This is a genomic window from Microbacterium sp., assembly GCF_046295495.1.
In the GTDB taxonomy this organism is placed as follows: domain Bacteria; phylum Actinomycetota; class Actinomycetes; order Actinomycetales; family Microbacteriaceae; genus Microbacterium.
The window spans coordinates 1-56,545 of the sequence record NZ_JBKBNC010000009.1 but is presented as its reverse complement, the minus strand read 5'-3'; the positions used below and the strand labels follow the sequence as shown (position 1 = coordinate 56,545).

At 70.5% G+C, this 56,545-nt stretch carries 52 protein-coding genes and 1 riboswitch; of the genes, 35 read left to right on the top strand and 17 right to left on the bottom strand.

Annotated elements, in window-relative coordinates; all coding sequences use genetic code 11:
• Positions 1–78 precede the first annotated feature (78 nt).
• Positions 79–291, top strand: coding sequence for a UDP-N-acetylmuramyl pentapeptide phosphotransferase (locus tag ACK4LS_RS05565; RefSeq protein ID WP_409714402.1), 213 nt, complete (start codon positions 79–81; stop codon positions 289–291).
• Between the two features lie 12 nt (positions 292–303).
• On the opposite strand, the gene ACK4LS_RS05560 is transcribed toward ACK4LS_RS05565, so the two are convergent.
• Positions 304–1,662, bottom strand: coding sequence for a DNA recombination protein RmuC (locus ACK4LS_RS05560; RefSeq protein WP_409714399.1), 1,359 nt, complete (start codon positions 1,660–1,662; stop codon positions 304–306).
• A gap of 228 nt (positions 1,663–1,890) precedes the next feature.
• Complete coding sequence (locus ACK4LS_RS05555; RefSeq protein WP_409714396.1) at positions 1,891–2,484, bottom strand: 3'-5' exonuclease; 594 nt, start codon at positions 2,482–2,484, stop codon at positions 1,891–1,893.
• 252 nt (positions 2,485–2,736) lie between these two features.
• Between ACK4LS_RS05555 and ACK4LS_RS05550 the strand changes: the two genes are divergently transcribed.
• Both ACK4LS_RS05550 and ychF read left to right on the top strand, forming a co-directional pair.
• Entirely contained in the window at positions 2,737–3,486 is a 750-nt protein-coding gene (locus ACK4LS_RS05550; protein ID WP_409714393.1) for a class I SAM-dependent methyltransferase, read from the top strand.
• Positions 3,487–3,525: 39 nt separating this feature from the next.
• The gene (gene ychF / locus ACK4LS_RS05545; RefSeq protein WP_409714390.1) at positions 3,526–4,599 is read left to right on the top strand and encodes a redox-regulated ATPase YchF; all 1,074 of its coding nucleotides are present in this window, start codon (positions 3,526–3,528) and stop codon (positions 4,597–4,599) included.
• Positions 4,600–4,905: 306 nt separating this feature from the next.
• Here ychF and ACK4LS_RS05540 read toward each other — a convergent pair whose 3' ends face one another.
• Both ACK4LS_RS05540 and ACK4LS_RS05535 read right to left on the bottom strand, forming a co-directional pair.
• Positions 4,906–5,562 carry a class F sortase gene (locus ACK4LS_RS05540; RefSeq protein WP_409714387.1) on the bottom strand — a complete coding sequence of 219 codons (657 nt, stop codon included), beginning with the start codon at positions 5,560–5,562 and terminating at the stop codon, positions 4,906–4,908.
• A complete protein-coding gene (locus tag ACK4LS_RS05535; protein WP_409714384.1) occupies positions 5,559–6,269 on the bottom strand; it encodes a CHRD domain-containing protein in 711 nt (236 codons plus the stop codon). Before ACK4LS_RS05535 ends, ACK4LS_RS05540 begins: the two co-directional genes overlap by 4 nt.
• A gap of 210 nt (positions 6,270–6,479) precedes the next feature.
• Between ACK4LS_RS05535 and ACK4LS_RS05530 the strand changes: the two genes are divergently transcribed.
• Together ACK4LS_RS05530 and ACK4LS_RS05525 are read left to right on the top strand one after the other, a co-directional pair.
• On the top strand, positions 6,480–7,007 hold the full coding sequence (locus tag ACK4LS_RS05530) for a sigma-70 family RNA polymerase sigma factor (RefSeq protein ID WP_409714381.1): 528 nt from the start codon (positions 6,480–6,482) through the stop codon (positions 7,005–7,007).
• On the top strand, positions 6,991–7,707 hold the full coding sequence (locus ACK4LS_RS05525) for a hypothetical protein (protein ID WP_409714378.1): 717 nt from the start codon (positions 6,991–6,993) through the stop codon (positions 7,705–7,707). The genes ACK4LS_RS05530 and ACK4LS_RS05525 overlap by 17 nt, the downstream gene beginning before the upstream one ends.
• 115 nt (positions 7,708–7,822) lie before the next feature.
• Here ACK4LS_RS05525 and ACK4LS_RS05520 read toward each other — a convergent pair whose 3' ends face one another.
• A complete protein-coding gene (locus tag ACK4LS_RS05520; protein ID WP_409714375.1) occupies positions 7,823–9,139 on the bottom strand; it encodes a D-alanyl-D-alanine carboxypeptidase family protein in 1,317 nt (438 codons plus the stop codon).
• A 171-nt stretch (positions 9,140–9,310) separates the two neighbouring features.
• Here ACK4LS_RS05520 and ACK4LS_RS05515 point away from each other — a divergent pair, with 171 nt between their 5' ends.
• The gene (locus tag ACK4LS_RS05515; protein ID WP_409714372.1) at positions 9,311–9,481 is read left to right on the top strand and encodes a CsbD family protein; all 171 of its coding nucleotides are present in this window, start codon (positions 9,311–9,313) and stop codon (positions 9,479–9,481) included.
• Positions 9,482–9,581: 100 nt separating this feature from the next.
• Positions 9,582–10,550 (top strand): aldose 1-epimerase family protein, encoded by a 969-nt coding sequence (locus ACK4LS_RS05510; RefSeq protein ID WP_409714369.1) that lies wholly within the window; start codon positions 9,582–9,584, stop codon positions 10,548–10,550.
• Between the two features lie 56 nt (positions 10,551–10,606).
• Here ACK4LS_RS05510 and ACK4LS_RS05505 read toward each other — a convergent pair whose 3' ends face one another.
• Positions 10,607–11,017, bottom strand: a complete 411-nt coding sequence (locus tag ACK4LS_RS05505) for a glucose-6-phosphate dehydrogenase (RefSeq protein WP_409714366.1) — start codon at positions 11,015–11,017, stop codon at positions 10,607–10,609.
• A gap of 173 nt (positions 11,018–11,190) precedes the next feature.
• On the opposite strand from ACK4LS_RS05505, the gene ACK4LS_RS05500 reads away from it, so the two are divergent.
• Complete coding sequence (locus tag ACK4LS_RS05500; RefSeq protein WP_409714363.1) at positions 11,191–12,615, top strand: SPFH domain-containing protein; 1,425 nt, start codon at positions 11,191–11,193, stop codon at positions 12,613–12,615.
• 13 nt (positions 12,616–12,628) lie between these two features.
• Positions 12,629–13,438: a DNA-formamidopyrimidine glycosylase family protein gene (locus ACK4LS_RS05495; RefSeq protein ID WP_409714360.1), complete on the top strand. Its 810-nt coding sequence runs from the start codon at positions 12,629–12,631 to the stop codon at positions 13,436–13,438.
• A 211-nt stretch (positions 13,439–13,649) separates the two neighbouring features.
• On the opposite strand, the gene ACK4LS_RS05490 is transcribed toward ACK4LS_RS05495, so the two are convergent.
• On the bottom strand, positions 13,650–14,198 hold the full coding sequence (locus ACK4LS_RS05490) for a type 1 glutamine amidotransferase domain-containing protein (protein ID WP_409714357.1): 549 nt from the start codon (positions 14,196–14,198) through the stop codon (positions 13,650–13,652).
• Between the two features lie 146 nt (positions 14,199–14,344).
• On the opposite strand from ACK4LS_RS05490, the gene ACK4LS_RS05485 reads away from it, so the two are divergent.
• Positions 14,345–14,482, top strand: coding sequence for a hypothetical protein (locus ACK4LS_RS05485; RefSeq protein WP_409714354.1), 138 nt, complete (start codon positions 14,345–14,347; stop codon positions 14,480–14,482).
• 54 nt (positions 14,483–14,536) lie between these two features.
• Here ACK4LS_RS05485 and ACK4LS_RS05480 read toward each other — a convergent pair whose 3' ends face one another.
• Positions 14,537–16,018, bottom strand: coding sequence for an MDR family MFS transporter (locus tag ACK4LS_RS05480; protein ID WP_409714351.1), 1,482 nt, complete (start codon positions 16,016–16,018; stop codon positions 14,537–14,539).
• 207 nt (positions 16,019–16,225) lie between these two features.
• On the opposite strand from ACK4LS_RS05480, the gene ACK4LS_RS05475 reads away from it, so the two are divergent.
• Complete coding sequence (locus tag ACK4LS_RS05475) at positions 16,226–18,163, top strand: ABC transporter ATP-binding protein (RefSeq protein ID WP_409714496.1); 1,938 nt, start codon at positions 16,226–16,228, stop codon at positions 18,161–18,163.
• A 78-nt stretch (positions 18,164–18,241) separates the two neighbouring features.
• On the opposite strand, the gene ACK4LS_RS05470 is transcribed toward ACK4LS_RS05475, so the two are convergent.
• The 6 genes from ACK4LS_RS05470 to ACK4LS_RS05445 are packed head-to-tail and all read right to left on the bottom strand — an operon-like array spanning position 18,242 to position 24,725.
• Entirely contained in the window at positions 18,242–19,138 is an 897-nt protein-coding gene (locus tag ACK4LS_RS05470; protein WP_409714348.1) for a glycosyltransferase family 2 protein, read from the bottom strand.
• Positions 19,135–20,274 carry a cysteine desulfurase family protein gene (locus tag ACK4LS_RS05465; protein WP_409714345.1) on the bottom strand — a complete coding sequence of 380 codons (1,140 nt, stop codon included), beginning with the start codon at positions 20,272–20,274 and terminating at the stop codon, positions 19,135–19,137. The genes ACK4LS_RS05470 and ACK4LS_RS05465 overlap by 4 nt, the downstream gene beginning before the upstream one ends.
• The gene (gene nadC / locus ACK4LS_RS05460) at positions 20,271–21,128 is read right to left on the bottom strand and encodes a carboxylating nicotinate-nucleotide diphosphorylase (RefSeq protein ID WP_409714342.1); all 858 of its coding nucleotides are present in this window, start codon (positions 21,126–21,128) and stop codon (positions 20,271–20,273) included. Before nadC ends, ACK4LS_RS05465 begins: the two co-directional genes overlap by 4 nt.
• A complete protein-coding gene (nadB, locus tag ACK4LS_RS05455) occupies positions 21,122–22,660 on the bottom strand; it encodes an L-aspartate oxidase (protein WP_409714339.1) in 1,539 nt (512 codons plus the stop codon). Before nadB ends, nadC begins: the two co-directional genes overlap by 7 nt.
• Positions 22,657–23,988, bottom strand: coding sequence for a quinolinate synthase NadA (gene nadA, locus ACK4LS_RS05450; protein ID WP_409714336.1), 1,332 nt, complete (start codon positions 23,986–23,988; stop codon positions 22,657–22,659). Before nadA ends, nadB begins: the two co-directional genes overlap by 4 nt.
• 11 nt (positions 23,989–23,999) lie before the next feature.
• The gene (locus tag ACK4LS_RS05445) at positions 24,000–24,725 is read right to left on the bottom strand and encodes an NUDIX hydrolase (RefSeq protein WP_409714333.1); all 726 of its coding nucleotides are present in this window, start codon (positions 24,723–24,725) and stop codon (positions 24,000–24,002) included.
• A gap of 117 nt (positions 24,726–24,842) precedes the next feature.
• Here ACK4LS_RS05445 and ACK4LS_RS05440 point away from each other — a divergent pair, with 117 nt between their 5' ends.
• From ACK4LS_RS05440 to ACK4LS_RS05405, 8 genes are all read left to right on the top strand, one after another.
• On the top strand, positions 24,843–26,018 hold the full coding sequence (locus tag ACK4LS_RS05440) for a MarP family serine protease (RefSeq protein ID WP_409714330.1): 1,176 nt from the start codon (positions 24,843–24,845) through the stop codon (positions 26,016–26,018).
• A 160-nt stretch (positions 26,019–26,178) separates the two neighbouring features.
• Positions 26,179–26,475, top strand: coding sequence for a hypothetical protein (locus ACK4LS_RS05435; protein WP_409714326.1), 297 nt, complete (start codon positions 26,179–26,181; stop codon positions 26,473–26,475).
• Positions 26,472–28,289, top strand: a complete 1,818-nt coding sequence (locus tag ACK4LS_RS05430; protein WP_409714323.1) for an alpha/beta hydrolase — start codon at positions 26,472–26,474, stop codon at positions 28,287–28,289. The genes ACK4LS_RS05435 and ACK4LS_RS05430 overlap by 4 nt, the downstream gene beginning before the upstream one ends.
• An 88-nt stretch (positions 28,290–28,377) precedes the next feature.
• Positions 28,378–28,767 (top strand): hypothetical protein, encoded by a 390-nt coding sequence (locus ACK4LS_RS05425; protein WP_409714320.1) that lies wholly within the window; start codon positions 28,378–28,380, stop codon positions 28,765–28,767.
• A gap of 60 nt (positions 28,768–28,827) precedes the next feature.
• A riboswitch (glycine riboswitch) is annotated at positions 28,828–28,922 on the top strand.
• A gap of 163 nt (positions 28,923–29,085) precedes the next feature.
• Complete coding sequence (gcvT, locus tag ACK4LS_RS05420) at positions 29,086–30,231, top strand: glycine cleavage system aminomethyltransferase GcvT (protein WP_409714317.1); 1,146 nt, start codon at positions 29,086–29,088, stop codon at positions 30,229–30,231.
• Positions 30,228–30,614 carry a glycine cleavage system protein GcvH gene (gcvH, locus tag ACK4LS_RS05415; protein ID WP_409714314.1) on the top strand — a complete coding sequence of 129 codons (387 nt, stop codon included), beginning with the start codon at positions 30,228–30,230 and terminating at the stop codon, positions 30,612–30,614. The genes gcvT and gcvH overlap by 4 nt, the downstream gene beginning before the upstream one ends.
• Positions 30,611–33,490 (top strand): aminomethyl-transferring glycine dehydrogenase, encoded by a 2,880-nt coding sequence (gene gcvP / locus ACK4LS_RS05410; protein ID WP_409714311.1) that lies wholly within the window; start codon positions 30,611–30,613, stop codon positions 33,488–33,490. Before gcvH ends, gcvP begins: the two co-directional genes overlap by 4 nt.
• Before the next feature lie 145 nt (positions 33,491–33,635).
• Positions 33,636–35,378, top strand: coding sequence for an ABC transporter substrate-binding protein (locus ACK4LS_RS05405; RefSeq protein ID WP_409714308.1), 1,743 nt, complete (start codon positions 33,636–33,638; stop codon positions 35,376–35,378).
• Positions 35,379–35,399: 21 nt separating this feature from the next.
• Here ACK4LS_RS05405 and ACK4LS_RS05400 read toward each other — a convergent pair whose 3' ends face one another.
• On the bottom strand, positions 35,400–36,242 hold the full coding sequence (locus ACK4LS_RS05400) for a CPBP family intramembrane glutamic endopeptidase (RefSeq protein WP_409714305.1): 843 nt from the start codon (positions 36,240–36,242) through the stop codon (positions 35,400–35,402).
• 164 nt (positions 36,243–36,406) lie between these two features.
• Here ACK4LS_RS05400 and ACK4LS_RS05395 point away from each other — a divergent pair, with 164 nt between their 5' ends.
• The 10 genes from ACK4LS_RS05395 to typA all read left to right on the top strand — a co-directional run bounded on the left by ACK4LS_RS05395 (position 36,407) and on the right by typA (position 50,374).
• Positions 36,407–38,026, top strand: coding sequence for an ABC transporter substrate-binding protein (locus tag ACK4LS_RS05395; protein WP_409714302.1), 1,620 nt, complete (start codon positions 36,407–36,409; stop codon positions 38,024–38,026).
• Positions 38,027–38,188: 162 nt separating this feature from the next.
• Positions 38,189–39,118, top strand: coding sequence for an ABC transporter permease (locus tag ACK4LS_RS05390; protein WP_409714299.1), 930 nt, complete (start codon positions 38,189–38,191; stop codon positions 39,116–39,118).
• Entirely contained in the window at positions 39,108–40,055 is a 948-nt protein-coding gene (locus tag ACK4LS_RS05385; protein ID WP_409714296.1) for an ABC transporter permease, read from the top strand. Before ACK4LS_RS05390 ends, ACK4LS_RS05385 begins: the two co-directional genes overlap by 11 nt.
• Positions 40,052–41,716, top strand: coding sequence for an ABC transporter ATP-binding protein (locus tag ACK4LS_RS05380; protein ID WP_409714292.1), 1,665 nt, complete (start codon positions 40,052–40,054; stop codon positions 41,714–41,716). The genes ACK4LS_RS05385 and ACK4LS_RS05380 overlap by 4 nt, the downstream gene beginning before the upstream one ends.
• Positions 41,717–41,754: 38 nt before the next feature.
• Positions 41,755–42,303 carry a hypothetical protein gene (locus ACK4LS_RS05375; RefSeq protein ID WP_409714289.1) on the top strand — a complete coding sequence of 183 codons (549 nt, stop codon included), beginning with the start codon at positions 41,755–41,757 and terminating at the stop codon, positions 42,301–42,303.
• A 221-nt stretch (positions 42,304–42,524) separates the two neighbouring features.
• Positions 42,525–43,505, top strand: coding sequence for an ABC transporter permease (locus ACK4LS_RS05370; RefSeq protein ID WP_409714286.1), 981 nt, complete (start codon positions 42,525–42,527; stop codon positions 43,503–43,505).
• A 1-nt stretch (position 43,506) separates the two neighbouring features.
• A complete protein-coding gene (locus ACK4LS_RS05365) occupies positions 43,507–44,430 on the top strand; it encodes an ABC transporter permease (RefSeq protein ID WP_409714283.1) in 924 nt (307 codons plus the stop codon).
• The gene (locus ACK4LS_RS05360; RefSeq protein ID WP_409714280.1) at positions 44,423–46,615 is read left to right on the top strand and encodes a dipeptide ABC transporter ATP-binding protein; all 2,193 of its coding nucleotides are present in this window, start codon (positions 44,423–44,425) and stop codon (positions 46,613–46,615) included. Before ACK4LS_RS05365 ends, ACK4LS_RS05360 begins: the two co-directional genes overlap by 8 nt.
• Positions 46,616–46,619: 4 nt before the next feature.
• Positions 46,620–48,299 (top strand): ABC transporter family substrate-binding protein, encoded by a 1,680-nt coding sequence (locus tag ACK4LS_RS05355; protein ID WP_409714277.1) that lies wholly within the window; start codon positions 46,620–46,622, stop codon positions 48,297–48,299.
• Between the two features lie 161 nt (positions 48,300–48,460).
• Positions 48,461–50,374 (top strand): translational GTPase TypA, encoded by a 1,914-nt coding sequence (gene typA, locus ACK4LS_RS05350; protein ID WP_409714274.1) that lies wholly within the window; start codon positions 48,461–48,463, stop codon positions 50,372–50,374.
• Between the two features lie 137 nt (positions 50,375–50,511).
• On the opposite strand, the gene ACK4LS_RS05345 is transcribed toward typA, so the two are convergent.
• Positions 50,512–50,874: a DUF2200 domain-containing protein gene (locus ACK4LS_RS05345; RefSeq protein WP_409714271.1), complete on the bottom strand. Its 363-nt coding sequence runs from the start codon at positions 50,872–50,874 to the stop codon at positions 50,512–50,514.
• Between the two features lie 76 nt (positions 50,875–50,950).
• On the bottom strand, positions 50,951–51,502 hold the full coding sequence (locus ACK4LS_RS05340) for a helix-turn-helix domain-containing protein (RefSeq protein WP_409714268.1): 552 nt from the start codon (positions 51,500–51,502) through the stop codon (positions 50,951–50,953).
• 65 nt (positions 51,503–51,567) lie between these two features.
• Here ACK4LS_RS05340 and ACK4LS_RS05335 point away from each other — a divergent pair, with 65 nt between their 5' ends.
• The 6 genes from ACK4LS_RS05335 to ACK4LS_RS05310 all read left to right on the top strand — a co-directional run bounded on the left by ACK4LS_RS05335 (position 51,568) and on the right by ACK4LS_RS05310 (position 56,052).
• Complete coding sequence (locus tag ACK4LS_RS05335; RefSeq protein WP_409714265.1) at positions 51,568–52,296, top strand: AzlC family ABC transporter permease; 729 nt, start codon at positions 51,568–51,570, stop codon at positions 52,294–52,296.
• Positions 52,293–52,607 (top strand): AzlD domain-containing protein, encoded by a 315-nt coding sequence (locus tag ACK4LS_RS05330; protein WP_409714262.1) that lies wholly within the window; start codon positions 52,293–52,295, stop codon positions 52,605–52,607. Before ACK4LS_RS05335 ends, ACK4LS_RS05330 begins: the two co-directional genes overlap by 4 nt.
• 35 nt (positions 52,608–52,642) lie before the next feature.
• Positions 52,643–53,056: a DUF6113 family protein gene (locus ACK4LS_RS05325; RefSeq protein ID WP_409714259.1), complete on the top strand. Its 414-nt coding sequence runs from the start codon at positions 52,643–52,645 to the stop codon at positions 53,054–53,056.
• Positions 53,057–53,108: 52 nt separating this feature from the next.
• The gene (gene fdxA, locus ACK4LS_RS05320) at positions 53,109–53,429 is read left to right on the top strand and encodes a ferredoxin (RefSeq protein WP_055836218.1); all 321 of its coding nucleotides are present in this window, start codon (positions 53,109–53,111) and stop codon (positions 53,427–53,429) included.
• Positions 53,430–53,432: 3 nt separating this feature from the next.
• Entirely contained in the window at positions 53,433–54,536 is a 1,104-nt protein-coding gene (gene dapC / locus ACK4LS_RS05315) for a succinyldiaminopimelate transaminase (RefSeq protein WP_409714255.1), read from the top strand.
• A gap of 217 nt (positions 54,537–54,753) precedes the next feature.
• A complete protein-coding gene (locus ACK4LS_RS05310; RefSeq protein ID WP_409714252.1) occupies positions 54,754–56,052 on the top strand; it encodes a citrate synthase in 1,299 nt (432 codons plus the stop codon).
• Positions 56,053–56,545: the final 493 nt, after the last annotated feature.

Sequence of the window (56,545 nt, the reverse complement as noted above, 5' to 3'; positions counted from 1 at the left end):
GGCGACCCTGTCTGGCAGAATCGAACGCAGTGTCAACGGCGACGCTGTGTTCTTCCGAGACCCGAAGGGGGATCGTCCATGGCAGCAGCTCCGACGAACCAGACCGCACCTCAGACAGGTGCGCAGGCGGTCATCGCCAGCGCCGTCGACCCCGCTCGGCGCCCCGACGTCTTGCTGCGCGTGCGCCGCGACGAGGGCCACGAAGTGAGCGCGTGGTGGATGGTCGGCGCGTTCGTGGGCGTCTCCGCGGCCGTGGTCAGCCTGCTGAGCTGGGTGCCCGGCGGGGCCTGAGCCTCTCCGTTCTCACCCGTCGCCCCGGGGCTGCGCCTCTCCTGAGATGAGACCGGCGCGAGAGCGCATCTCGCCCAGGTCGGCTCGCGTTCTCGAGCTGTCGATGTTCGGTATCGTCTCCGTCCCCTTGCTCCCCGAGTGGTCCGTCTCGTCGAGCTCGATCATCTCGGGCGCCGTCCACCGTCGCGGCGTTGCGTCGAGGGCGATCGGGGCGCTGACGGCGTCGAGCTTCGTCTCGTCGATCCCCGGGAACTTCCGAGCCGTGACGAGGACGCGCGATTCGAGCGATCCCGCGAACCGGTTGTAGCTGTCGACCGTCTTCTCAATCGCACGGCGCAGTTCATTGGCGTGGCCGGCGAGCATACCGATCCGCTCGTACAGCTCGGTGCCCAGGGTGAAGAGTGTGCGGGCTTCGTCGGAGACGTCTTGCTGCGTCCACGTGAAGGCCACGGTCTTGAGCACGGCCCAGAGGTTGACCGGTGATGCGAGCGCGACACGACGCGAAAACGCGTAGTCGAGCAGAGTGGGGTCTTCGTCGAGCGCGGAGGCCAGGAGCGACTCGCTGGGGAGGAAGCACACCACGAACTCCGGGCTGATGGGCAGGCCCGCCCAGTAGGCCTTCTTCGCGAGGGCGTCGACGTGCGCGCGCACCGCTCGTGCGTGCTTGGCGAGGAGCACGGCGCGACGCGCGCCGTCGTCGCCGTGCGCGGTGACGGGAATGGCGCTGGCCTGCAGGTAGGCGTCGAGGGGGACCTTGGCATCCACCGCGAGGGCTTTGCCGCCGGGCAGTCGCACGACCATGTCGGGGCGACCGGCTCCGGCGTCGCTGGAGATCGCGGCCTGCAGGTCGAAGTCGACGTAGCGCGTGAGTCCCGCCGCCTCGACGACGCGGCGCAGCTGGGTCTCGCCCCAGACTCCGCGCGTCGTGCCCGAGCGCATGGCGGAGGCGAGCGACTCGGTCGTGGCGCGAAGGGCCTCATCGGCCTCGCGGGAGAGCCGCAGCTGCTCGCCGAGTGCGGAGTACTGTTCGACGCGGTCGCGCTCGAGGCCGTCGACCTTGCGCTGCATGGCATCCAGGGTCTCGCGGACGGGGTCGAGGGCGCGCAGCACGGTCTGCTCTCGTCGCTCCCGCTCTTCGCGGGCGGCCTGGTCTGCCCGCGACTGCCCCGCGAGCTCGCGGTACATCGCCGCCTGATGGTCGAGTTGGGCCTGCAGGCCCTCGCGTGCCGTCTCGGCCGCGGCCGCCCGCGCTGCGAGGGTCTGCTGCTCGATCGCACCGCGCGCGGCGACGCGCGCCGACCCGACGAACCAGCCGCCCGCGACCCCCAGCGCGAGGGCGAGGATCACGATGACGAGGGTGAGGGCATCCATGTGGTCAGCATGCCTCAGACCTCCGACATCGGCGGAGAGACCGGCCGGGCGGGCTCAGGGGATGACGCGCCCGATGGCCCGGGGCGGTGCGGGGTGGCAGGACGAGCGGTGTGCGGGCGGCCCGGGGGCGTCAGAAGGGGCCGCGGGGCCACGAGCGGGCGCGCGGCGCCCGGGGGTCGGGGCGCGAGCGGGCGAGCGATGGCCGAAGGGCGGCGCCGTCGGCGGGGCTCAGGCGACCGCGCGCTCGGCCTGTTCGACCGCGATCTGCGAGACCCGCACGCCCAGGTGGGCCGCCAGGGCGTGGACGTCGTCGACGCCGGCGCGACGGGCGCAGTCGATCGTGATCTCGGCGCACGCGACCGCGTCGGCGAGGGCGTCGTGGTGGGCGAACGGCGAGCATCCCGCTTCGGCGGCCACGAGCGGCAGGCGGTAGGAGTCGAGGGAGTAGGTCTTGCGCGACATCTGGACGCTGCAGAGGTAGCGGTACGGCGGACACTCGTCGCCGGTCGCGGCGCACGCACGGCGCAGCACCGACATGTCGAAGCCGGCGTTGTGGGCCACGAGCACGTCGGATCCGGCGAAGGCGGTCAGCCGCGCGAGCTGCTCGCTCCACGACGGGGCGTCCATGACGTGGGCGGGATGGATGCCGTGGATGCCGATGTTGATCGGTGCGAAGTGGTCGTGTCCGGCCGGCGGCTTGATCAGCCAGGCCGCCGTCGCGACGACGCGACCGTCACGTACGCGCACGAGCCCGACCGCACAGGCGGATGCACCGCTGGAGTTCGCCGTTTCGAAGTCGATCGCGGTGAAGTCCAAAGCCACGGCTCCACTTTCACCCGCCGACACGTCGTGGTGCCGAGGCGCGCCGGGGTCGGCCGCATCCTGTCCCGAAGTGCGGGCGCGGGATGTGCGAGCGAGCCGGACAGAACGCAGGAGGGTCGCCGTCCCGCGCGGGGTCGGCACCGCATCGAGGGGCGGCTCCGCTCCACTCACCTGCGCTGTGTCCCGGGGCCCGCGGGTCGTGACGCGCCGCAGCCGGAATCGACGTCGGCGGGGCGGCGTAGGGTCGGGGGCATGACCGATCGCGAGAAGTCGACGTCGTTCGGGCAGGCGGCCTCCGCCTACGAGTCGGGTCGACCGGGGTACCCGGCCGAGGCGGTGGCGTGGCTTCTCGCGCCGGTGCGCGAGGCGGGCCGTGCGCTTCGCGTCGCCGACGTCGGGGCGGGCACCGGCAAGCTCACGCGGAGCGTCGTGGAGCTCGGCGCCGATGTGGTGGCGGTCGATCCGGATGCCGACATGCTCGCGACTCTCCGGCGGAACGTGCACGGCATCCCGACCTTCGTCGGCACCGCCGAGGCTCTCCCGCTCCCGGACGCAGGGCTCGACGCCGTCGTCATGGGGCAGGCCTGGCACTGGGTCGACGTCGAACCCGCGTCGCGGGAGATCGCACGGGTGTTGCGCAGCGGGGGCGAGCTCGGGCTCATCTGGAACATCCGCGACGACGGCGTCGATTGGGTGCGGCGTCTCACGGCGGCGATGGGCGGATCGAACGCGGAGGTGCTGCTCGCCACGTCCGGACCCCGGGTCACGGAGCCCTTCGGGGCCCTCGAGCACCGGGAATGGCGATGGGAGCGCCGCATCACGCTCCCGCAGCTGCGCGACCTCGTGCTCTCGCGCAGCGACATGATCACGGCGAGCCCCGAGCAGCGCGCACGCATCGACGCCGCGGTCGACGGCGTCGTGGCATCCGTTCCCGGACTGGCCGACGGGGGCGCCGTGGCACTGCCGTACGTGACCCACGCCTTCCGCGCGCGGCGGCCCTGACGCCGTGGGGAACGCCCGGGCCGGGTAATCTGGACTCCCGTGGCTCTTACCATCGGAATCGTCGGCCTTCCCAACGTCGGAAAGTCGACCCTCTTCAACGCTCTGACCAAGAACTCGGTGCTCGCGGCGAACTACCCGTTCGCCACCATCGAGCCCAACGTCGGGGTCGTGAACCTTCCCGATGCGCGGCTGCAGAAGCTCGCCGACGTGTTCGGCAGTGAGCGCCTCGTGCCCGCTGCCGTGTCGTTCGTCGACATCGCGGGCATCGTGCGCGGGGCGAGCGAGGGCGAGGGCCTGGGCAACCAGTTCCTCGCCAACATCCGTGAGGCGGATGCCATCGCCCAGGTCGTCCGCGGGTTCGCCGACGACGACGTCGTGCACGTCGACGGCGCGGTCAACCCCGCGAGCGACATGGAGACGATCAACGCCGAGCTGCAGCTCGCCGACCTCCAGACCCTCGAGAAGGCCATCACGCGGTACGAGAAGGAGGTCAAGGGCAAGAAGCTCGACCCCTCGGTGCTCGACGCGGCGAAGGCCGCGCAGGACGCCCTGCAGCGCGGCGTGCTGCTCTCGGCATCCGGACTCGACCTCGCGCCCATCCGCGAGCTCGGTCTTCTCACCTCGAAGCCCTTCATCTTCGTGTTCAACGTCGACGAAGCCGTGCTCACCAACCAGGCGAAGAAGGACGAACTGGCCGCCCTGGTGGCGCCGGCGAAGGCCGTGTTCCTGGATGCCAAGATCGAGTCCGAGTTGATCGACCTCGACCCCGAGGACGCCGCCGAACTGCTCGCGTCGACCGGTCAGGACGAGTCGGGCCTCGACCAGCTCGCCCGCATCGGGTTCGACACCCTCGGCCTGCAGACGTACCTCACCGCGGGTCCCAAGGAGGCGCGCGCCTGGACGATCCCGCAGGGCGCGAAGGCCCCGCAGGCCGCCGGCGTGATCCACACCGACTTCGAGAAGGGCTTCATCAAGGCCGAGGTCATCTCGTTCGCCGACCTGGTCGAGCTCGGCTCGGTCGCCGAGGCCCGCGCGAAGGGCAAGGCCCGCCTCGAGGGCAAGGACTACGTCATGCAGGACGGCGACGTGGTGGAGTTCCGCTTCAACAACTGAGCCCGTCGCGTAGGGGATGCCGTCGGCATCCGCCCTATGCTCTGAACGTGAGCAACCTGCGGCTGCTGAGGATCATTCAGGTGATCTGCCTGCCGGTGTGGCTCGTTTCCGCGATTGCCGTGTTTCTCGGCGACGGCCCTATCCGGTGAGTCTGGCTTTCGATGTGGACGGTGGCGATGATCGTCTTCTTCGTCGCCCTGTGGCGGTCCTTGCGGCTCGCGAGCGATCCGGGGCGACCGCGCGCGAGGCGCGGGTCCCCCTGAGCGATCGAGCCCACGCTGTGACGCAGCACAGCACAGCACAGCCTCACACCCGCTCCGCGAACACCACCCGGTTGTCGAGGTACGACCCGGCATCGCGGTCGAAGACGCCCCCGCAGGTGATGACGCGGAGGGTATCGGCCGCGGTCGCGCCGAAGACGCGCGCCGTGGGGAAGTCCGCCTTCGGGTAGTCGGCGGTCTCGGTGACGCGATAGGTGTGCAGCGTGCCGTCGACGTCGTGGACCTCGACGAGATCACCGACGGCCACCTCGTCCAGACGCTGGAACACCGCGGGGCCCGTGGGGGAGTCGACGTGCGCGGCGATCACGGTGGGGCCCGTCCCCCCGGGGCGGCCGCCGCCGGTGAACCAGCCGACCTCGTCGTAGTCGACGGGAACCTCCATCGCGCCGTCGGTCGCGAGACCGAGGGGGATGAGCGGCTCATCCAGCCCCAGGGCGGGGATGACGACGCGCGCCGGATCGACGACGGTCGCAGCCGGCGCCGGTTGCACGGCATCCCGAGTCGGCGACGGCGACGGTGACGCCTGCGCGGCAGTGACGGGTGCGGAGTCGACGGCGGGCGACGGGCCGGGGGCGGCGCATCCAGCGCACACCGCCAGCAGCGTCGCCGAGAGCACCCACGCGGTGCGCCACGGCCGCCCCGACGGGGTGGACCGCCGCGCACCGCGTGGTGCCGTCATCATCGCGTCGTGCTCGCGCGACGACGACGAACGAGCAGAGCGCTCGCCGCGAGCAGTCCGACGCCGCCGACGGCGGCGGAGGCGGCGAGGGGGTGGATGCCGGCATCCGCCGACCCTCCCGCTCCCGTGTCGACGCCGCCGACCGGGATGGCCGACAACTGGCCGCGAACCACTCCCGCGGGGGAGGTGACGGTGTGCGAGTCGCCCGTGAAGCCGGCGGGGTTCGCCGCGATCTCGGCGAGGGAGAAGCCCTCGCCCGTGTCGACGCCGTCGGCGAGGACGCCGGTGGTGAAGGGGCCCTGCAGGCATCCCGACGAGGTGCGCGGACCGTCGCCGACGGGGGCCGGGTTCGGGAAGGCGATGCGCGGCGGTCCGGGCTGGCCGACGGCGGCCTCGTGGATGTGCGTCGCCGTCTTGGCCGGGCTCTGGTAGTCGCCCGTGACTCCCTCGAGACGGATGTCGTAGCAGATGATCTCCTGCTCGGAGTTGATGCGGAACGTGAAGGTACCGGTCGCGCCGCTCTCGCCGGGGGCCGCGACACCGTCGTTGTTGATGACCTGGTCGGGGGTGGCCATCACCGTGAAGGCGCTGGTGAACTCCGACGGTTCGGCGACTTCGGTCTCGGCGTGGGCGGGCATTCCCACGGCGAGCATCGCGACGCCCGCGAGGGCACCGATCATCAGTGGGCGGGCGTACGTCTTCTTCGTCATCGTCGTGCCTTTCGATCGGGACGCTCGTGGTCCGGTTGCCGGGGTGTACGTCGTGCGGCGGGGCCGCGTTCATCGGCGCTCGGAATTCTTCGATGAACGTTCTCGGCGGTGGGGACGTATCCCCCGGAGAGGTGCGCCACACGACGACGGCTAGCCTCGGAGAGGACGGGGTCGATGGGTCGGGCCGCCGCAGACAGCGAGGAGACGCGCATGCCCGTGTCTCGTGATCCCGTCGCCGAGTTCGACGTGCGCCGGGCCTTCGAGGCGCACGGCGGCGCTCTGCTCGGCTACGCGGTCAACGCCCTGCGCGACCGCCCGCTCGCCGAAGACTGCGTGCAGGAGACCTTCCTGCGGGCGTGGCGCGCACGTGACCGTTTCGACGCGCGCCGCGCGACGGAGCGCACATGGCTCTTCTCGATCGCGCGCAACGTCATCGTCGACGCCGTTCGTGCTCGCGCCCGGATGCCGCTCATCGGCGACGACGCCGAGCTCGAGAACCGCGCGAGCGAGGCCATCGACCCGCTCGAGCGACTGCGCATGCTCGAAGCGCTCTCGGTGTTGAGCGAAGTGCATCGCACGGCGGTCGTCGCCGTGCACCTGCACGGGCGCAGCTATCACGAGCTCTCCGATGCCACCGGCGTCCCCGTTTCCACTTGGCGCACGCGTACGTTCCACGCACTGCGGGCGCTCCGATCGCACCTGGACGAGAAGGAGGAGCCCGATGCGCACCCCCGATGACCGCTGGGCGGAGCTGTCCGCGGCCGCGCTGGCGGGAGAGCTGAGCCGCGCCGAAGCCGCCGAATTCGACGAGCTCCGTCGCGCCGACCCCGCCCGCGAGCGCGAGTACGCCGAGATGCAGGACCTGGTACGGCGCCTGCGACAGGGGGATCTCACCTGGACCGCGCCGCGCGAGTCCGGCGGCCTCGCCGACCGGATCTCCGCGTCGATCGCACGGGAGGATGCCGAGACGGCGCCCTCCTCACGTGACGGGGGCCCGGTGGCATCCCGTCGTCGTCGCACCTGGTGGACCCCGGCGCTCGCCGCGGCGTGCCTGGTGGTGGGATTGGTCGTGGGAGTGGGCGGAGCGAACATCTTCGACCGCCCCGTGCCCTCCGGGCCGCCCGGGACGCTCGGCGCGGTGGAGCAGATCACGGTGAGCGACGACACCGCCGGCGTCGACGTCGACGCTCAGCTCGTGGCGCACACCTGGGGGACGGAGGCCTACCTGGAGGCCTCGGGCCTGGATGTGGGAGCCAGGTACGAGCTGGTGTTCGTCGGGGCCGACGGGACCGAGTTCCCCGCCGGTGAGGTGCTGGGGACCGACGTGCAGATCGTGTGCCGGATGAACGCGGCCGTTCTGCGCGGCGACACGGTGCGCATGGAACTGCGCGACACCGGCGACCTCGTGGTGGCCCACGCCGAACTCCCGGCGGTGTGAGCGGGCGCGACGGGTGCGGCCCGGCATCCGGTGCGCACGGCGCGCACGGCCCGGCGTCGGGTGCCCCGAGCGCGCGACGGATGCGGTCCGGCATCCGGTGTCGGGCGGGGTCTCGTCAGCCCAGCTCGCCCGGGTGCGTCAGCCGCCACCACAGCGACGGCTCCTCGATCGCGCCCGAGATCTGCACGTCGGCGGATGTCGTCTGCGGCCCGGCCGTCCACGTCACCGTGCCGACCCTCTCGCCGTCGGCGTAGGTGCTCGGGGTGGTGACGTCCAGGTCGACCGACACGCCGGTGTCGGACCACGTGAGCAAGTCGGCGTCCTTCGACAGGACGAGCGACGCACCCGACCCCCACGGAGTGGCGATCTCGCCGACCTCCGAACCCCGGGTGCCGACCGAAAGGGTGTGGAACCCGTCCGCGATGCTCTGCAGCATCGTGACGACATCGGCGTCGGTGCTGTCGTGGGTGGCGCCGCCCAGACGCACACCCGTGATCGTCAACGGTGAGCCGATCCCGACGTCGAGGCTCGAGGTGAAGAGGAGGTTGAACGAGCCGTCGCCCAGATTGCCCGTCTTCAGGCCCGAGACCCCGAGCGTGCCGAGCAGACCGTTCGTGCTCGTCACGAGCCCCGCCCCGTCGACGTTCACGGAGTGCATGCTCGCGATCGCGGCGATCGCCGGATTCGCCGCGGCGATGCGGCCGAGGGCCACGAGGTCTGCGGGGGTGGAGGTGTTGCGCGCGTCGATGCCCGTGGCATCCACGATCCGGGTGTCGCCGAGACCGTTCGCGCTCAACCACGCCCTCGCGGCCTCCACATAGGCGCCCTCGGAGCCGAAGCCCCAGCGGGCGATCGCGACCGCGTAGTTGCTCGCGGAGGGAAGCAGCACGACCGCGAGCGCGTCGTGCAGTGAGAGGCGGGTGCCGGTCGGCATCTTCGCGATGGTGGCCCCGCGCACATAGAAGTCGTCGTAGAGGTCGGTGTCGGCCTCGGTGAACGACAGGGTGGGGCCCGGATCGCCGGCGCTCGACAGCGGGTGCGCGTCGAGGACGACGAGAGCGGTGATGAGCTTGGCGATGCTCGCGATGGGTCGCGGGTCGTCGCCTCCCGCGGCGGCGAACGCGCCGGACGCGTCGGGGCCCAGGTAGGCCTCTCCGCCCTCGATGCTCAGCAGCGCGGATCCCGTCGTCGGCAGCGCGATCGCGGCGGTCGCACCCGCGCGCGCCGTCGGGGCCTGCGAGGTGACGGTGGGTGCGGGCAACGCCGCCGTCGAGGCCCACCACACGTAACCGCCCCCACCGGCGAGCACCACCAGCACCGTCGCCGAGAACGCGATGAGCGCGATTTGTCCGGCGCGGCCGTCGGACGGTGTGCGCCCGGGGGCGTCGTCGAGGAGATCGGCGAACTCCGCCAGGGTGTCGGTCGTCCTCACGACAGCCCCCCGACGTCGACGAAGAAAGCGTTCCCCCTGCGCATTCCTCGAACCTAACCCGAGGAGGTGCCTCACCACGAGCCGAATTTCAAGCCCCCTTCCGCCCGGAGGGTCGAGATCTAGCGTGAAGGCCTCGGGAGATACCCGAACGACCACACGGGAGGAGCCGACATGGGACTCGACGACAAGATCAAGAACGCCGCCGAAGACATCGCCGGTAAGGCGAAGGAAGCTTTCGGCAAGGGCACCGACAACGAGCGCCTCGAGGCCGAGGGCCACGCCGATCAGAGCAAGGCCAACGTCAAGCAGGCCGGCGAGAACGTCAAGGACGCCTTCAAGTAAGCCGCCCTCCCCGAATGCCCCGATCGTCCGCGGTCGGGGCATTCGTCGTGTTCGGGGGAGGATGCCGGAAGCCCGGGGTCCCGCCCGGGATAATGGCCCCATGACCGCTGCCGTCCCCACCGAGACCCCCACGCTCGTCTCGGGCACCCCCGTCGTCCTGCGCGCCCACGGTTACGAAGCCGCGATCGCGAGTGTCGGCGCCTCCCTCCGCTCGCTCACCTTCGAGGGCCGAGACCTCGTCGTGCCCTTCGACGCCGACGAACTGCGACCCGCCTACCGTGGCACGACGCTCGCCCCGTGGCCGAACCGCGTGGTCGACGGCATCCACCGCTTCGACGGGATCGAGCATCAGCTGCCCCTCACCGAGCCGAACCGCGGGCACGCGCTGCATGGTCTGTTGTCGTGGGCCGACTGGAACATCCTCGACGCTTCCGACGAGGCCGTGACCCTCTCGGCGACCGTGACCGCCCAGGCGGGGTACCCGTGGTGGCTCGTGGTCTCGACGACCTTCCGCCTGGATGCCGACGGCCTCACGCAGACGGTCCGCGCGACGAATCTGTCGGACACGCCCGCGCCGTGGGGAACCGGCCCGCACCCGTACCTGGTCGCGGGTCCCTCGGCCCTCGACGAGTGGACGCTCGACCTGCCGGCCGACACCGTGCTCGAGGTGACGCCCGATCGACTCGCTCCGGTGGCCCTGGCATCCGTCGAGGTCGACGCCCAGCGTTTCGACTACCGCGCGGCACGCGTGCTCGGCGCGGTCGAGATCGACCACGCGTACACGGGCCTGCGACGGGATGCCGACGGCCGCGCGAGCGTGATCGTCACCGACCCGTCGGGCACCGGGGTTGCGATGGCCTGGGGCGAGGACTGCCCGTGGGTGCAGATCCACACGGCGGACCTGCCGACCGGCCCCGGAACGCCCGGGCATCGAGCGGGACTCGCCGTCGAGCCCATGACCTGCGCCCCCGATGCCTTCAACGACGATGCCTACGACTTCGCCACCGGCGTGGTCTCGCTCGATCCGGGTGCCTCGCACGAGGCCGGGTGGACGATCTCGGCCCGCTGAGCCACGAACGACGAACCGCCCCGGAGGAGTCCGGGGCGGTTCGTTCTTTCTCGCGGTCAGACGACCTGAGCGCCGCACATTCCGCAGTCGCCACCGACCGAGACCTCGACGAAGCAGTCGGGGCACATCGCGCGCGTGGGGCGGTCGGTGATCGGGATGGGCTTGGGGCTCGCGCTCCGACGCTCGGGGCGCGGGGTCGCGTTGCGCGCCCGGCGGGCCTCCATGGTGGGGGCGGGCGGCGGGGGAGCAGCGGCGGGCGTGTGCGCTTCGCAGTAGAAGCGCACGAACCCGCCGTGGTGCTTCGGGTGCTGGTGCTTCACGGCCCACAGTTCGGTGCGCTCGTAGAGCGGCCCGTCGGTGCCGCAGGCGACGCAGCGGGTGGCTTCGCCGGGAACCACGTCGGCGACGAGGACGGGCGCATCGAAGCGGATGGCATCCCGCCAGTCCTGCGATGAAACGATCTTCATTGGGGGGACCCTTCTTCGGCGGTTCGGGCCGCCTCACCCTCAACGGTACGCTCCTCCCCACCCCGCCGGGGACGCGATCGTTCGCGCAGGGGCTGGACAGCGCCCGCAGAGTGGCGGATAGGTTGGAGGTGATTCCCCCGTACCGCTCCGGCGGTGCCCATCGAAGGAGAAGCATGGAACTCGCCGCCCTGGGAGCAGTAGGACTGATCGCCGCCATCGTCGTGGTGATCGCGATCGTCGTGATGCTCGTCCTGGCTCTCGTCGTCCGCGGCTGGTACCGCGTCGCGAAGGCCGACGAAGCCCTGGTCATCGTCGGTAAGCGGCAGAAGAGCTCCGACGGGAACTCCTCGCGCATCACGGTGATCACCGGCGGCGGAGCGATCGTCAACCCGCTCACGCAGCGGGGCGAGATGATCTCGCTGCGCGCCCGTCAGATCAAGATGGAGCCGACTGCGCAGTCGTCCACGGGCGTCACGGTGAACGTCAGCGGTGTCGCTCTGGTCAAGATCGGCTCGGATCCCGAATCGGTGCGTCGCGCGGCCGAGCGCTTCGCCTCGCAGGACAAGGCGATCGAGCAGTTCACCACAGAGCAGCTCGAGGGTGCGCTGCGCGGCGTGGTCGCCACGCTGACCGTCGAGGAGCTCATGCGCGACCGGCAGCGCCTGTCGGACCAGATCGCGGAGGGCATCAAGCAAGACCTCTCGTCGCAGGGCCTGATCCTCGACTCGTTCCAGATCCAGGGCATCACCGACCTCAACGGCTACATCTCCGCGCTCGGCGCGACGGAGGTCGAGCGCGTCAAGCGCGAGGCCGAGGTCGCCCGCATCAACGCGGTGCGCGAGATCCGCGCCCGCCAGATCGCGACCGACGAGGCGAACCTGATCGAGCAGACCGCGCTCGACAAGAACAGCGCCGCGGCCAAGGCCGAGGTCGGCCGCGCCAACGCCGAGGCCGAGCAGGCCGAGGCCCTCGCCCGCGCGGAGCGTCGCCAGGCGGTGCTCGAGCAGGAGGCGCAGAACACCCAGGCGCGCCTGGAGTCCGAGGTCAACCGCGTGGCGGATGCCGATCTCTATCAGCGTCAGAAGAACGCCGACGCCGACTCGTACGCGCAGATCAAGGCGGCTCAGGCCCGCGCTCAGATCGCCGAGCAGGAGGCCGCAGCGGTCCGGGTGCGCGCCGAGGCCGACGCCCAGTCGGTGCGCCTGGCCGGTGAGGCCCGCGCCGAGGCGATCCGCGCCGAGGCCGAGGCGCTGTCGCACAACCAGGAGGCACTGCTCGCCCAGCGTGCGCTCGAGGCGCTCGTGCCGATGATGGCGGAGTTCGCCAAGGGCTACAACCGCGTCGGCAACATCACCGTGCTCGGCGGCGAAGGTGCCAGCGGTCACCTCGCGGCGGAGTCGGCGACGGGCCTGCGTTCCTCGTTCGAAGCGGTGCGCGCGGCGACCGGAATCGACCTGACGCAGATCATCCAGGGCCGCGCCGTGGCCGACGCCTTCGCCGAGTCGGCGCGGCGCCCCTCGGCAGCGGCCGAGAAGACCTCCTCCCCGGTGCCGACCACGACCACCACGCCGCCCACCGGGTCCGAGCCCCGCGCCTGAGCGGCATCCGCCCATGCCCGAAGCCCCCGAGGTCGAGGCGCTCGCGTTCTTCCTGCGCGAGCGCCTGACCGGTCACGCGGTCGTCGGCACCGAGCTCGTCGAGGGGCGGGCGTGGAAGACCCGCGCCCGGCTCCTCGACCAGCTCGTGGGTCGCCGGGTGACCGCGGTGGAGCGGTTCGGCAAGCACATCGACCTCGACCTCGAGGGCGCGCACCTGTCACTCGGTTTCGGCCGCGCGGGATGGGCGACGTGGGCCGACGGCGACGACGCGGAGTCCGAGACGGCTGCCGCGGTGATCGCGCGAGTCACGTTCGACGACGGCATCCTGGGCATCACCGACGCCGGCGATTGGCTGTCGGTGCAGCTGCACCTCGTCGATGAGCCGACGGAGGTGCCCGCGATCGCCAAGCTCGGACCGGATGCCGCCGACCCGGCCTTCTCCCGCGAGATGCTCCAGTCCGCCCTCGGCGGCCGGCGCAAGCAGCTCAAGGCCCTGCTGCAGGAGCAGGAGACGCTGGCCGGGATCGGCAACGCGTACTCCGACGAGATCCTCTTCGCGGCGCGATTGTCGCCCACGGCCCACGCCGCGAGCCTCTCCGACGAGGCGGTCATGGGCCTGTGGGCGGCCCTGCACGACACGCTCACGGCGGCCGTGATCGCACGTCGCGGCGTGCCGATCGCCGAGCAGAAGGCGGCGAAGGTGGCGGCCATGCGCGTGCACGGTCGCACGGGCGAGCCGTGCCCCGGTTGCGACGGTCTCGTCGAGGACATCCCGGGCACCAAGGGCGGGGGCCAGTGGTGCCCGTCGTGCCAGGCCGGCTGAGGGGCGCGCGGTCCGCGGCCGGCGCGTGTCGAGCCGTGGGGCAGCAGCGAACCGGCTGCTCGCCGGGTGCACAAGCTCCGCGATGTGCGCAGAGTTCGCTCGCCGTCACCCATCTCGACGGAGGTTGCGCGCATCGCGGAGGATATGACCGCCCCTCGGGCACACGAAAGGGCCCCGGACCGTGGTCCGGAGCCCCTGTGCGTCATCGCTGTCAGGCGGTCTGGCCGGAGTGCGCGCCCTCGGCGACCTCTTCGATGAGCTTGGCGTTGAACGCCGGCAGGTCGTCGGGGTTGCGGCTCGAGACCAGGCCCTGATCGACGTGCACCTCTTCGTCGACCCAGGTGGCGCCCGCGTTGCGGAGATCGGTCTGCAGCGTGGGGTAGCTCGTGAGGGTCCGGCCCTTCAGCACGTCGGCCTCGGTGAGGATCCATCCGCCGTGGCAGATGACGGCGACCGGCTTGTGCTGGTCGAAGAAGTCGCGGGCGAATGTCACGGCATCCTTCACGATGCGGATGTCGTCGGCGTTCTGCACGCCGCCGGGGAGCACGAGCGCGTCGAAGTCACCGGCCGAAGCGCTCGAGACGGCGAGGTCGACCTTCTGCTCGTGGCCCTTCTCGCCGCTGATGCTGCCCTCGCTGGGCGAGACGAGCACGGCCTCGGCGCCGGCGGAGGTCACGGCCTCCCACGGGCTGGTCAGCTCGCTGTCTTCGTAACCGTCGGTGGCCAGGAATGCGATGCGCTTGCCGCTGAGATCGGTCATGGGTTCGCCTCTCTTCGTTGTGGATCGGGGTGCTGTCAACGCTAGGAAGACGGGGGCGACGGCGGACGGGGGTTGCGGGCTGCGGGTGCGGGCGTTAGCGCGGGGGACCGGCCCCGATGCGCGGACGCGGGCGTAACATGGAGCGCATGTCCGGTGACACCACGTCCGACACCACGCCCGCGTCCACGCCGCTGATCCCGCTGCTGAACGCTCCCGCGGTCGAGACCGACGATGACAAGCCCTCCGCCTCGCAGTGCTGCGGCGGCGGTTCCTGCTCCCTGTGAACTGAGTCCGCTCGACCCCGGCTCGGGGTGAGGTTCGGCGCCGTCCGGCGGCGATCAGTGCGCGATCGGCGCCGAGCCCTCCAGCTGGTCCGCGGGCTTGCGGATGAGGAACGCCCCGACCACCAGAGGCACCGAGACGATGGCGGCCACGAGGAACGCGGCGCGCGTTCCCGCGGCATCCGCCTCGAGCCCCGTTCCGGCCGATGCCGAGACCGACGACATGATCGTCACCAGCAGTGCGATGCCGGCGGCACCCGCGACCTGCTGCACGGTTCCGACGACCGCCGAGCCGTACGAGTAGAAGCGCGGTTCGAGGGAGCCGAGGGATGCCGTGAACAGCGGCGTGAACGACAGGGCGAGGCCAATCATCATCACGGTCTGCACCACGATGAGCAGCACGAACGAAGTGTCGGTGCCCACGGTGGTGTAGAACCACAGCGTCGCGCTGACGATGATCGCGCCCGGGACGAGCAGCACCTGCGTGCCGTACCTGTCGTAGATGCGGCCGATGACCGGACCGGCGAGGCCCATCGCGAGTGAGCCCGGGAGCACCGCGAGACCCGTCTCCAGCGGGCTCTTCTCCAGCACGGTCTGGAGGTAGAGCGGGAGCAGGGTGATCGCACCGAAGAACGCCATCGACATCACGCCGAGCTGCGTCACGGAGAGCGTGAAGTTGCGCGAGCGGAAGACGCGGAGGTCGAGCAGCGCCGAGTCGGTGCGCTGCAGGCGCACCTGCCGCCAGACGAAGGCACCGAGGCCGATCACACCGACCGCGAGGGCCACCACCAGCGTCACGACCGATGCCTCGGCGGCGCCGGCGTCGCCACCGTGTCCGCCGCCGATCTGGCTGAGGCCGAAGACCAGACCGCCGAAGCCGAAGGCCGAGAGAATGACCGAGGCGACGTCGATGGGGGCGTTGCGGGTCTCGCCGAGGTTGTGGATCCAGCGGGCGCCGACGAACAGGGCGACGAGGGCGATCGGCAGCACGATGCCGAAGATCCAGTGCCAGCCCAGCGACTGCAGCACGAGCCCCGACATGGTCGGGCCGATCGCGGGGGCGAGCGCCATGACGATGCTGACGCGGCCCATCATGCGCCCGCGCTGCGCCGGGGGCACGATCGTCATGATCGTCGTCATCAGCAGCGGCATCATGATGGCCGTGCCGGAGGCTTGGATGACGCGGGCGGCGACCAGCACCTCGAACCCGGGGGCCAGGAACGCCACCAGCGTTCCGGTCGAGAACAGCGACATCGCGGCGACGAAGACCTGCCGCGTCGTGAAGCGCTGCAGGAGGAAGCCGGTGATCGGGATGACGACCGCCATCGTGAGCATGAACGCGGTCGTCAGCCACTGCGCGGCGACTGCCGTGATGCCGAGATCGCGGATGAGGAACGGGATCGCGACGTTCATCGTCGTCTCGTTCAGGATCGCCACGAAGGCGGCGGTGAGCAGCAGCCAGATGACTCGACTCTGCTCGGCGGTGACGCCGGAGGCGGAGGAGGGCGGAGCGACGGTGGTGGTGCCGGTGGCGGCCATGACGAGGTCCTTTTCGAACGGGGGGCTTCGTGGCGCCACGGGGGCGGCTGCGCAACAGGAAACGGCGAGGCACGTCGGGATATTCCGACGTCGAGACAAATCCTCGGGACGGATGCCGCCGCGCGCGGATGCGAGTCTAGCGAGGCCGCGTGGCGGGCGTCCCGCGAGCCGGTGTCGGTGGGCGGACGTAGGCTGGCCCGCATGAGCATGGGCGGAATGGGCGGCAGCATGTTCCGCGGCGTGGACGCCGACATGCAGCGTCGTCGCAACGCTCAGGCGCCGCGTGTCGACGGTCTCGGTCACCGAGTGATCGAGCTGTTCCGCCCGTACCGCTGGCGCATCGCGATGACCGCGTTACTGGTGGTCGTGGGGGCGGCCGTGGCCGTCATCCCGCCCCTCCTGGTGCAGCGCATCTTCGACGACGCCCTCTTCCCGGTCGACGGCTCGGGCCCCGATCTGCGGCTGCTCGCGGTGCTCGTCGCCATCATGATCGGCCTGTTCCTGCTGTCGGCGGTGTTCAACGTCGGGCAGACGTGGTTGACCGCCACCGTCGGCAACCGCGTGACGGGCGACCTCCGAACGCGTCTGTTCGACCACCTGCAGGCGATGGAGCTCGGCTTCTTCACCCGCACCAAGACGGGCGTCATCCAGTCCCGCCTCCAGAACGACGTCGGCGGCGTTTCGGGAGTGCTGACCAACACGGTCACGAGCATTCTCGGCAACGCCGTGACCGTGATCGCCTCGCTCGTCGCGATGATCCTCATCGACGCACGGCTGACGCTGATCGCCGTCGCGCTGATGCCCTTCCTCATCTTCGTGCAGCGCCGCGTCGGTCAGGTGCGCGCGCGCATCGCGGGCGAGACGCAGGAGTCGCTGTCGGAGCTGTCGGCCATCACGCAGGAGACCCTGAGTGTCTCCGGCATCCTGCTGTCGAAATCGTTCAACCGTCAGCGCACCGAGTCGGCGCGCTTCGACGCCGAGAACGACAACCAGGTGCGGCTGCAGGTGCGCCGTGCGATGAGCGGCCAGGGCTTCTTCGCCGTCGTGCAGGTGATCATGTCGAGCGTGCCCGCCATCATCTACCTCGTCTCGGGATATCTGATCGGCGGGGGAGCAGGCGCGATCACCGCGGGGACCATCGTCGCCTTCACCACGGTCCAGGCGCGACTGCTCATGCCGCTCATGGGCCTGATGCGCGTCGCGCTCGACCTGCAGACCTCGTCGGCGTTGTTCGCGCGCATCTTCGAGTACCTCGACCTGCGCCCGGCCATCGTCGACGTGCCCGACGCGCTGCCGGTGGCGAACGCCCCGGGGCCGCTCGGACGCGTGGAATTCCGCGACGTCGAGTTCCGGTATCCCGATGCCCCCGCGCAGACGCGACCCACCCTCGACGGGGTGTCGTTCACCGTCGAGCCCGGTCAGCACGTGGCGTTCGTGGGCCCGTCGGGTGCCGGAAAGACGACCATCCTCTACCTCACGCCCCGCATGTACGAGGCGAGCGGCGGAGCGGTGCTGTTCTCCGGGGCCGACGTGCGCACGCTCGACCGCGCGTCGATCATCGACGAGATCGGCATCGTGTCGCAGGAGACCTATCTCTTCCACGCCACCGTGCGCGAGAACCTCCGGTACGCGCGGCCGGACGCCACCGACGACGAGATCGAAGCGGCGTGCCGCGCCGCGAACATCCACCACGTCATCACCTCGTTCGAGGCGGGATACGACACGGTCGTGGGCGAGCGCGGTTACCGACTGTCGGGCGGTGAGAAGCAGCGCATCGCGATCGCGCGCGTGCTACTCAAAGATCCGCCCGTGCTGCTGCTCGACGAGGCGACGAGCGCCCTCGACACCGTGTCCGAACGCATCGTGCAGGAAGCCCTCGAGACCGCCTCGCACGGGCGGACCACTCTGTCGATTGCCCATCGACTGTCGACGGTGATCGGCGCCGACCGGATCCACGTCGTCGACGCGGGTCGCATCGTCGAGTCGGGGACGCACGCCGAACTGCTCGCCGCGGGCGGCCTGTACTCGAGCCTCGCCGCCGAGCAGCTGGCTGCCTCCTTCGTTCTGGCGGACGAGCAGCACGACACGGCCGGCCGTGCACGCGCCGCGCTGCCCGCCCGCCGGGCCGACGAGGCGCCGGCGTAGGCGAGTGCGACGACGCCCGTGACGCATCGGGGCCTCGGGGATTCAGCCCGCATGGGGCTCCAGCCCGCGTGCGGTGGCTCAGGCGGGCAATGTCTCCCGGAACGCCTCGAGAGCGATGCGGTACGCGGGGTCGGGGTGCGTCTCGGCGATGCGGTGCAGCGGTGGCAGGTCGAGCGTACGGATGAGCGCTCCGCGTTCCGCCACCGCGGCCTCGGCCCCCGCGGCGCGCAGCACGGCGATGCCCTCGCCGAGGGCCTCGAGGTAGTCGCGCAGCACGGCGACCTCGCCCAGGCGCTGCGTGATCGAGCCGCCGTCGCGGCGCTGCCGCCACTCGACGACCACGTCGGGGATCACATCGAACGCTCCCGCCAGCGTGTACATGCGCTGCGCCAGCACCTGGTCCTCGTAATAGCGTCCCTCCGGGAACCGCAGGCCGTGGTCCCGCCAGAACGCCGTACGGCTCAGCTTCGACCACGCGACGATGTTCCCGGATGCCGCGGGGTGCGCGTCCAGCGACGTCCGCTCGCGCGCCGGGTCGGTGGCGGCCGCGACCCACGGTTGCACCTCGCCCGCCGTGTAGCCGGGGCCGTCGGCATCCGGTCGCAGGCGCACGTAGGCACCGACCACGATGTCGCTGCCGGTGCGATCGAGGGTGTCGGCGAGGCGCGAGAGGGCGTCGGGGCGCAGGCGGTCGTCGGCGTCGAGGAACGCCGTATAGGGCGTGTCCACGAGCTCCAGCCCGGTGTTGCGGGCGGCGCCGAGGCCGCGCTGCCGGTCGTGCCGCGCGACGCGGAAGCGCGGGTCGGCGGCGGCCGTGTCGGCGAAGATCCGCTCCGTCGCATCGGTCGAGGCGTCGTCGACGAGCACCGCCGTCCAGTGCGGGTGCGTCTGCGCGCGCAGGGAGTCCAGCGCCTCTTCCGCGTATTCGGCGACGTCGAAGCCGGGGACGATGACGGTGACGGGGGTGGAGCTCACCCGCGCGATCCTACGGCGGCCACGGCATCGGCGACGGCATCGGCGACCGGGTCCAGGGATGCCGACAGCCCGTGCGGAAGGGTGAAACGCACGGCCGTGCGGGCATCGTCATGCTCGAGGCCGATCGCGAGGAGCACGTGCGACGCCTCGTCACTCCCCGCTGCGCACGCCGAGCCGCTCGAGGAGACGACCCCTCGCCGCTCGAGCTCCAGCAGCACGGTCTCGCCGTTCGTGCCGGGGAAGACGAAGCTCGCCGTGCCCGGAAGGCGCCGTTCGGGGTGGCCCGTCAGTCGCGCGCCCGGCACGAGCGCTCGCACCCGAGCCGTGAACGCGTCGCGCAGGGCCGAGACGCGGGCCGCTTCCTGCGTTCGCTCCGCCTCGGCGAGCGCGAGGGCCGTGGCGATGGCGACCGCCCCGGCGACGTCGGGTGTGCCCGAGCGGCGTCCGCGCTCCTGACCGCCGCCGTGCAGGAGCGGCTCGAACGGCAGTCGTCCACGCACGGCCAGGATGCCGGTCCCCTTGGGGGCGCCGATCTTGTGGCCGGCGATGGTGACGGCATCCGCCCCGAGGCCCGCGAGGGGGAGCCACCCGGCCGCTTGGACGGCGTCGAGGTGCAGCGGCACGCCGCGCTCGTGCGCGGCGGCGGTGAGGGCGGCGGCATCTTGCACCGTGCCGATCTCGTTGTTGGCGTACCCGACGCTCACGAGCGCGGTGTCGTCGCGCAGCGCGTCGGCGAGTGCGTCAGGGGTGAGCGTGCCGGTGGCGTCGACGGGGGCGTACGTGACGTCGACCCCGTGCAGACGGGCGAGGTAGTCCGCGGAGGCGAGCACCGACTCGTGCTCGATCGCGGTCGTGACGACATGCCTCCTGCCGCGGGGGAGGGCACCGAGCACGAGCCCCTTGACCGCGGCGTTGTTCGACTCGGTGCCTCCCGAGGTGAACATCACGTCGCCGGCGCGCACGCCGAGCGCCGAGGCGACGCGCGCCCGGGCGTCGTCGAGGGCGGATGCCGCGGCCTCGCCGACCTCGTGGTGGCTCGACGGGTTGCCGAACACCCGCGTGAGGTAGGGCGCCATCGCCTCGAGCACCTCGGGGCGCACGGGGGTCGTGGCGGCGTTGTCGAGGTACAGACTCACGCCGTCTCGATGCGGATGTCGAGCCCGAGGTCGAGGGCGGGCGCGGAGTGGGTCAGTGCGCCGACGGAGATGACGTCGACGCCCGTCTCGGCGATGGCCTGCACGGTGTCGAGCGTCACGCCGCCGGACGCCTCGACCTGGGCCGCGCCGGCGATTCGGGCGACGCCGATGCGGAGGTCGTCGAGTGAGAAGTTGTCGAGCATGATCGTGCCGACGCCCGCGGCGAGCACCGCGTCGATCTGCTCGAGACGGTCGACCTCGACCTCGACGTGGGTGGTGTGCGGCAGTCGCGCGATCGCGCTCTCGAGCGCCTGCGTCACGGACATGCCGTTCGCGGTCAGCACGGCGAGGTGGTTGTCCTTGGCCATGACGGCATCCGAGAGCGAGAAACGGTGGTTGTGCCCGCCGCCGTCGCGCACGGCCTGCCGCTCGATGGCGCGCAGGCCGGGGGTGGTCTTGCGGGTGTCGACGATGCGAGCGCCGGTGTGGGCGACTCGGGCGACGTAGCGGCTGGTGAGGGTGGCGATGCCCGACATGCGCTGCACGAAGTTCAGCCCGATCCGCTCGGCGGTCAGCACGGCGCGCGCGGGGCCGCTGACGACGGCGAGCGTGTCACCGGGCGCGAAGGCCTCCCCGTCGGCCCGGCGCTGCTCGACGACGATCGAGGGGTCGGTGAGCGTGAACGCCGCGGCGAACACGGCCGCTCCGCTGAAGACGCCCTCGACACGTGCGACGAGTTCGGCGCGCGCCGTGGCGTTTTCGGGGATGAGCGTCTCGCTCGTGAGGTCGCCCCACGGTGCGTCCTCGTCGAGGGTGGCCGAGACGACGCGGTCGATCGTGGCGCGGGTCAGCATGCGAGGGCCTCCGGGTGTGCGGGAGTGGATGCCGCGGGCGCGGCGGCCAGGGCGATGTCGGTGTCGTGCGGCCCGGACGTGCCGTGCTGCCCGTCGGAGCGGAAATGCGCCCCGACCGACGCGGTGCGCCGCCGCGCGGCGTCGACGACATGGCGTGCGACGAGCAGCAGGTTGTCGTCCTCGACCTCGCGGGCCCCGCCCCGGGCACTCCAGGCCGCGAGGGTCGCGGCCGCTCGGTCGAGCCCCGCGGCCTCGCGAACGAGACCCGCGTCGGCCCACATGAGCCGCTGCAGAGCTGCTCGGGCGAAGGGGGGCGCGTCCACCGCGGCCGCGGGCGCGGGGGCGGCACGGCGAACGGGGGCGACGGGCCAGCCGCGATCGCGCGCCACCGCCTCGCCTGCGCGCGCACCGAACACCGCTGCCTCGAGGAGCGAATTGGATGCCAGGCGGTTCGCGCCGTGCACGCCGGTGCGGGCCGTCTCGCCCACCGCGTACAGCCCGGGGACCGTGGTGCGTCCGTCGAGGTCGGTGACGACACCGCCCATGAGGTAATGCGCGGCCGGGGTCACGGGAATGGGCTCGCGTGCCCAGTCGAGTCCGCGCGCGCGGACGGCGGCGTCGATCGTGGGGAAGCGCTGCGCGAGGCGTTCGGCGCCGAGGACCGTGGCATCCAGGCGCACGGGACGACCGTCCTGCGCGGCCATCGCCCGGGCGTTCGAGCGCGCCACGACGTCGCGCGGGGCCAGCTCGCCGTCGGGGTGGGCCTCGAAGGCGAAGCGGCGACCGGCGTCGTCGACGAGGGTCGCCCCCTCGCCGCGCACGGCCTCCGACACGAGGAAGGGCGCCCCCACGGCGAGGGCCGTGGGGTGGAACTGCACGAACTCGAGGTCGGCGACCGCCGCGCCGGCACGGATCGCGGCGGCGATTCCATCGCCCGTGGCGCCGAGCGGGTTGGTGGTGTGGGCGTACAGCTGACCGGCGCCGCCGGTGGCGAGGATGACGGCGTCGGCGAGGATCGTCTCGCCGTCGGCCAGCTCGATGCCGCCGGCCCGTCCGTCGACGAGCACGACGTCGCGCAGCAGGGCGTGCTCCCGCACCCGGATGCCGGCGGCGCGGACCGCGTCGCCGAGGGCGGCCTGGATCGCAGCCCCCGTCGCGTCGCCGCCGGCGTGGAGCACGCGCGCGACGGCATGAGCCGCTTCGAGGCCACGCGAGAAGTCCCCGTCGGCGTCGCGGTCGAAGACGACGCCGCGGTCGACGAGTTCGGCGATGCGGGCCGGCCCCTCGCCCACCAGCACGTCGACGGCGGCGGTGTCGTTCAGCCCGCCGCCCGCGGTGAGGGTGTCGGCCGCGTGCGAGGCGACGGTGTCGGCGGAATGGGTGACCGCGGCGATGCCGCCCTGTGCCCACCGCGTGTTGGTGTCGGGCAGGGCGCCCTTCGTCACGACCGTGACGCGGCATCCGTTCTCCACCGCGTGCAGCGCCGCCGTGAGACCGGCGATGCCGCTGCCCACCACGACGACGGTGGTCATTTCACCGCGCCGCTCGGCTTGGCCGCGAGCATGCGCTCGAGGGCGACGGTGGCGGGGGCGGCGACGTCGTCGGGGACCGTGATGCGGTTGACGACCTCTCCCGCCACGAGCGACTCGAGCACCCACGCGAGGTAGCCGGGGTGGATGCGGTACATCGTCGAGCACGGGCACACCACCGGGTCGAGGCAGAAGATCTCGTGCTGCGGGTATTGCGCCGCCAGGCGTAGCACGAGGTTGATCTCTGTGCCGATGGCGAAGGTCGTGGGTGCCGTGGCCGCGGCGATCGCCTTGCGGATGAGGTCGGTCGAGCCGGCCTCGTCGGCGGCATCCACGACCTCCATCGGGCACTCGGGGTGAACGATCACGCGCACGCCGGGGTGCTCGGCGCGGGCCCGGTCGATCTGGTCGACCGTGAAGCGGCGGTGCACGGAGCAGAAGCCGTGCCACAGGATGACGCGGCTGTCGGCGATCTGCTCCTCGGACGACCCGCCGAGCGGCCTGCGGGGGTTCCACATCGGCATCTGCTCCAGCGGCACGCCCATCGCCTTGGCGGTGTTGCGGCCCAGGTGCTGGTCGGGGAAGAACAGCACGCGGCGCCCGCGCGCGAAGGCCCACTCGAGCACGGTCCGGGCGTTGGAGGAGGTGCAGACGATGCCCCCGTGGCGTCCGACGAAGCCCTTGATGGCGGCGCTGGAGTTCATGTACGTGACCGGGATCACGGGCAGCAGTCCGTCGGCATCCGGGGTGTCGAGGTCGCCCACGACCTCGGCCAGCTGCTCCCAGCACTCCTCGACCTGGTCGATGTCGGCCATGTCGGCCATGGAGCAGCCGGCGGCGAGGTTCGGCAGGATGACGGCCTGCTCGGGGCGGGAGAGCAGGTCGGCCGTCTCGGCCATGAAGTGCACGCCGCAGAAGACGATCGCCTCGGCCTCGGGACGCTCCTTCGCAGCGTTGGCGAGCTGGAACGAGTCGCCCACGTAGTCGGCGTGGCGCACGACCTCTTCGCGTTGGTAGAAGTGCCCGAGCACGACCACCCGGTCGCCGAGCGTCTGCTTCGCGACGCGGATGCGCGCGTCGAGCTCGTCGTCCGAGGCGTCGCGGTACTGCTGGGGTAGCTCGCCCTGGCGCGGCGCACCGGTGGGGATGACGTCGCCCATCGACGAGCCGGGCCCGTAGCCGGGACGCGTGTCGAAGTCCCACGGTCCGACGGCGAGGTCGGTGGTGCACGTGGCGTCGATCGACGCGCCGGAGACGATCGCCTGGATGGCGTGGTCGACGCTCGGGTCGATCGCGGGGCGGGGCTGCAGGGTGACGGGGGTGGCGGCCATGGGCGTTCCGATCAGTGACGGGAGGGGAGCGGGCCGCGGTCGGCGAGCTCCACATCGCGGTTGTAGCGGTACAGACGGGCGGGGCGGTGGCTTCCGGTGCGGAAGCGCTCGGTCGGGATGAGGGTGTCGGAGGTGTCGACCTGGCGACGGAAGTTCGCCGGATCCAGGCGCTTGCCGAGGATGGTCTCGTTCACCTCGCGCAGGTCGGCGAGCGTGAACTCGTCGGGGAGCAGTCCGTGCGCGATGCGGCTGTACCCGACCTTGTTGCGCAGGCGCCACAGGGTGTACTCGACGATGTCGTTGTGGTCGAACGCCAGGGTCGGCAGGTCGGTGGCGTCGAACCACTCCACGTTCTCGGGGGCGTCGCCCTCTCGCGCGTGGGCGGCGACCTGGGCGTCGACCTCGTCGGAGCGCAGCAGCGCCCAGTACACGATCGACACGACGCGCGTGGGGGAGCGGTCCACGGCCCCGAAGGCGTAGAGCTGCTCGAGATAGCTGGGGGTGAGCCCGGTCGTCTCGGCGAGTGTGCGGGATGCCGCGACATCGAGTTCCTCGGTCGCGTCGAGCCATCCACCCGGCAGCGCCCACCGCCCGTCGAAGGGATCGCGCGTGCGCCGGACCAACGGCAGGGACAGCACCGGTTCGTCGTCGGCGTCGCGGCGGACGCTGAAGATGACGGTCGACACCGCGACGCGCACATCGGCGTCGCGCGGCTCGGGTTGAGGGGTTCTTGTCATGGTGACCATATCTCCGACACGATCTTAGTGTCGAGGTGACCCGAAGGTCCAATCAGCGCGTCGAAAGCGTTCTCCCAGACGTGCGCCCTAGCCTTCTGAAGGATTCAGGAGGTGCGGATGCCGATCGTCGACATCGCCCTGATCGCCCTGTTGGCGGTCGCGCTCATCGTGGGCCTTTCGCGGGGATTCCTCGCCACCATCGGCTTCTTCGCCGGCCTCGCGCTCGGCGCGGTCGCGGCCTACTGGGCCACGCCGTTCGTGGGCCAGTGGGTCACCGCCCCGGCCTGGCGCGGTCCCGCGATGATCTTCACCGGCATCCTGCTGCTACTCGTCGGCTCCGGTCTCGGCAGCGCCGTCGGTGGTTTCTTCCGACGCGGAGCCGACCGCATCAAGCTCCGCGTTCCGGAGCGTCTGCTCGGCGGCGTCGTCAACGTCGCCGCCGCGGCTCTGACCATCTCGTTCGTCGCGGGGTCGCTCACCCCGGTGGGTCTGCCCGTCGTGTCGGCGGCCCTGGGCTCCTCCACCGTCATCCGGACGATCGACGACCTCACCCCCGCCCCCGCGCGCGGCGCGCTCGCCGACCTGCGCGGAACCGTGTTCGCCGAGGGGATCCCGCGCTTCGGTGAGCTCATCCAGATCGGCCCCGTGCCGAGCACTCCCCAGATCGCCCTCGACGATCCCGCGCTCACGCAGGCCGCCCAGTCGGTCGCGCGCATCTCCGGAACCGCCTACGCGTGCGGCATCACCTCGAGCGGATCGGGCTTCGTCGTCGCTGACGACCGCGTCGTCACCAACGCCCACGTCGTCGCGGGCGTCGATACCCCGCTCGTCGAGCTCCCCGGTCGGCCGGCCCGGGAGGGTCGCGTGACCTACTTCGATCCCGTCGACGACATCGCCGTCGTGACGGTGGACGGACTGGATGCCACGGCACTGCCGATCGTGCCGACCCTCACCGTGGGATCGTCGGCCGTGGTGCAGGGCTACCCGGGCGGCGGGCCGTTCACTTCGGGCAGCGCGCAGATCCTGTCGGAGGGCATCGTGCCCGTGCCCGACATCTACGACGACTCCTCCACACCCCGCGACATCTACGCGATCGCCGGCGTCGTGCGGCCCGGCAATTCGGGTGGGCCGTTGCTGACGACCGCCGGCGAGGTCGCGGGCATCGTGTTCGCCCGCTCCGACACCGATGACGACGTCGGCTACGCCATGACGCCGGCCGAACTGGAGCCGGTCATGGCGCAGATCGATGCGCTGTCGGCGCCCGTGGCATCCGGGAGTTGCACGCGAGGCTGACGCGCGCGACGGCGTCCGCGCGGGGCGTGGGGCGGCGAGGAGGGCTGTCGGGGCGTTCGGACCGCTGGACGGGCGGAGTTCGCGAGGCCGCGAGTCCGCGGGGGTGAAGTTGTCCACAGGGTGACCGAAGGCCGGTAAGCCGGTGCCTACGCTCGCTGCCATGCCGCTCATCTCCATCTCCGTTGCCGAGGTGCGCCGAGCCGCGGTGAAGGTCAAAGAGGTCTCCGCGGGCCTGAGCTCCCTTCCGCTCCTGAACGTCGCGGGCCACCCCGATCTCTCGCTCGCGGTGGCCGAGTTCGTCGGGTGCATGAACGATTGCCGATCCGAGCGGGAGCGCGATATCGACACGCTGTCGAGGGGTCTGCTCGATGTTGCACGCCTCTTCGAGAGCGGAGAATCCCGCGCCGTCGACGATCTTCGTGCGCTCGGTTCAGCCGTCGAGTGGAGTATCCGGTGACCGCCGAACTCGGACAGTCCCGCGACCCGATCCGCCTGGTTCCCGGGGATCTCGTCGCCGTGCACCGCACGGTCGCCCTCTGGCGGTCTCGCGCCGACGACGCGGAGGAGTCTGGGGCGAGACTGCGTCAGCTGCGCACGGTGCCGGAATGGTCCGGAGAAGCGGCCGATGCCTACGAGCGGCGCGTCGCCGCCGCGGCGTCGCCGTGGGATGCCATGGCCTCGGCGTTCCGCATGGCGCAGGCCGCGCTGGAAGACTTCGCCTCCGCGCTGGAAGCCGCGCGAGCGCGAGCCAGCGATGCCGTCGACTTGTGGGACGAAGCTGAGGCGCTCGTCGCCACCGCGGCGATGGCGACGCCGGGGTTTCCCGGCGCAGATCGACAGCCGCTGCGCAGCCTCGAACCGCGGGCCGAAGCCCGTGCCATCCTCGCCGACGCGCGCCGGGCGCTCGACACGGCGGCCCAGACCGCGGCCGCGGCCCTTCGACGAGCGCTAGCCCTTCCGGGCCTGCAAGCCGAGGAATGGGTGGCCCTCCTCGCCGACCGCGCCTCGGCCGCCCACATCCTCGACGCCCTCGCCGGCGCCGACGGCCCCAGCCTCCGGGGCATTCTGCGCGCGAGGCCCGCTGTCGCTGACGTTCTGGCCCAGGCCGAACCGGCTGCGGTCGCCCCCTGGTGGGCTGCTCTCGACGAAGCGCAACAGCAGGCGCTCATCCGTGCGGCGCCAGCGGTGATCGGCAACCTCGGCGGTGTCGCCTACACGGCCCGGGACCGGGCCAACCGTCTGTGGCTCCGCACCCAGCTGGCCGACGCGCGCGCCGCGCTCGCCGAGGCGGAGAAGACCCCGTCGTATCGAGAACTCGTCGGGGGGTATGCCACCGCGTCCACCGTCGCCGAGCGTCTCGAGCGTGCCCGGGCACGGGTGGCGGGGTTGGAGAGCATCGAGGCGTCACTCGAGGCGCCCGAAGGCAAAGCTCCGCGATTCCTCATGTCGTTGACCGCGGACGCGCCACCGTTGGCGGCCATCTCCATCGGCGACCTTGACTCGGCGGACGACATCACCTTCGCTGTGCCGGGGATGGGGACGACGACGCGGGAGATGGGCGACTGGACCCGTGCTACGCAAAACATTGCGGCAATGCAGGATCGAGTTGACAGTGGTCGGTCGCACGCCGTCGTCTCGTGGGTTGGATATCGGACACCGCCGGTCCCCCTAGTGAGCGGGGGATTTGAGGTGATGAAGACCACGTTCGCCGAGGCGGGGGCCGCGAAGCTCTCGGACGCGCTCGCGGCGGTCAGCGCGGTGCGTCCGGCCGCCGAGCTGAACCTCGTGGCGCACTCATACGGAACCACCACGGCGTCGCTCGCTCTGACCCGTGAGGGAGTCCACGCCGACGCTTTCGTAACGCTTGGGTCTGCCGGTCTGCCCCCTGCCATCGACCAGGCGACCGACCTGCACGCGGGTGGGGTGTTCGCTGGCCAGGCCCAGGACATCCTGGTCATTGACCCGGCCGGGGGTGATGGGTGGGCGTGGACGGGACGTCTTTCAGCCGCCCACCCTGTGGATCCAACTGACCCGCAGTTTGGCGCGCACGAGTTCGGCGTGGACGGCGGCGACGGGTTGCGTCCCGTCACCGACCACAGCGTCTCGACGCCCCAGGGCACCGGCTATCTCGACCTCGAGACGGAGTCACTCCTCAATGTGGCTCTTGCCACGACCAAACATGGGGACGGGCTCTCCGCGTACGTCAACCCACCGCCAACTCCGTTTCAGAGAGCCGTCATCGAGGGGACAAAGCATGGGTACGCGTATTGAAAGGGCATCCCGCCGGGCGGTCGCCCTCATTGCCGTCGTGGCTGTATGCCAGGTTTCGGTCGCCTGTGCTTCGTCAAAGGGGGATGTCATGAGTCCGACCGACGCGAGCGACGCACTCGTCGCCACAGTAGAGGCGACCGCCGAAGTGCTGGACGTGACGGGTTGGAACTGGGACGGCGCGCCCGAAGTGGGCAACTGCGGCGCTCGTCGCGGCGAGCGTGTGAACTGGACGTACGGGTACGGCGCCCCGCCGCCGGATGGCGACCACAATGCCGATGCGCAGAAAGTAGCCGACTACTGGCGGTCGCTCGGTATGGACGTTCGAATCGCCGAGAGCCCGGTCCCGTCCGTCTACGCTACCGGGGGCCCCGTGCGCGGACTGTCTTTCATCACTGCCCCCGGCGATTACTACATCGCCGGCACCTCCCTCTGCGTCCCCGGCGACGCCGATGAAATCCGCAAGCAGGACAACGGCTGAACCGACCGGCGGCGTGCGCCGGGCTCCGCTAGGCTGACCCCACAAGTCCACACCGGCCCCATGATCGATGCGGGAGAGCTCCGGCGAACGCAGCCGGGCACCGAAGGAGCAAGCCTCCCCGCCAATCTCTCAGGTACGCGTACCGCGTCGATCGGGCCACTCTGGAAAGAGACCCGGATGTTTCGTCCCGGGTCCGCCGACGGTGAAAGCCCGCGCCCGCCCCGAGCGGCCGCACGGGCGAAACTCTCAGGCCCATGACAGAGGGGGAGTTCTCAGGCGCCGCCCGGCGTCTGTCCGTCATCGCGAACGGCAGAACTCATGACCGAAACCCCCGCTCCACCGCGCACGTCGCCGCTGCACGATCGGCACGAGGCCCTCGGTGCCTCGTTCACCGACTTCGGCGGCTGGAACATGCCCGTGCGCTACACGTCCGACCTCGCCGAGCACCGCGCGGTACGCGAAGCTGCGGGCCTGTTCGACATCTCGCACATGGCCGAATTCCGTGTCGAGGGCACGGCGGCCGCCGCTTTCCTCGACCACGTCCTGGCCGGCCGGCTCTCGACCATGAAGATCGGCAAGGCCAAATACTCGCTCGTGCTCGCCGAGACCGGCGGCATCGTCGACGACGTCATCGTCTATCGCACGGGCGAGCAGAGCTTCCTCGTCATCTCGAACGCGGGCAACCGGGATGCCGTGGCCGCGGCCTTCGCTCTCGCCCAGGACGCGTGGGACGCCGGGTCGCCCGAGGGTCCCGCCACCCTGATCGTCGACGACGTCACCGACGACTACGCGCTCATCGCCCTGCAGGGCCCCGCCGCCCGCGGCATCCTCACCTCCACCCCCGGAGTCACCGTCACCGGAACCGCGCTCGACGAGCTCGGCTACTACGCCTGGACCGACGGCACGTTCCAGGGGGCGCCGCTCTTCGTCGCGCGCACCGGCTACACCGGTGAAGACGGCTACGAACTCCTCGTCCCCACTGCGCTCGGGGGAGCCCTCTGGGACGCCGCGCTCGCCGCGGGAGCCTCGGCGGGCCTCGTCGCCTGCGGGCTCGCCGCGCGTGACACCCTGCGCCTCGAGGCCGGGATGCCGCTGTACGGCCACGAGCTCTCGCTCGACATCGCGCCGGCCCAGGCCGGCCTCGGTCGCGTCGTCGCCGCCGACAAGGAGGCGTTCGTGGGCAAGGCCGGTCTGGCCTCGAGCCCCGTCGACGCGCCCGTGCTCGTCGGGCTCGTCTCGGAGGGCCGTCGTGCCGGTCGCGCCGGATACGCCGTGCTGCACGGCGACGACGTCGTCGGCGAGATCACCAGCGGCGCCCTCAGCCCCACCCTCGGCCACCCCGTGGCCATGGCCTTCGTCGCACCGGCGGCGAGCGCACTCGGAACCGAACTGACCATCGACGTGCGCGGAACACGCATTCCCGCGACCGTCACCGCCCTCCCCTTCTACCGGAGAAACGCATGACCGACCTCACCGCCCTCAGCTACACCTCCGAGCACGAGTGGATCGCCCTCGCCGAGCACGACGGGGCGACGATCGCCACGGTCGGTATCACCGACTTCGCCGCCGACAAGCTCGGTGACGTCGTGTTCGTCGAACTCCCCGCCGCCGACTCGGCCGTCTCGGCCGGCGACGTCTGCGGCGAGATCGAGTCGACGAAGTCGGTCGGCGAGCTCTACGCGCCGCTCAGCGGCACCGTCGTCGAGGTGAACGACGCCGCGGTGGACGACCCCTCGCTCGTCAACGCCGAGCCGTTCGAAGGCGGCTGGCTGATCAAGATCCGGGTCGAGGGAGACCTGCCCGCCGACCTCCTCGACCGCGCCGCCTACGAGGACCTCACCGCATGAGCACCCTCCTGCCCCCTCGCACGCAGGCGAGCTCGCCGGCCGCGTTCACCGACCGCCACATCGGCATCGGTCCCGACGCCGAGGCGCACATGCTCGGGGTCGTCGGCTACGACAGCGTCGACGCCCTCGTGGAGACCGCCGTCCCGGCATCCATCCACGTGAAGCCCCGCGCGACGAGCGACATCCCCGAGGCAGCGACCGAGGCCGAGGCCCTGGCCGAGCTGCGCGAGCTCGCGAGCGCGAACCGGTCGGCGCGGCCCATGATCGGCCTGGGCTACTACGACACGTTCACGCCCTCGGTGATCTCGCGCAACGTGCTCGAGAACCCGTCCTGGTACACCGCGTACACGCCCTACCAGCCCGAGATCTCGCAGGGCCGGCTCGAGGCGCTCATCAACTTCCAGACGATGGTCACCGACCTGACGGGCCTGGCCACGGCCAATGCGTCGATGCTCGACGAGTCCACCGCGGTCGTCGAGGGCATGCTCGTCGCCCGTCGTGCATCGAAGGCGAAGACCGACGTGTTCCTCGTCGACGTCGACGCCCTGCCCCAGACGAAGGCGCTGCTGCACCACCGCGCCGCCGCCGTCGGCATCCGCATCGAAGAGACCTCGTATCGGGGCGACCTGCCGGAGGCGTTCGGTGCGTTCGTGCAGTACCCCGGGGCGACGGGCCGCATCTGGGACTTCTCGGCCGTCTCCGAGGCCGTGCACGCCGCCGGTGGTCTCGTCGTCGCCGCCGCCGACCTGCTCGCGCTGACCCTGCTGCGCTCGCCCGGCTCGCTGGGGGCCGATGTGGCGGTGGGCACCACCCAGCGCTTCGGCGTTCCGCTCGGCTTCGGCGGACCGCACGCGGGCTACATGGCCGTGCGTGCGGGCCTCGAGCGCCAGCTGCCCGGTCGGCTCGTCGGGGTGTCGCAGGATGCCGTCGGCGCGCCCGCCTACCGCCTGTCGCTGCAGACGCGCGAGCAGCACATCCGCCGCGAGAAGGCGACCTCGAACATCTGCACCGCCCAGGTGCTCCTCGCCGTCATGGCCGCGATGTACGCGGTCTATCACGGCCCCGACGGCCTGCGCGCCATCGCGACGCGGGTGGCGCGAACGGCCGACGCGCTGGCATCCGCTCTGCGCTCGTACGATCTCACCCTCGCCTCCGACGCGTTCTTCGACACCGTGCGCGTGCACGTCCCCGGGCGCGCCCAAGACGTCGTCGACCGTGCCCGCGAGCGCGGCTACCAGCTGCTCTGGGTCGATGACGCGACCGTGGGCGTCTCGATCGACGAGACGACGACGGATGCCGACGTCACCGCCGTGCTCGAAGCGTTCGGTCTGACCGTCGACGACCTGCCCGCCGGCGAGGCGCTGGGCGGCGTCGACGCCGCGCTGCACCGCGACGACGAGTACCTCACGCACCCCGTCTTCCACGCGCACCGCAGCGAGACGGCGATGATGCGGTATCTCAAGACCCTCGCCGATCGCGACTACGCGCTGGATCGCGGCATGATCCCGCTGGGCTCGTGCACGATGAAGCTCAACGCCGCGACCGAGATGGCGGCGGTGTCGTGGCCGGAGTTCTCGCGCGTGCACCCCTTCGCGCCCGAGGCCGACGTGCGGGGCTATCTCGAGATGATCGAGCAGCTCGAGCGGTGGCTCGCCGAGGTGACCGGTTACGACGCGGTCTCGCTGCAGCCGAACGCCGGCTCGCAGGGCGAGCTCGCGGGGCTGCTGGCGATCCGCGGATATCACCTCGCCAACGGCGACACCGGCCGCACGGTGTGCCTCATCCCCTCGTCGGCGCACGGCACCAATGCCGCCTCGGCGATCCTGGCGGGGATGAAGGTCGTCGTCGTCGCGTGCGACGAGGCGGGCAACGTCGACCTCGGCGACCTGCGGGCGAAGATCGCGCAGCACGCCGACGCGCTGTCGGCCCTCATGATCACGTACCCCTCCACGCACGGGGTGTACGAGCACGACGTGCTCGAGATCACGCAGGCCGTGCACGACGCCGGCGGGCAGGTGTACGTCGACGGCGCCAACCTCAACGCCCTGCTCGGCTTCGCGCGCTTCGGCGACCTGGGCGGCGACGTGTCGCACCTCAACCTGCACAAGACCTTCGCTATCCCGCACGGGGGCGGCGGTCCGGGGGTGGGCCCGGTGGCGGCGAAGGCGCACCTCGCGCCGTTCCTGCCCTCGCATCCGTTCTCGCAGCGCGCGGACCACGCGGGCGGCGTGTTCGACGGCGGCCCGATCTCGGCCGCTCCGCACGGCTCCGCCGGCATCCTCCCCATCTCGTGGGCGTACGTGCGCATGATGGGCGCGGAGGGCCTGCGTCAGGCCACCGCCGCCGCGGTCCTTTCCGCCAACTACATCGCCACGCGGCTTCGGGAGCACTACCCGGTGCTCTACGCCGGCGAGGGGGGACTCGTCGCCCACGAGTGCATCCTCGACCTGCGCCCGCTCAAGGAGCAGACCGGCGTCACGGTCGACGACGTCGCCAAGCGCCTGGTCGACTACGGCTTCCACGCGCCGACGATGTCGTTCCCGGTGGCCGGCACCCTCATGGTGGAGCCGACCGAGAGCGAGGACCTCGCCGAGCTCGACCGGTTCGTGGATGCCATGATCGCGATCAAGCACGAGGCGCTCGCCGTCGCCGCGGGGGAGTGGCCCGCCGACGACAACCCGCTCGTGAACGCCCCGCACACGGCCGAGACGGTCGTCGTGGGGGAGTGGGACCACCCCTACTCCCGTGAGACCGCGGTGTACCCGGTGCGCTCGCTGATCCGCGGCAAGTACTGGCCCCCGGTGCGCCGCATCGACCAGGCCTACGGCGATCGCAATCTCGTGTGCTCCTGCCCGCCGCCGGAGGCGTTCGCCTGAGACGTCGAGCCGCGGCGACGCTTTCCTGGGGAGTGGTCGCCGCGGCTCGTCGTGCCCGCGCACAGCTGGCGGATGCGGCATCCGACTCCGCTCGCGCGCGCGAGCCCGGGGGATCGCACAGGAGGCGTTTAGTACAGTTCCCCCTGTGCACCAGGGGCTGATTGACGTTTCTCGACCGACTCGACGACGCCGTGGCCCGGGGCGGTTGCTGGCGCTGCTCGTCGCGGCCGGTGTGGTCCTCGCGGGATGCTCCGCACCGGAGCCCGCGCCCGAGCCCGAGCCGCAGGAACCCACGGGCCTCACCCTCGGGGTGGTGGGCTCGCTCACGAGCTTCAACGCGGCCAGCGCCGCGGGGGCCACGCCGGCGAACCGGGCCGTCTCCGCCCTCCTCGACGAGAAGCTCGGCTCGCTGGACGGCGACCTGCAGGTGGTGCCCAACAACGGCCTCGGTCGCATCACGCGGGTGCAGGGCGACCCGCTGAAAGTCAGCTACGAGCTCTTCCCCGACCGGGTGTGGTCGGACGGAACCCCCGTCACCCTCGACGACCTCTTGTTCGGGTGGGCCGTGTCGTCGCACTTCTTCGACGACGCCACGTACGACGCCGATGGACGGGTCGTGTCGGGAACGCGGTACTTCGACACCGCGATGCCCGACGACCCGAACGCGCGCACCTCGCGACCGAGCCTCGATCGCGCCGACGACACGCTGACCCTGACCTACGACCAGCCGTTCGCCGACTGGAACCGGCAGTGGCTGCTCGACCGTCCCGTCCACGTGGTCGCGCAGCGAGCCGGCGTGAGCGTCAAAGACCTGCTGACCGCGATCCTCACCGCCCCCGAGGGCGACCCCGAGGCGCCACGAGAAGCGAATCCCGTGCTGCTGGCCGCGGCGCAGGCGTGGAACACCGGGTTCGACGTCGCGGCAGGGACCATCCCCGACCCGGCCGGGGTCGTCTCCTCGGGGCCGTGGACGGTCGCCGAAGCCACCGCCGACACCCTGCGGCTCGCACGGCGAGACTCCTATCAGGGCGCGCACTTCCCGGGGCTCGAGGAGCTCACGATCCGTTTCTTCGCCGACCGCTCCGCGCAGCTTTCGGCTCTCGAAGCCGGCGTCGTGGACGTCGCCAACGTGGGCGACCTCGACGTGGCCGAGAGCAAGACGCTGACGGATGCCGGCTTCCAGGTGCAGGTCGGTCCCACCACGCAGACCTTGCACCTGCGTTTCGCCGACGGCGCGGCGACCGATGTCCGCCAGGCCATGACGCTGGCGATCGACCGCTCGTCGGTGGTGCAGGAGGTGCTGGGCGCGGTGCGACCGGATGCACAACCGCTGCAATCGTTCCTCTCCTCGCCCGCGACGGGCCAGTTGTACGCCGACCTCGTCGCGGGCAACGGCGCCCCCTCCACCGGCGCGGATGTGGACGCCGCCCGTAGCGCGCTGGGTGATCGCGCCGCGGTGCTGCGCCTGGCCTACGACACGACCGACGAGGTGTCGGCGCAGGTCTTCCCGCGTCTGGTCTCGATGGGGGCGCGCGCGGGTATCGCGGTGCGCCTGGCCACGACGCCCGAAGAAGCGGATGCCACGCTGTCGTGGGTCGGAGAAGACGAGAGTCTCTACCGGTCGGCGCGTGACCGCCTCTCCGAGGGGGTCGACGGTCCTGACACCGAGGAGCTCTTCGCCGAGCTCACCCTGCACACCGACCCGGTCGACGTGCTGTCGGAGGCGAGGGAGATCGATCGCTCGCTCTTCGCCGCGTACGCGGGGGTGCCGCTGCTGGAACGCACGGGAGCCGTCGTCGCCGCGCAGGGCATCGGGGGAGTCACCTACACCTCGGAGCCCGACGGAGTGCCGCCCGCGTTCTGGACGTGGTCCCCGCCGCAGCGGTGAGAGCGGGCTCGCGCTACGGGGTCATGTGGTGGCGGGAGGAGCGAAGATCCCCGGCCACCACGCGGCGGCCAGCGGGTATCCCACGAAAGCGACGATGTCGATGACCGTGTGGGCGACCACCAGGGGCATGACGCGACCCCAGCGCTTGTAGCACCAGCCGAAGACGAGACCCATCACGACGTTGCCGAGCGCCGAGGGCCACCCCTGGTAGAGGTGGTAGCTGCCGCGTAGCAGGGCGGTCGCGAGGATGATGCTCATCCACGACCACCCCAAGCGGCGCAGGCGGTCGAAGAGGTAGCCGAGGAAGATGACCTCTTCCGTGAGCCCGGCGCGCAGGGCCGCGAGGATGAGCAGCGCGATCACCCACCACGACGAGTCGAGGGGCGCGGGAACCACAGTGATGCTCTGACCGATCGCGCGGCCCACGGCGTAGACGCCGATGCCCGGGGCCCCGATGAGCACGACGAGGAGCAGGCCGCGCACGACGTCGGAGCCGAAGCGGCGGAAGTCCAGGCCGATGCGGCGAAGGGCGTTGTTCGCCGGTTCCCACAGGAGGAAGACGGCGAGAGCGACCAGGGTCAGGCTGAAGAAGATGTCGAGGGACTGATAGACCGCATCCCACAGCGGTTCGGCGCTGCGAGACGGGTTCAGCTGCGTCTGCTGCTGCGAGATGGGTGCGCGCGTGGCGGCGCGCACGAACGAGACGACGGAATAGATCGCCGACTGCCCCACGCTGATCAGGAGGACCAGGACGATCTCCCAGATCAGCCGAGTGCGCCCATACCGGTCTGATCGCCCCACAGTCGGAGGGTATGTCCAGTCGACGGAGCCCCGGGAACCGCGGAACTTGTCAGATTGCCACATCTAGAGCCTCTCGAGTAAATCCTCTGTAACGTTTATCCGAGGAGTTTGGGGCACCTGGGTAAACGTGCCTAGTGTGTTCTCATCCTGCCCGAACGGATTTCCCCGCGCCTTGTGCTGCGTGAAAACCCTGCACGGGCGACGATCATCCCTTCCCTGGAGGAACTGTGAAGCGCAACAAGATTGCCCTCTCCAGTCTCGCGCTGCTGGGAGCTGTCGGGCTTATGCTCGCCGGCTGCTCGGGCAACGGAGACAATGGCGGCGGCTCGGCATCGGGCGGCGACGCGTCGTCCATCATCCGCACCAACGGTTCGGAGCCGCAGAACCCGCTGATCCCGACCAACACCAACGAGGTCGGCGGCGGAAAGATCCTCGACTCGATCTTCGCGGGTCTGGTCTACTACGACGCCGACGGCGCCCCGGTGAACGACATGGCCGAGTCCATCGTCACCAACGACGCGCAGAACCTCACCGTGACCCTGAAGAAGGGCCAGAAGTTCACGGACGGCACCGAGGTCAAGGCCGACAACTTCATCAAGGCCTGGAACTACGGCGCGCTGCTGTCGAACAACCAGCTCAACAGCTACTTCTTCGAGGACATCGTCGGCTTCAGCTACGAAGCCGACTCCGAGCTCACCGGTCTGCAGAAGGTCGACGACTACACCTTCACGATCGCCCTGTCCAAGCCCGCCGCCGACTTCGCGCTGCGCCTCGGATACTCGGCGTTCTTCCCGCTGCCGGACTCCGCGTTCGACGACATGGCCGCGTTCGGTGAGAACCCGGTCGGCAACGGTCCGTACAAGCTGGCCAGCGACGGCGCGTGGCAGCACAACGTGCAGATCGACCTCGTCAAGAACGACGACTACCAGGGTGGTCGCACGGTCGCCAACGGCGGCCTGACGGTCGTCTTCTACGCGACGCAGGATGCCGCGTACGCTGACCTCCTCGGCGGCAACGTCGACGTGATCGACGCGATCCCGTCGGCATCCCAGGCCACCTTCGAGTCGGACCTGGGCGACCGCGCGGTCAACCAGCCGGCGGCGGTGTTCCAGTCGTTCACGATCCCGGAGCGCCTCGCGCACTTCAGCGGTGAAGAGGGCACGCTGCGTCGTCAGGCGCTGTCGATGGCCATCAACCGCGACGAGATCACGGAGACGATCTTCCAGGGCACCCGCACCCCGGCCAGCGACTTCACCTCGCCCGTCATCGACGGCTGGTCCGACTCGCTCGCCGGCGCCGACGTGCTGAAGTACGACGAGGCCAAGGCGAAGGAGCTGTGGGCCCAGGCCGACGCCATCTCGCCGTGGACCGGCACCTTCCAGATCGCCTACAACGCCGACGGCGGACACCAGGTCTGGGTCGACGCGGTGACCAACTCGATCAAGAACACCCTCGGCATCGACGCGTCCGGCGCGCCGTACCCGACGTTCAAGGAAGCGCGCACGGCCATCACCGACCGCAGCATCCAGACCGCCTTCCGCACCGGTTGGCAGGCCGACTACCCCGGTCTGTACAACTTCCTCGGACCGCTCTACGCGACCGACGCCTCGTCGAACGACGGTGACTACTCGAACCCCGAGTTCGACAGCCTCCTCGCCGCGGGCATCGCCGAGACCGAGGTCGACGCGCAGAACGCCGACTTCCAGAAGGCCCAGGAGATCCTCCTCCAGGACCTGCCCGCCATCCCGCTCTGGTACTCCAACGTGACCGGCGGCTACGCCGACGGCGTGAACAACGTCCAGTTCGGCTGGAACTCGGTTCCGCTGTACTACGAGATCACGAAGTAACCCTTCCGATCTCTGGCCGCGAGGCGGTGACGGATTCGTCACCGCCTCGCGGTCTGCCAGCCAGGCCTCATCACGACGTGTGATAAAACGGCACGGGCCCTTCCGGGCCAGCCCCCCACGAATCGTCTGATGAGGCGTTTCCCACGTTCGAAAAGAGAGCGGATGCTCGGCTACATCCTCAGACGTCTGCTGCAGGTGCTCCCCGTGTTCTTCGGGGCCACGCTGCTGATCTACTTCATGGTCTTCGCCATGCCGGGAGACCCGATCCTCGGGCTCTTCGGCGACAAGACCCCCGCGCCCCAGGTCGTCGAAGCCCTGCGCGCGCAGTACCACCTCGACCAGCCGTTCATCGTGCAGTACTTCCTGTACATCGGTGGCATCTTCCAGGGCGACCTCGGCACGACCTTCTCGGGTCAATCCGTCAACGAGGTCCTCGCCCGCACCCTGCCCGTGACCGGCCGTCTGGCCGTGATGGCCCTGTCGATCGAGCTCGTGCTCGCGGTCGTCGTCGGCACCATCTCGGCCATCCGCAAGGGCAAGCTGTTCGACAACGTCGCGCTCATCATCGCGTTGCTGTTCGTCGCCCTGCCGATCTTCGTGGCCTGCTTCCTGGCGCAGTACTTCCTCGCCGTCCAGCTCGGCTGGTTCCGGCCCACGGTGGGAGCGCAGAACGACTGGGGCGACCTGTGGCTGCCGGCCATCGTGCTGGGCTTCAGCCTGTTCGCCACCAGCATGCGCCTGATGCGAGGCTCGGTCATCGACACGCTGAACCAGGACTGGGTGCGCACCGCGTACAGCAAGGGTCTGTCGCGTCGCCGCGTCATCCCCGTGCACGTCCTGCGCAACTCGCTCATCCCGGTCATCACCAACTCCGCGACGAACTTCGGCGTGCTGCTGGTCGGCGCCACCGTCACCGAGGGCATCTTCAACATCCCCGGTGTCGGAAACACGCTCTACCAGGCCACCATCCGCGGCGAGGGCCCCACGGTCGTGTCGTTCGTGACCGTCTTCGTCATCATCTACGTGCTGGTCAACCTCGTCGTCGACCTTCTGTACGGTCTCCTTGACCCGAGGATCCGCTATGTCAAGTAATCGTTTCCCGGCGCCGCACTACGTCGCCCCCATCAAGACCGAGACCATCTCCGTCGACGCCGTACGCGTCGCCGCCCGCAAGAGCAACCTGTGGCTCGACGCGTGGCGCGACCTTCGTCGTCGGCCCACGTTCTGGATCGCGCTTGCCGTCATGGCCATCGTCATCCTCATGGCCGCGTTCCCGACCCTGTTCACGCAGGTCCCCCCGAACAACGACTGCCAGCTGTCCAACAGCAACGGCGGTCCGCAGCCGGGACACATCCTGGGCTTCACGTTCCAGGGATGCGACACCTTCTCGCGCATCGTGTGGGGTGCGCGCACCTCGCTGTCGGTGGGTCTGCTCGCCACGGCGATCGGCACGATCGTCGGCCTCATCATGGGCGCGCTGTCGGGCTTCTACGGCGGATGGCTCGACGCGGTGATCTCGCGCATCGGCGACATCTTCTTCGCGATCCCCTACATCCTGGCGGCGATCGTCGTCATGAGCGTGTTCTCGCAGTACCGCAACGTCCTGACCCTGGCGGTCGCCATCGGCGGCTTCGCGTGGGCCTCCACCGCGCGCGTCGTGCGCGCCGAGGTCCTGCGCGTGCGACAGGCCGATTACGTCTCGGCGTCGCAAGCGCTCGGACAGACGCGCTTCAAGACGCTGCTGACCCACGTCATCCCGAACGCCATCGCTCCGCTGCTGGTGGTCACGACCATCAGCCTCGCGGCGGCCATCGTGGCCGAGGCGACGCTGTCGTTCCTGGGTGTCGGCCTGGGAGGCGACACCATGTCGTGGGGCAACGACATCAGCCAGGCGCAGCAGTCGCTGCGCGTGGCGCCGGCCGCGCTGATCTGGCCGTCGATCGCGCTGACCGTGACGGTGCTGGCGTTCATCCTGCTCGGCGAGCTCATCCGAGACGCCATCGACCCGAGAGCGAGGGCCCGCCGATGAGCGACGCCACCATGACGCCTCTGCTGTCCGTGCGCGACCTCAAGGTCGCCTTCGAGGGCGAGGGGGGCAGCCGCCAGGTGCTCCACGGCGTGAGCCTCGACGTGTACCCCGGCCAGACCGTGGCCATCGTGGGAGAGTCCGGTTCGGGCAAGTCCACCACGGCATCCGCGGTCATCGGGCTGCTTCCCGGAACCGGCCACGTGACCGCGGGGAGCATCACGCTCGACGGGCGCGAGCTGACCGACCTCACCCCGAGGCAGTTCGAGTCGGTGCGCGGCAAAGACATCGGCTATGTCCCGCAGGACCCGATGTCCAACCTCAACCCCGTGTGGAGCATCGGCTTCCAGGTCAAGGAGGCGATCCGCGCGAACGGGATCGCCAGCGGCCGCAAGGACGTCGAGAAGCGCGCGATCGAGGTGCTGAAGCAGGCGGGTCTCGCCGACGCCGAGCGTCGACTGCACCAGTACCCGCACCAGTTCTCGGGTGGCATGCGCCAGCGCGCCCTCATCGGCATCGGCCTCGCCGCCGACCCGAAGCTGCTGATCGCCGACGAGCCGACCTCGGCCCTCGATGTCACCGTGCAGCGCGTGATCCTCGACCACATGGCATCCCTCACCCGGGAGCGCGGCACCTCGGTGCTGCTCATCACGCACGACCTGGGTCTGGCCGCCGAGCGCGCCGACACCATCGTCGTGATGAACCAGGGCGAGATCGTCGAGTCGGGACCGAGCCGGGAGATCCTCGAGAACCCGCAGCACCCCTACACCCAGCGTCTGGTGGCGGCGGCGCCGAGCATCGCGTCGCAGCGCATCCAGGCGACGGTCGAAGACCGCGGCATCCTGCGCGAGTCCGACATCGACGCTCCGGCGACCGTGAAGGTCACCGACCTCGTCAAGGAGTACAAGATCCGCCAGGGCGGGTTCCGCAGCGAGCAGTTCCGCGCCGTCGACGGGGTCTCGTTCGAGATCCCGCGCGGCAAGACGCTCGCCCTCGTGGGGGAGTCGGGCTCGGGCAAGTCCACCATCGCCAAGATGGTGCTCAAGCTCGAGGAGCCGACCGCCGGGTCGATCGAGGTCGACGGGGTGAACACCGGCAAGCTGTCGGGGAAGGACACCCTCGCCCTGCGCCGCCGTATGCAGCCCGTCTTCCAGGACCCGTACGGCTCGCTCGACCCGCTGCGCAGCATCGGCAACCTGATCGCGGAGCCGCTGAACATCCACAAGGTGGGCGACAACGCCTCGCGCCGCGCGCGGGTGGAGGAGCTGCTCGAACAGGTCGCGTTGCCGCAGGAACTGGCCTCCCGCTACCCCAACGAGCTGTCCGGCGGTCAGCGCCAGCGCGTCGCGATCGCGCGCGCTCTGGCGCTCAAGCCCGACATCCTCGTGCTCGACGAGGCCGTCTCGGCGCTCGACGTTCTCGTGCAGGCGCAGATCCTGCAGCTCCTCGCGGAGTTGCAGGCGGAGCTCGGCCTGACCTACCTGTTCATCACGCACGACCTCGCCGTCGTCCGTGTCGCCGCCGACCTGGTGTGCGTCATGGAGCGCGGCAAGCTCGTCGAGCAGGGCACGGTCGACGAGATCTTCGCGCAGCCGTCGCAGGAGTACACGCAGCGCCTGCTCGACGCCATCCCCGGCGCCTCCCTCTCGCTGGGCGGCGCGTGACGCGCGACGAGCGCTTCCGGGGCGCGGAGCACCCACGGGTGTTCCGCGCCCCGTCGTCCGTCGTCGGACTGATCCTGGGGGCGGCGCTCGCGCTCGTCCTGCTGGGGGACGCCGCGCTCCGTGCGGGTGTGGGGGAAATGCTCCTCATCGCGCCGTGGGTGCTGCTGGCCCTCTGGGGCGTGTACGCCCTGCTCTTCGCGCCCCACGTGCGCATCGACGCCCGTGGCATCCGCATCCACAATCCTCTGCGTGTCAGCGAGATCGCCTGGGCGCGGGTGATCGACATCGACATGCGGTGGCAGCTCGAGGTGCGCACCGACGAACCGCGCGTATACAAGGCCTTCGGGGGGCCGGTGGCCGGTCGCCCGGGCCGCCCCGCCCTGCGCCGCGACGACGACCGCGGCCGCGGGGAGCCCCCGGCGATCCGCGACCTGCAGATCATCCAGGACGCCTGGGAATCCGCGCGCGGCTCCGCGGCCGCCGATGGGGTCGTGCGTCGTTTCTGGGACATTCCCGCCGTGATTTCCCTGGTAGTTCTGGTCGCCTGGGTTATTATCGCTTTGTTCATTTCCGGCGGTGTCCGCTGAGCGCAGTGCTGCGCTCGACTCCACCGCTCGTGACAAACCGCCATGTAAGGGCTTTGTTACGGTCGTGAAAAGTGTGTTCCCCCGGCGCACGTTCCGCGAAGAAGCCGACGTAGGGTCTCTGGAGATCCTTAGCCAGGCGAACGAATAAGCGGGGATCTCGACGGCGAGAGGACCACCACCATGCAGACCATCGACACGTTCCGGATGGGTTCGCGCTCGTCATGACGCTGTACGTTCTGCGACGGTTCCTGAACTACGCCGTCCTGAGCCTGCTGGCGACCTGTCTGGCCTACGTGCTGGGCAGCGCGCTGCTTCGCCCCCAGGACCGCTTCTACGGGATGAACCCGCGCCCGCCCGAGGACTCGATCATCGCGAGTCTCAACGCCCTCGGCGCCAACCCCGACGTTCCGATCATCGTGCGCCTGTGGAACTGGCTGGTGAACCTCTTCACGCGCTTCTCGCTCGGCTCGACCATCGGCGGTCAGGACGTCGTGACGGAGATCGCCGCGCGCGCCGGGACGAGCCTGCGTCTGCTGCTCATCGGCTCGCTCATCGGTGCCGTCGTGGGCGTGCTCATCGGCGTGTGGGGTGCGGTGCGCCAGTACCGCGCGAGCGACCAGGTCACGACCTACGCCTCGTACCTCGTGTTCGCGACCCCGACCTTCGTCATCGGCGTGCTGCTGATGATCGCGGCCACGGGCTTCAACAACGCCCTCGGCACGCAGATCATCCGCTTCACGGGGGAGTACACCGCGGGCATCGAGGGGTTCTGGCCGGTCGTCGCCGACCGCGCGGTGCACCTGCTCCTGCCGACCCTCGCGCTCGTGCTCATCAGCGCCGCGTCGTACTCGCGCTACCAGCGCAGCATGATGCTCGACGTGCTCGGCGCCGACTACATCCGCACCGCCCGCGCCAAGGGCCTGCCCCGCACCCGGGCGCTGTTCCGCCACGGCGTGCGCATCGCGCTCATCCCGATGTCGACGTTCTTCGCCTACAGCTTCGGAACCCTGATCGCCGGCTCCACGATGCTCGAGATCGTGTTCTCGTGGCGGGGGATGGGCCAGTTCCAGCTGAACGCCGTCACCCAGCAGGACATCAACGCCGTCGCCGGCTCCACCCTCTTCGTCGCGGTCCTCGTGCTGCTGTCGTCGACCCTGTCCGAAGTGCTCTACGCAGCCCTCGACCCGAGAGTGAGGAGCTGACATGACCATGCAGGAAGAAGCCGTCGACGGCACCCTGGATGCCGTCAGCCCGGTCACCCGCGAGCGCAAGCCGCTCTCGCGCGGCGCCCTCGTGCGGGCGCGACTGCGCAAGATGCCGCGGTTCTGGGTGGGGGGCGGGATCCTCGCCTTCATCGTGCTGTGGGCCTTCGTGGGCCCCTTGCTCTACCCCTACGACGCGAGCGAACGCGATTTCCTCAACGTCGGCCTGGGGCCCACGCAGCTGCATTGGTTCGGCACGAACGGCATCGGGCAGGACATCTACGCCCAGACCCTCGTGGGCCTGCAGAAGTCGCTCATCATCGGTGCCCTCGCCGGTGTCGGCGCGACCCTCATCGCCGCCGCCGTCGGATCGGTCGCGGGGTACCTCGGCGGCAAGATCGACGCGGTCATCGGGTGGCTCATCCACCTGCTGCTCGTCATCCCGTCGTTCTTCATCCTCGTGCTGCTGAGCCCGCTCACGCGCGGCCTGTCGTGGCTCGCGCTGACGTTCTTCCTCGCGGCGTTCAGCTGGATGATCCTCGCGCAGGTGGTGCGCAACCAGACGAGGTCGCTGCGCAACCGCGACTTCGTGCGCGCCGCGCGCTACATGGGCATGCCCACGCGCAAGATCCTCGGGCGCCACATCATCCCCAACATCGCGTCGCTGCTCATCATCGACGCGACCCTCGGCATCGTCGCGGCCATCATGGCCGAGACCTCGCTCAGCTACTTCGGCTTCGGCGTCCAGGCGCCCGACGTCTCGCTCGGCACGCTGCTCGCGGCCGGCACGTCGGCCGCCGTGACCCGTCCGTGGCTGTTCGTGTACCCCGCCGGCGTGCTGATCGTGCTGCTCCTGGCCATCAGCCTCATCGGCGACGCCCTGCGCGACGCCATCGACCCCACCTCGGGAGCGAACCGTGACTGACACCCGCTCCGCCACCCTGCTGTCGTCGACCGGTCGGTCGCCGCTGCTGTCGGTGCGCGACCTCAGTGTGACCTTCCCGCAGCGCGACGGCGGCGACGTGCGCGCCGTACGCGGCATCTCGTACGACGTGCACGAGGGCGAGTTCCTCGGCATCGTCGGCGAATCGGGTTCGGGAAAGAGCGTCTCCTCCCTCGCGGTCATGGGCCTGCTGCCCTCGAATGCGAGAGTCGAGGGCGACATCCTCTACGACGGCCGGTCGCTGCTGTCGATGAACGACGGCCAGCTGTCCAAGATCCGCGGCGCGGAGCTCGCGATGGTCTTCCAGGATCCGCTGTCGGCCCTGACCCCGGTCTACACGGTGGGCGACCAGATCTCCGAGGGCCTGCGCCTCCACGATCGCGCCCTGTCGGCCCAGGCCGCGCACGCGCGCAGCGTCGAGCTGCTCAAGCTCGTCGGCATCCCGGATGCCGAGCGCCGGGCGCGCGCGTACCCGCACGAGTTCTCGGGCGGCATGCGCCAGCGCGCCATGATCGCCATGGCGATCGCGAACGACCCGCGCGTGATCATCGCCGACGAGCCGACGACGGCTCTGGACGTGACCATCCAGGCGCAGATCCTCGAGGTGCTGCAGAAGGCCCGCGAGGTCACGGGGGCCGCCGTCGTGCTCATCACGCACGACCTCGGCGTCGTCGCGGGCCACGCCGACCGGGTCGCCGTGATGTACGCGGGCAAGCTGGTCGAGCGCGGGACGGTCGACGAGATCTTCCACGACCCGCACATGCCCTACACCGTGGGCCTGCTGCGCTCCGTGCCGAACATGCAGACCGCGGGTTCCCACCGTCTCGTGCCGCTCGAGGGGCGACCGCCGTCCCTCGCCTCCCTGCCGAAGGGCTGTCCCTTCGCCGCCCGCTGCCCGATCGCGATCGACGCGTGCCACGACGTCGAGCCGGAGCTGGTGACCCACGGAGCGCTGCCCGACCACGTCGCCGCGTGCATCCGCGCCGACGAGATCGCCTCGGGCGCCCTCTCGCGCCCCGACATCTTCCCTCGGCCCGAGGCGCTCGGCGAGATCCCGCCGCTTCGGCCCGACGTGACGCCGGCGGTGGAGGTCACCGACCTCGTCAAGCACTTCCCCCTCATGAAGGGGGCCGTGTTCCCGCGCCGCGTGGGCACCGTCCGCGCCGTCGACGGCATCTCGTTCTCGATCCAGCCCGGCCGCACCATGGGGCTGGTGGGGGAGTCCGGCTGCGGCAAGACCACCACGATCCTCGAGATCATGGAGATGGTCGCGCCGCAGAGTGGCCGCATCCACATCAACGGCACGGACGTCGCCACGGTCAGCCGCAAAGACAAGGCGACCCTGCGCAAGGGCATCCAGATCGTCTTCCAAGACCCGATGGGTGCGATCGACCCGCGCCTGCCGGTGGGCGAGGTCATCACCGAGCCGCTGCTGGTGCAGGGCGTGCCGCGCGCCGAACGCGACCGCAAGATGACCGAGCTGCTGGAACTGGTGGGTCTGGACCCGGCGATGTCGGACCGCTACCCGCACGAGTTCTCCGGCGGTCAGCGCCAGCGCATCGGCATCGCGCGCGCCCTCGCGACCGACCCGGCCGTCGTCGTGCTCGATGAGCCGGTGTCGGCGCTGGACGTGTCGATTCAGGCGGGCGTGATCAACCTGCTCGAAGACCTGAAGGAGCGCCTGGGGCTGTCCTTCCTCTTCGTCGCCCACGACCTCGCCGTGGTGCGCCAGATCGCCGACGACGTCTCGGTGATGTACCTCGGCCGCATCGTCGAGCAGGGCCCCGTCGACGCGGTCTTCGACGACCCGCGGCATCCGTACACCAAGGCCCTCATCTCGGCGGCGCCGATCCCGGATCCGCGCATCGAGCGCTCGCGCACGCGCATCCTGCTCGACGGCGACCTGCCGAGCCCCACGCAGGAGATCTCGGGATGCCGCTTCCGCACGCGGTGCCCGCTGTACCGCCTGCTGCCCGACGCCGACCGGCGCCGGTGCGACAACGACGACCCGGGGTTGCGCGCGTCCGCGCGGTCCCGGGTGGCGTGCCACTACGCCGAGCGGTCCGACCTCGTCCTCGAGACGGCGTCGGTCGCATCCCCCCGAACGTCTCCGATCGACGGCACCACGTCGCCGGAGGCCCTCCCTGATCACCAACGAGAGGATTGATCACATGCAGATCCGCAAAGCGAAGGGGCTCGGAGCGCTCGCGCTGCTGAGCGTCGCCGCCCTGGCGATCGCCGGGTGCGCGCCGGGCAACACGGCCGCTCCGTCGGCGAACCCCGACGACCAGAACTCCCTGCCCTCCACCGCGTGGGTGCGTGCCGACGCGGCCGACGTGCAGGACGGCGGCGACCTCAAGCTCGCTGTGTCGTCGCTCCCGGTGAACTGGAACATCTACCAGATCGACGGCAACGAGCGCGACACCAACGACATCTACGCCACCATGAGCGGTGGTCCGATCAAGATCAACGAGGCCGGCGAACCGGTCGTCGATGAGAACTACGCCTCGTCGGCCGAACTCGTCAGCGAAGACCCGCAGGTCGTCGAGGTCAAGCTGAACCCGGATGCCGTCTGGGAGGACGGTACGCCCATCACCGTCGCCGACTACCAGGCGATGTGGAAGGCCAACAACGGCTCCAACCCCGAGTACGTCGTCACCTCGACGACCGGGTGGGATCAGGTCGCCTCGGTCGAGCAGGGCGAGGACGAGTTCGACCTGCGGATCACGTTCTCGTCGGTCTTCGCCGACTGGCAGTCGCTGCTCAGCCCCGTCCTGAAGGCGAGCGTGACGGCCGATCCGACCACCTTCAACACCGGCTACACGACCCAGGCCGTGCCGTCGTCGGGGCCCTTCAAGGTGCGCTCGATCGATGCGACCGCCGGCATCGTGACCCTCGAGCGCAACCCCAACTGGTGGGGCGAGACGCCCAAGCTCGACACCATCGTGTTCCAGGCCGTCAGCCAGGACCAGCAGGGCTCGTCGTTCAGCAACGGTGAGATCGACGCCGTCGAGATCTCGGCCAACGCCGACCTCTACCAGACGGCCCAGAACGTCCAGGGCGCCGAGATCCAGGCCTCGAACGGTCTCACCTGGACGCACATCACGATGCGCGCCTCCGACGGACCGCTCGCCGACGTCAACGTCCGCAAGGCCGTGGCATCCATCGTCAACCGCGAGCAGATCGCCAGCACGGCGAACTCGCCCGTCGGCGTTCCCGCCATCACGCAGGGCAGCTACATCTTCATGCCCGGCCAGGACGGCTACACCGACGAGGCGCTGCCGTACGACACCGACGCCGGTGCTCAGTACCTCGAAGACGCCGGATACACCAAGGACGGCGACTCGTGGGTCAAGGACGGAACGCCGCTGACGTTCTCGGTGACGGTTCCCGCCGACACCGCGACGAACGTCCAGCGCGCCGAGCAGATCCAGGCCGACCTGGGAGAGTTCGGCATCCCCGTGGAGCTGAACTCGGTGCCCGTGGGCGGCTACTTCAGCGACTACATCATCCCCGGCGACTTCGAGATGGTCACGTTCTCGTGGGTGGGCACCGCCTACCCGATCTCGTCGACGCGCTCGCTGTTCACCCCCGTGGACTCGGAGCAGAACTTCACCGGCATCGCCGATGAGCGTCTCGACGGACTGTGGGAGCAGGCCAACAACGAGCTCGACCCCGAGGCGCGTCTCGAGACCGCCCAGGAGATCGACAAGGTGCTGTGGGAGTCGGTGCCGATCATCCCGATCGCCCCGCTGCCCAACGTCTGGGCCGTGAAGGAGGGCCTCGTGAACTGGGGCGCCACCCAGTTCGAGACGATCGACTGGTCGATCGTGGGCTTCGCCAACAGCTGAGCTGAGGCTGCGCACGGTGAGGGGCGGGATCCTGCGGGATCCCGCCCCTTTCGCGTGCTCGGACGCTTCCTGAACGTCTGCTGCCGGGAGTGTCGCGGGCGCCCGGTAGACTGGGAGAGCCCGATTCCGGGCACCACCCCGAATTTTCCTGGAGACCCTCCATGGCGCACGCCCTTCGTCCTGACCTCCGCAACGTCGCGATCGTCGCGCACGTCGACCACGGCAAGACGACTCTCGTCGACGCCATGCTCCGCCAGACCGGCTCGTTCGGCGACCACGCGCACGTCGAGGAGCGCGCGATGGACTCCAACGACCTCGAGCGTGAGAAGGGCATCACGATCCTCGCCAAGAACACGGCGATCACGTACAACGGTGTCCACTCCGAGGTCCCGGTGACCATCAATGTCATCGACACCCCCGGCCACGCCGACTTCGGCGGCGAGGTCGAGCGCGGCCTGAGCATGGTCGACGGCGTGGTGCTGCTCGTCGATGCGTCCGAGGGCCCGCTGCCCCAGACCCGCTTCGTGCTGCGCAAGGCGCTCGAGGCCAAGCTCCCCGTCATCCTGCTGGTCAACAAGACCGACCGTCCCGACGCGCGCATCGCCGAGGTCGAGGAAGAGGCGCACGACCTGCTCCTCGGTCTCGCCTCCGACCTCGTCGACGACGTGCCCGACCTCGACGTCGACGCGCTGCTCGACGTGCCCGTGGTCTACGCCTCGGGCCGTGCGGGGGCGGCATCGCTCAACCGTCCCGACAACGGCGCGCTGCCCGACAACGACGACCTCGAGCCGCTGTTCGAGGCGATCCTCCAGCACGTGCCCGCGCCGTCGTACGACGACGAGGCCCCGCTGCAGGCGTGGGTCACGAACCTCGACTCCAGCCCCTTCCTCGGCCGCCTCGCGCTGCTGCGCGTGTTCAACGGCACGCTGAAGAAGGGCCAGACCGTGGCCTGGGTGCGCGCCGACGGCACCACCAGCAACGCCCGCATCACGGAGCTGCTCAAGACCCGCGCGCTCGAGCGCTACCCCGCCGAAGACGCCGGCCCCGGCGACATCGTCGCGATCGCCGGTTTCCCCGACATCACGATCGGCGAGACCATCGCCGATCCCGAAGACGTGCGCCCGCTCAAGGCGATCACGGTCGACGACCCGGCCATCTCGATGACCATCGGCACGAACACCTCGCCCCTCATGGGCAAGGTCAAGGGCCACAAGCTCACCGCTCGCATGGTGAAGGACCGCCTCGACCGCGAGCTCATCGGCAACGTCTCGCTCAAGGTCGTCGACATCGGACGCCCCGACGCCTGGGAGGTCCAGGGCCGCGGCGAGCTCGCCCTCGCCATCCTCGTCGAGAACATGCGCCGCGAGGGCTTCGAGCTCACCGTCGGCAAGCCCCAGGTGGTCACCAAGCGCGGCGAAGACGGCAAGCTCAAGGAGCCCTTCGAGCACCTCACGATCGACGCCCCCGAGGAGCACCTCGGCGCGATCACGCAGCTCATGGCCGCCCGCAAGGGCCGCATGGACAACATGACCAACCACGGCACCGGCTGGGTGCGCATGGAGTTCGTCGTGCCCTCTCGCGGTCTGATCGGCTTCCGCAGCGAGTTCCTGACCGTCACGCGCGGCACCGGCATCGCCAACGCCATCTCGCACGGCTACGACGACTGGGCGGGCTCCATCACGACCCGTCAGAACGGCTCGATCGTCGCCGACCGCACGGGCGTCGTGACCCCCTTCGCCATGATCGCCCTGCAGGAGCGCATGAGCTTCTTCGTGCAGCCGACCGAAGAGGTCTACGAGGGCATGGTCATCGGCGAGAACTCGCGCGCCGACGACATGGACGTCAACATCACCAAGGAGAAGAAGCTCACGAACATGCGTTCGTCGACCTCCGACTCCTTCGAGTCGATGACGCCCCCGCGCCTGCTCACGCTGGAGGAGTCGCTCGAGTTCGCCCGCGACGACGAATGCGTCGAGGTCACGCCCGAGAAGGTGCGCATCCGCAAAGTCGTGCTCGACGCCACCGAGCGTGGCCGCTCGGCCTCGCGCCTGAAGCGTCAGGATGCCAACGCCTGAGCGTTCGCATCCCGGAACGGCCCCGCCCAGCACGCTGAGCGGGGCCGTTCCGCGTCAGGCCGGTGCCGGCGTGCGGCGTCGAGCGTCGAGAACACCCGGACGATCGGGGAACAACCCGTCCCGCGTGTTCCGGACGCTCAACCCGCGGCAGCCGGGCCGTCGGAGCGGAGCACCTTGGCGAGCGGGCGGCCCTTCGCCAGTTCGTCCACGAGTTTGTCGAGCACGCGGATGCGGTACATCAGCGGATCCTCGATCTCCTCGACCCGGATGCCGCAGATCACCCCCGTGACGAGACCGGCGCGCGGGTTGATCGTCGCGGCGGCGAAGAAGTCACGGAAGCTCGTGCCGTCGGACAGGTGCCGGGCCAGGGTGGCGTCGTCGAATCCGGTGAGCCAGCGGATCACGGCATCCAGCTCGTCTTTCGCCCGCCCTTTGCGCTCGACCTTCGTCACGTAGAGGGGGTACACGGCGGAGAAGGCCGTATCGAACACGCGGGACATGCCCGAACGATAGTCCTGCTCCGTCGGGCTGTCGACGGTGGCCCGTCGGACGTCGAAGGGGTGCGGTTGGGGCGGGTCAGGACGACTCGACCACGCAGACCGCGCTCATGCCGGGCGTCAGCGCCTCGAACACGTGCGGGGCGTCGCCGGGGTACGACAGGTAGTCGCCGGGTGCCAGCTCGTACGGGTCGTCGGCGGGGCCGACGCGTCCGCGACCCGACACCATCACGACATGTTCGACGGTGCCGCGCGGGTGCGGGTCGGACAGACGCGCGGAGCCCGGCTCGGCACTCAGCAGGTAGATGTCGCGCCGCGCGTGCGGCGGGCTCGCCGACAGCAGCACCGCCAGGTACGCGGATGCCGAGGAGGGCACCGCGGTCGACGCTTCACCGGCCCGGATGAGGGTGGGGGAGCGCACGCCCTCGTCGACGAAGACCGCGAACGGCACCTCGAGGGCCGTGGCGAGGGCCCAGAGCGTTTCGACGCTGGGGTTGCCGCCGCCGTTCTCCAGCTGGGAGACCGTGGCTTTGGCGACCCCGGCACGTCGAGCGAGCTCCGACACGCTGACATCGCGCCTCTCCCGCTCGCGGCGGAGCGTGGTCGCGATGCGTTCGCCGAGATCCGTCATCCGTTCATTATGGTCGTCGATCGTTCGACTTGACGAACGACCGACGGGCGTTCACGATGATGTCCATGCGTTCGATACACCGAACACCCGAGGGGGTGGCCACCCGACAGGGTCTCGCCGTCGCCCTGGCCACCAGCGCCTACGGCATCTCGTTCGGCGCGCTGTCGGTCTCCTCCGGTCTGGACGTGTGGCAGACCGGCGTGCTGAGCCTGCTGATGTTCACCGGGGGCTCGCAGTTCGCGTTCGTGGGGGTGATCGCCGCCGGGGGGATCGCCGCGGCACCGGCCGCGATCGCGTCGTCGGCGCTCCTCGGGGTGCGAAACGCCGCCTACGCGATGCGCATGTCGCCGATCGTCGGCGGCGGGCTCGCCCGCAAGACGCTGGCCACGCCGTTCACGATCGACGAGTCGGTCGCGGTCGCACTCGCACACGAGACGCCGCGCGCTCAGCAGGCCGGGTTCTGGGTGACGGGCATCGCGATCTGGGTCGGGTGGAACCTGTCGACCCTCCTCGGCGCCGTGCTCGGTGACGTGCTCGGCGACCCGCGCGCCTACGGCCTCGACGCCGCCGCCGCGGCGGCCTTCCTCGCCCTGCTCTGGCCGCGTCTGCGCGGGCGTCAGCCCCTCGCGGTCGCGGCGGGCGCCGCGATCATCGCCGCCCTGCTGACGCCCTGGCTGATGCCCGGCATCCCGGTGATCGCCGCCGCCGGCGTCGCCGTGGCGGTGGGTCTGTTCGATCCGCGCGACACTGCCCCCGCTCCCGGTGCGACCGCCGAAGAGGGAGGGATGCCATGACCCTGTGGACCGCCGTGCTCGCGGCATCCGTCGTGTGCCTCGCGCTGAAGGCCACCGGCTACCTCCTGCCCGCGCACTGGCTCGACGCCCCGCGCCCCGCGCGGATCGCCGACCTCTTGACCGTCGCGCTGCTCGCGGCGCTCGTGATGGTGCAGACGCTCGGCGCGGGATCGGCGATCGTCGTCGACGCGCGCCTCCCGGCCGTGGGCGTCGCCGCGCTGCTCCTGTGGGCGCGGGCGCCGTTCCTGGTCGTCGTCGCGGGCGCGGCGGTGACGGCCGCCCTCCTGCGGCTCTGGGGTCTCGCGGCCTGAGCCGGTGCATAGGGTCGCCGTCTAGACTGACGCGGATGAGCTCCAGGATTCTGCGCGTCGTCGGCTGGGTCGTCGCCCTTCTGGTCGGCGCCTTCTACGGCGCGGCCGGTACCGTGGCGCAGGCGTTCCTCGTCGGGCCGATCCCCGTCGGGCTCATCCTGGCCACGATCGGCAGCGCGGCGTTGCTCCTGGCTCTGCGCACCCTCACCGGGGATCGCGTCAACGCGCTGGCGGGCGGTCTGGGCATCATCGCCGCGACCTACCTCTTCTCGCAGATCGGGCCCGGGGGCTCCGCGATCGTGGCCGCCCCGACGGCGGGGACGGAGTGGGTGCCGCTCGTGTGGACGGTCGTCGGACCGGCGCTGCTGGTGCTCGTCGCGCTCTGGCCCGATTTCTCGCACCTGCGCGACGTCCAGAACCGCGACGCGTCGCGACCGGTCGAATCCTAGGCCGTCGGCCCGGCGGAGGGGCCGGTCGCTCCGACGCGATTAGACTGTCCGAGTGACTTACGTGATCGCCCTCCCGTGTGTCGATGTCAAAGACCGCGCCTGCATCGACGAGTGTCCGGTCGACTGCATCTACGAGGGGGAACGCTCGCTCTACATCCACCCCGACGAGTGCGTCGACTGCGGTGCGTGCGAGCCGGTCTGCCCCGTCGAGGCGATCTACTACGAAGACGACCTCCCCGAAGAGTGGTCCGACTACTACAAGGCCAACGTCGAGTTCTTCGACGACATCGGCTCGCCCGGCGGAGCCGCCAAGGTCGGCGTGATCGCCAAAGACCACCCCGTCATCACCGCGCTTCCCCCGCAGGCCCACTGAGCCGTGGGCGTCGCCGATCTCGCCGACTACCCCTGGGATGCCGTCGCCCCGTACGCGGAGCGCGCCCGGCGGCACCCCGACGGCATCGTCGACCTGTCGATCGGCTCGCCCGTCGACCCCACCCCGGCCGTCGTCGCCGACGCCCTGGCCGACGCGACCGACGCCCACGCCTACCCACAGACGGCCGGTACGCCGGCGCTGCGTGAGGCCATCGCCGAGTGGTATCACCGTCGTCGCGGCGTCTCCGGCCTGAGCGCCGAGAACGTGCTCCCCACGGTCGGCTCGAAGGAGCTCGTCGCTCTGCTCCCGCTGCTTCTCGGGCTCGGACCGGACGATGCGGTCGTCCATCCGCGCGCGGCCTACCCGACCTATGAGGTCGGTGCGCGTCTCGTGGGCGCGGCGGCCGTGGCATCCGATGATCCGGCCGAATGGCCCGCGCACACGCGCCTCGTGTGGATCAACTCGCCCGGGAACCCCGACGGCCGCGTGCTCTCGGTCGACGAGCTGCGGGATGCCGTCACCCGGGCCCGCGAGCTCGGAGCCGTGCTGGCTTCCGACGAGTGCTACGCCGAGCTCGGCTGGGAGGCCCCCTGGGACGCCGAGCGCGTCCCGAGCGTGCTCGACCCGGCGGTGACCGGCCACGACCTCACCGACGTCCTGTCGGTGTACTCCCTGAGCAAGCAGTCGAACCTCGCCGGCTACCGCGCGGCGTTCCTCGCCGGAGACCCGGCGCTCGTTGCGCGCCTGCTGACCGGGCGCAAGCACCTGGGCCTCATGCCGCCCGCCCCCGTGCAGCGCGCGATGACCGTCGCCCTCGGCGACGACGCGCACGTCGCCGAGCAGCGCGAGCGCTACGCCCGTCGACGCGCGGTGCTCAAGCCCGCGGTCGAGGCCGCCGGGTTCACGATCGATCGCAGCGAGGGCGGCCTGTACCTCTGGGCGACCGAGGGCCGCGACGCGTGGGAGAGCGTGGGGCGCCTGGCCGACCTCGGCATCCTGGTGGGTCCGGGACACTTCTACGGCACCCATTTCCCGAACCACGTGCGCTTCTCGCTGACGGCGACCGACGAGCGCATCGCCGCGGCCTCGGAGCGACTCGCGGGCTGACCAGGAGGATCCCTCCATTCGATGGGGGCATCCTTTGGCGGTGTCATCTGTACGGCGGAGTGCCTACTAGGCTGTAGAGGCACAGCGCTCGGGGCATCCTTCGCGCGCGTGCCGACCCGGATGCCATACCCGTGGCATCCACTGGTCGCGAAGACCGCGGGTGCCGAAAGCCCCCGCGATCGACCAGACGGGCGACCAGAAATCGCAAGGAGGCGCGGTGAGCGACGCGGGAACGCAGCAGGACAAGGCCACTCTCACGGTAGGGGGCACCACCGCCGAATTCCCGGTCCTGCGAGGCACCGACGGCGTCCCGAGCATCGACATCGCGTCGCTGACGAAGCAGACCGGTCACACGACGCTCGACTACGGTTTCGTCAACACGGCGTCGACGAAGTCCAACGTCACCTACATCGACGGCGACCAGGGGATCCTGCGCTACCGCGGCTACCCGATCGAGCAGCTCGCGAAGAACAGCACCTACCTCGAGGTGGCGTGGCTGCTCATCTACGGCGAGCTTCCCTCGGCACCCGAGCTGGCCTCGTTCGACGAGCGCATCCGTCGTCACACGCTCCTGCACGAGGACCTCAAGCGTTTCTTCTCGTCGCTGCCTCCGACCGCGCACCCCATGTCGGTGCTCTCGGCCGCGACGGCGGCGCTGTCGACCTACTACGAGGCCGAGTCCGACCCGCACAACCCCGAGCACGTCGAGCTCAACACCGTGCGCATGCTGGCGAAGCTTCCCGTGATCGCGGCGTACGCGCACAAGAAGAGCATCGGGCAGGCGTTCCTGTACCCCGACAACTCGCTGTCCTTCGTCGACAACTTCCTCAAGCTGAACTTCGGCGTCCACAGCGAGACGTACGAGATCAACCCCGTCATGACCAAGGCGCTCGACCTGCTGCTCATGCTGCACGAGGACCACGAGCAGAACGCCTCGACCTCGACGGTGCGCCTGGTCGGTTCGACCGGTGCCAACCAGTTCGCGTCGATCTCTGCCGGCATCCAGGCACTCTCCGGCCCGCTGCACGGCGGGGCGAACGAGGCCGTGCTGCAGATGCTCGGCCGCATCCGCGATTCGGGCGAGAGCGTCGAGCGCTTCGTCGAGCGGGTCAAGAACAAGGAAGACGGCGTGAAGCTGATGGGCTTCGGGCACCGCGTCTACAAGAACTACGACCCGCGCGCGAAGCTCGTCAAGGAGGCCGCCGACGAGGTGCTCGAGGCCCTCGGCGTGAGCGACCCGCTGCTGGATCTCGCCAAGGAGCTCGAGCAGATCGCCCTCGAAGACGACTACTTCAAGGAGCGTCGTCTTTACCCCAACGTCGACTTCTACACCGGCGTGATCTACAAGGCGATGGGCTTCCCGACGCGCATGTTCACCGTGCTGTTCGCGATCGGCCGCCTGCCCGGCTGGCTGGCCCAGTGGCGCGAGGCCATCACTGACCCGCAGACGAAGATCGGCCGCCCGCAGCAGCTGTACACGGGTGCTGCCGAGCGCAACTACCCCGGCATCGGCTGACCCGCCGACCGCGTCGACGCCCCGTCCCTCTTCCAGGGGCGGGGCGTTGGGCGTGTTGGGCGCGCATAAACGCTTTGCGCGCGTGTAAACGCGGTGTCAGCGTGTTTATGCGTGCGGATCGCGTTTATGCGTGGGGGATGCCGGTTTGCGGCGCTGCGGGCGGGCGTCGGCGCGGGCGGGCGCGGGCTGCGGCGCGCGCGTGGGCGCGGCGAGCGCGGGGGACGTCCGGGCGCGTGGGGCGCCGCATAAACGCCATTCGCGCGCGGAAACACGGTCTCAGCGTGTTTATGCGCGCGGATCGCGTTTATGCGTGTCGGATGCCGGCCCGCGGCGCCGCAGGCGGGCGTAGGCGCGGTACGCACGAGGCGGGCGTGCGGCTCGGCGTCGGGTGCGCATAAACGCCCTGTGCGCTCGGAAACGCGATGTCAGCGTGTTTCTGGGCGTGGATCGCGTTTATGCGTGTCGGATGCCGGCTCGCGGCGCAGCGGGCGGG

What these genes read in the sequence shown, in the direction of transcription:
- ACK4LS_RS05500 (WP_409714363.1), top strand. Translation starts at nt 11,191, where the DNA reads ATGGAACTCGCCGCCCTGGGAGCAGTAGGACTGATCGCCGCCATCGTC.
- ACK4LS_RS05365 (WP_409714283.1), top strand. Translation starts at nt 43,507, where the DNA reads ATGACCATGCAGGAAGAAGCCGTCGACGGCACCCTGGATGCCGTCAGC.
- nadA (WP_409714336.1), bottom strand. Translation starts at nt 23,988, where the DNA reads ATGGCCGCCACCCCCGTCACCCTGCAGCCCCGCCCCGCGATCGACCCG.
- ACK4LS_RS05525 (WP_409714378.1), top strand. Translation starts at nt 6,991, where the DNA reads ATGCGCACCCCCGATGACCGCTGGGCGGAGCTGTCCGCGGCCGCGCTG.
- ACK4LS_RS05530 (WP_409714381.1), top strand. Translation starts at nt 6,480, where the DNA reads ATGCCCGTGTCTCGTGATCCCGTCGCCGAGTTCGACGTGCGCCGGGCC.
- nadC (WP_409714342.1), bottom strand. Translation starts at nt 21,128, where the DNA reads ATGCTGACCCGCGCCACGATCGACCGCGTCGTCTCGGCCACCCTCGAC.
- nadB (WP_409714339.1), bottom strand. Translation starts at nt 22,660, where the DNA reads ATGACCACCGTCGTCGTGGTGGGCAGCGGCATCGCCGGTCTCACGGCG.
- typA (WP_409714274.1), top strand. Translation starts at nt 48,461, where the DNA reads ATGGCGCACGCCCTTCGTCCTGACCTCCGCAACGTCGCGATCGTCGCG.
- ACK4LS_RS05385 (WP_409714296.1), top strand. Translation starts at nt 39,108, where the DNA reads ATGTCAAGTAATCGTTTCCCGGCGCCGCACTACGTCGCCCCCATCAAG.
- gcvP (WP_409714311.1), top strand. Translation starts at nt 30,611, where the DNA reads ATGAGCACCCTCCTGCCCCCTCGCACGCAGGCGAGCTCGCCGGCCGCG.
- ACK4LS_RS05505 (WP_409714366.1), bottom strand. Translation starts at nt 11,017, where the DNA reads ATGAAGATCGTTTCATCGCAGGACTGGCGGGATGCCATCCGCTTCGAT.
- ACK4LS_RS05485 (WP_409714354.1), top strand. Translation starts at nt 14,345, where the DNA reads ATGTCCGGTGACACCACGTCCGACACCACGCCCGCGTCCACGCCGCTG.
- ACK4LS_RS05560 (WP_409714399.1), bottom strand. Translation starts at nt 1,662, where the DNA reads ATGGATGCCCTCACCCTCGTCATCGTGATCCTCGCCCTCGCGCTGGGG.
- ACK4LS_RS05495 (WP_409714360.1), top strand. Translation starts at nt 12,629, where the DNA reads ATGCCCGAAGCCCCCGAGGTCGAGGCGCTCGCGTTCTTCCTGCGCGAG.
- ACK4LS_RS05390 (WP_409714299.1), top strand. Translation starts at nt 38,189, where the DNA reads ATGCTCGGCTACATCCTCAGACGTCTGCTGCAGGTGCTCCCCGTGTTC.
- ACK4LS_RS05540 (WP_409714387.1), bottom strand. Translation starts at nt 5,562, where the DNA reads ATGATGACGGCACCACGCGGTGCGCGGCGGTCCACCCCGTCGGGGCGG.
- ACK4LS_RS05535 (WP_409714384.1), bottom strand. Translation starts at nt 6,269, where the DNA reads ATGACGAAGAAGACGTACGCCCGCCCACTGATGATCGGTGCCCTCGCG.
- ACK4LS_RS05340 (WP_409714268.1), bottom strand. Translation starts at nt 51,502, where the DNA reads ATGACGGATCTCGGCGAACGCATCGCGACCACGCTCCGCCGCGAGCGG.
- ACK4LS_RS05440 (WP_409714330.1), top strand. Translation starts at nt 24,843, where the DNA reads ATGCCGATCGTCGACATCGCCCTGATCGCCCTGTTGGCGGTCGCGCTC.
- ACK4LS_RS05515 (WP_409714372.1), top strand. Translation starts at nt 9,311, where the DNA reads ATGGGACTCGACGACAAGATCAAGAACGCCGCCGAAGACATCGCCGGT.
- ACK4LS_RS05380 (WP_409714292.1), top strand. Translation starts at nt 40,052, where the DNA reads ATGAGCGACGCCACCATGACGCCTCTGCTGTCCGTGCGCGACCTCAAG.
- ACK4LS_RS05370 (WP_409714286.1), top strand. Translation starts at nt 42,525, where the DNA reads ATGACGCTGTACGTTCTGCGACGGTTCCTGAACTACGCCGTCCTGAGC.
- ACK4LS_RS05345 (WP_409714271.1), bottom strand. Translation starts at nt 50,874, where the DNA reads ATGTCCCGCGTGTTCGATACGGCCTTCTCCGCCGTGTACCCCCTCTAC.
- ACK4LS_RS05400 (WP_409714305.1), bottom strand. Translation starts at nt 36,242, where the DNA reads ATGTGGCAATCTGACAAGTTCCGCGGTTCCCGGGGCTCCGTCGACTGG.
- ACK4LS_RS05550 (WP_409714393.1), top strand. Translation starts at nt 2,737, where the DNA reads ATGACCGATCGCGAGAAGTCGACGTCGTTCGGGCAGGCGGCCTCCGCC.
- ACK4LS_RS05480 (WP_409714351.1), bottom strand. Translation starts at nt 16,018, where the DNA reads ATGGCCGCCACCGGCACCACCACCGTCGCTCCGCCCTCCTCCGCCTCC.
- ACK4LS_RS05330 (WP_409714262.1), top strand. Translation starts at nt 52,293, where the DNA reads ATGACCCTGTGGACCGCCGTGCTCGCGGCATCCGTCGTGTGCCTCGCG.
- ACK4LS_RS05335 (WP_409714265.1), top strand. Translation starts at nt 51,568, where the DNA reads ATGCGTTCGATACACCGAACACCCGAGGGGGTGGCCACCCGACAGGGT.
- ACK4LS_RS05475 (WP_409714496.1), top strand. Translation starts at nt 16,226, where the DNA reads ATGGGCGGAATGGGCGGCAGCATGTTCCGCGGCGTGGACGCCGACATG.
- ACK4LS_RS05435 (WP_409714326.1), top strand. Translation starts at nt 26,179, where the DNA reads ATGCCGCTCATCTCCATCTCCGTTGCCGAGGTGCGCCGAGCCGCGGTG.
- gcvT (WP_409714317.1), top strand. Translation starts at nt 29,086, where the DNA reads ATGACCGAAACCCCCGCTCCACCGCGCACGTCGCCGCTGCACGATCGG.
- gcvH (WP_409714314.1), top strand. Translation starts at nt 30,228, where the DNA reads ATGACCGACCTCACCGCCCTCAGCTACACCTCCGAGCACGAGTGGATC.
- ACK4LS_RS05445 (WP_409714333.1), bottom strand. Translation starts at nt 24,725, where the DNA reads ATGACAAGAACCCCTCAACCCGAGCCGCGCGACGCCGATGTGCGCGTC.
- ACK4LS_RS05565 (WP_409714402.1), top strand. Translation starts at nt 79, where the DNA reads ATGGCAGCAGCTCCGACGAACCAGACCGCACCTCAGACAGGTGCGCAG.
- ACK4LS_RS05425 (WP_409714320.1), top strand. Translation starts at nt 28,378, where the DNA reads ATGAGTCCGACCGACGCGAGCGACGCACTCGTCGCCACAGTAGAGGCG.
- ACK4LS_RS05490 (WP_409714357.1), bottom strand. Translation starts at nt 14,198, where the DNA reads ATGACCGATCTCAGCGGCAAGCGCATCGCATTCCTGGCCACCGACGGT.
- ACK4LS_RS05355 (WP_409714277.1), top strand. Translation starts at nt 46,620, where the DNA reads ATGCAGATCCGCAAAGCGAAGGGGCTCGGAGCGCTCGCGCTGCTGAGC.
- ACK4LS_RS05510 (WP_409714369.1), top strand. Translation starts at nt 9,582, where the DNA reads ATGACCGCTGCCGTCCCCACCGAGACCCCCACGCTCGTCTCGGGCACC.
- ACK4LS_RS05325 (WP_409714259.1), top strand. Translation starts at nt 52,643, where the DNA reads ATGAGCTCCAGGATTCTGCGCGTCGTCGGCTGGGTCGTCGCCCTTCTG.